A 57,228-nucleotide genomic window follows, 5' to 3' on the forward strand; every position below is an offset into this window, starting at 1 on the left:
GATTTTTGTACATCAGCTCGCGGCTTCGATTTTTGTACATCAGCTCGCGGCTTCGCTCCACGCTTCCTCCCCACACTCGGTCACCCTCATGCAGTTGCGCTTCACTTCGTTTGCTGTGGTCAACTTACGGTGGGACTTGCACCCACAAGATTGCGCCCATGCTGGGCGCACGAACCTGGTCGGCCCGAAGGCCGCCAAGTCAGACAGGTTCTTTCTTGACCCTGAACCAAGCAGCATAAAGAGCGGGCAAAAACAAAAGCGTCAACGCAGTGGCAACGATCAACCCCCCCATGATCGCCACCGCCATCGGCCCGAAAAACACACTGCGCGACAACGGAATCATCGCCAGCACCGCCGCCAGCGCCGTCAACACAATCGGCCGGAACCGCCGCACCGTAGCCTCGATAATCGCCTGCCAAGGCCCCAACCCGGCAGCGATATCCTGCTCGATCTGATCCACCAGAATCACCGAGTTACGCATGATCATCCCCGACAACGCGATGGTCCCCAGCATGGCCACGAAACCGAACGGCTGGCGGAACACCAACAGAAACAGCGTCACCCCGATCAACCCCAACGGCGCCGTCAGAAATACCATCGCCGTACGCGAGAAACTGCGCAGTTGCAGCATCAGCAAGGTCAACACCACCACGATGAATAACGGCACGCCGGCCTTCACCGAGTTCTGGCCGCGCGCCGAGTCTTCCACCGTGCCGCCGACATCCAGCAAGTACCCATCGGGCAGTTCGGCACGGATCGGATCGAGGGTCGGCATGATCTGCTGCACCAGCGTCGCCGGTTGCTCCTTGTCATAGATGTCGGCGCGAACCGTCACGTTGGGCAGGCGATTGCGGTGCCAGATGATGCCCTCTTCGAAGCCGTACTCCAGGGTCGCGATCTGCGACAGCGCGACGCTGCGACCGTTATCGGTCGGTACCGCCAGGCTCGGCAGCAACGACAGTTCGGTGCGCTCATGCAAGGTGCCGCGCAGCAGGATCTCGATCAACTCGTTGTCTTCGCGGTACTGGCTGACGCTGGAACCGGTCAGGGAGCTTTGCAGGAACCTCGACAGGTTCGCCGTGCTCACGCCCAGCGCCCGCGCGCGGTCCTGATCGATGTTCAGGTACACCACCTTGCTCGGTTCTTCCCAGTCCAGGTGGACGTTGACCACATGCGGGTTCTCGCGCACCTTGGCCGCGACTTTGCGCGCCAGCGCCCGCACCTCCTCGATGTGCTCCCCGGTCACGCGGAACTGCACCGGGTAACCAACCGGCGGACCGTTTTCCAGACGCGTGACCCGCGAGCGCAAGGCCGGGAATTGTTCATTGAGCGTGGCGATCAACCAGATGCGCAGGGCCTCGCGTTCCTCGATGTTTTTTGCCAGGACGACAAACTGGGCGAAGCTCGCCGCCGGCAGTTGCTGATCCAGCGGCAGGTAAAAACGCGGCGAACCGGTACCGACGTAGGCCACGTAATTGTCGATCCCCGCCTTGTCCTTGAGCAGCGCCTCGAGGCGTTTGACCTCGTCGGCGGTATTGCTCAGCGAAGCGCCTTCGGCCAGTTTCAGGTCGACCATCAACTCCAGGCGACCCGATGCCGGGAAGAACTGCTGCGGCACAAACTTGAACAGCACGATGGAGGCGATGAACAACAGTATGGTCGCCAGGATCACGGTTTTGCGCCAGCGTACGCACCACTCCACCAGACGCCGGACGCGCTGATAAAACGGTGTGCCATACGGATCGGGCTGACCGGTACCGTGTTTGGCGGCGTGAATCTTCGCCAGGTCCGGCAGGAGTTTTTCCCCCAGATACGGTACGAAAACCACGGCGGCCACCCACGACGCCAACAGCGCGATGGTGACCACCTCGAAGATCGAACGGGTGTATTCGCCCGTGCCCGATTGCGCCGTGGCGATCGGCAGGAAACCGGCCGCAGTGATCAGCGTACCGGTGAGCATCGGGAACGCGGTACTGGTCCAGGCATAACTCGCTGCTTTGACCCGGTCGAAACCCTGCTCCATTTTGATCGCCATCATTTCCACGGCGATGATCGCGTCGTCCACCAGCAAACCCAGGGCCAGCACCAGCGCGCCAAGGGAGATCTTGTGCAAGCCGATGCCCAGGTAATACATGCACGCGAACGTCATCGCCAGCACCAGCGGAATCGCCAGGGCCACCACCATGCCGGTGCGCACACCCAGGGAGAAGAAGCTCACCAGCAACACAATGGCCAGCGCCTCGACCAGTACTTGCACGAACTCGCCGACACCGGTTTTCACCGCGGCCGGTTGGTCGGAGACTTTGCGCAACTCCATACCGGCCGGGAGGTTTTTCTGGATGCGGGCGAACTCGACTTCCAGCGCCTTGCCCAGCACCAGAATGTCACCGCCATCCTTCATCGCCACCGCCAGGCCAATGGCGTCTTGCGCCATGAAGCGCATGCGCGGTGCCGGTGGATCATTGAAACCACGGCGCACGTCGGCCACGTCGGAGATGCGGAAGGTGCGATCACCGACGCGGATCGGGAAGTTCTTGATCTCGTCGACCGTCTGAAAATTCCCCGTCACCCGTAGCTGCAAGCGCTCGCTGCTGGTTTCGAAGAAACCCGCCGTGGACATCGCGTTCTGTTCTTCAAGGGCCTGCTGGACGGCCGCCAGCGGCAAGCCGAGGGTGGCGAGCTTGACGTTGGAGAGTTCGATCCAGACTTTCTCGTCCTGCAACCCCAGCAGTTCGACCTTGCCCACATCCTTGACCCGCTGCAGCTGGATCTGGATGCGGTCGGCATAATCCTTGAGCACGGCGTAGTCGAACCCCGCGCCGGTCAGGGCGTAGATATTGCCGAAAGTGGTGCCGAATTCATCGTTGAAGAACGGCCCCTGAATCCCCGGCGGCAGGGTATGACGGATGTCGCTGATCTTCTTGCGCACCTGATACCAGAGGTCCGGGATCTCCACCGAGTGCATGGAGTCGCGGGCAATGAAGGTGACTTGTGATTCGCCGGGACGGGAGAACGACACGATTCGCTCGTACTCACCGGTTTCCATCAGCTTCTTTTCGATGCGTTCGGTGACCTGGCGCGAGACTTCCTCGGCGGTCGCTCCCGGCCAGTTGGTGCGAATCACCATGGCCTTGAAGGTGAACGGCGGGTCCTCGCTCTGGCCGAGCTTGGTGTAGGAAAGTGCGCCGACAATGGCCAGCAACAGCATCAGGAACAGGACGATCTGGCGATTACGCAGTGCCCATTCGGAAACGTTGAAGCGCATCGGGGCTTACTCCTTGTCCGCCAGATTGACCACGCGATTGGAGCGATCCACCGGGCGCACCTGCTGCCCTTCGAGAAGCACATGGACACCGGCGGCCACCACCCAGTCGCTGGCGTTGAGCCCTTCAAGCACCGGTACGGTTTTCTCGCCGAAAGCACCGACCCGCACTGGAGTCTTTTTCAAGGTGTTGTTGGCGCTGACGACCCAGACATAAGTCACGCCGTTTTCCGCCGTCAGCGCAGACAGCGGAACGGACAGTGGCACCACGTCGGCGGCCTGCACGAACACCCGGGCGCTCTGCCCCAGTTCCACCGGAACCTTGCCGGATGCGAAGGCGATGCGCGCCGCGAACGTGCGGGACTTTGGATCGGCCGCTGGGGACAGCTCACGGATACGCCCTTCGAAACGCTGGTCGGGCTGGGTCCAGAGCTCTACCGAGACCGGTTCACCGACCTTGAAGCGGCCGAAGTTCTGCTCCGGCAGGCTGATCAACACTTCGCGTTCGCCATCGGTGGCCAGTGTGAACACCGTTTGCCCGGCGGCCACGACTTGCCCGACTTCCACCAGACGCTTGGCCACGACACCGTCCTGCGGTGCACGCAACACGGCATAACTGGCCTGGTTATTGGAAACGTTGAATTCGGCTTTGATTTGCTTGAGGCGCGCTTCACCGGAGCGGTAGAGGTTTTCGGCGTTGTCGTACTGCGAGCGGCTGACCAGTTGGCGTTCCATCAGGGTCTTGTAGCGATCACGCTCGGAACGCACCAGGTTCAGATTGGCTTCAGCGGCGGCGACCTGGGCCCGGGTGGCCTCCAGTTGCAGGCGCACGTCCTGAGGGTCGAGCTCCGCCAAGGGTTGATCGGCCTTGACCCGCTGCCCCTCCTCGACCAGTCGTCGGCTGACTTTACCGCCGATACGGAACGCCAAGTCCGGCTCATACCGCGCGCGAACTTCACCGGGATAGCTTTCCATGGCCTGCGCCGAAGGCTCTGGCTGGACCACCATGGCCGGGCGCACACTGACCTGCGGCGCCTCTTCGTGACCACACGCAGACAATAAAAAAGCCAGGGTGACTGGCAACGCGAGGGACAAGGCATAGCGGAACATGGTGAAGGACCTTTCGCTAATGGTGCTTTGAATAATTATACTGAGCAGTATGTTATTAATAGCAAACTCACCAGTCCAGTAATAAAAACGAATATGCCAAACAATCTTTCAGCACCCAGTGGCCCAGGCAGACCCAAGGATTTGGTCAAGCGCCAGGCAATTCTCGATGCGGCCAAAGCGCTGTTTCTGAGTAAGGGTTATGCCAATACCAGCATGGATGCCGTCGCAGCCGAGGCCGGTGTGTCGAAGCTGACGGTCTATAGCCACTTCAACGACAAGGAGACGCTGTTCTCCGCCGCCGTGATGGCCAAGTGTGAGGAGCAGTTGCCACCACTGTTCTTCGAATTACCGGAAGGTGTGGCGGTGGAAACCGTGCTGCTGAACATCGCGCGCGGTTTTCATCAACTGATCAACAGTGATGAATCAGTGAACCTGCACCGCTTGATGATGACCCTGGGCAGCCAGGACCCAAAGCTGTCGCAGATATTCTTCGAAGCCGGGCCGGAGCGCATGCTGCATGGCATGGAACGCCTGCTGAGCAAGATCGATGAAAGTGGCGTGCTGACCATCGACAAACCGCACAATGCGGCCGAACACTTCTTCTGCCTGCTCAAGGGCGCGGGGAATTTCCGTTTGCTGTATGGCTGCGGCGAGCCTCTGGTTGGCGAGGCGGCGGAGAGCCATGTGCGGGAAGTGGTGGGGTTGTTTATGCGGGCTTATCGGCCTGAGCATGCCTGATGGATTTGCAGTGTCCGGGCTAAAGCTATCGCGAGCAGGCTCGCTCCTACACTGGCTCTATGCAATACCATAGATCCCTGTAGGAGCGAGCCTGCTCGCGATGGGAGCAACTCGGTCTACGGCTTGAGCGCCTTCTTCGGATAGATGTCATACCGGCTGGACTTGCCATCCAGCGCGTGGCTTGGCTTCGGCCCGTCGATGCACGGCGCCTTGCGCGGGCGCTTGACCACCACCCGGTGGCTGGCCAGGGCCAAGGCGGCTTCGAGCAATGCCGGCGCATCCGGGTCATCACCCACCAGCGGCCGGAACAGGCGCATTTCCTTCTTCACCAGCGCAGTTTTCTCACGATGCGGGAACATCGGGTCGAGATAGATCACCTGCGGCGGCTCGCCTTCCCAGTTGCGCATCACTTCGATCGAGTTGCCCTTGAGCAAGCGCATGCGCGCCACGATCGGCGCCACGTCGAAATCTTCCGCGCCACGGGCCAGACCGTCTTCCAGCAAGGCACCAATCAGCGGTTGACGCTCGATCAGGCTCATCTCGCAACCGAGGCTGGCCAGCACGAACGCGTCCTTGCCCAGCCCCGCCGTGGCATCCAGCACCCGCGGACGCACGCCTTGAGCGATGCCAACAGCCTTGGCGATCATCTGCCCGCTGCCGCCGCCGTACAACCGACGATGGGCCGCACCGCCTTCGACGAAGTCCACCCGCACCGGCCCCGGCGCATCCGGCCCCAGCTGTTGCAACTGCAAACCCTGGTCGCCCACCTGCAAGGCAAATTCGCCGTCCGCCACTTGCATCGGCAGGCCCAGGCGCTCGGCCCATTGCTCGGCTTGTGGCTCGAAAGCCGCGTCGAGGGCCTGGACATGGATGCGGCAGGCCGCAGGTTGATCAATCATCGGAAAACACGCTCAAAAAATTAATGATCGGCAAAAACGGCCGATAACAAAACTATCGAGCATTTTGCCAGAGCTGAGCGTCGACCGAGAGAAATGTCAGACATTCAACCCACAATCACAGGTTTTATCTCGCCCTACGGCGATTACAACCTGCGAAACACCCAGGCACTGAGCGGCGTCAGCCACATCTGGCAGGATTTCTTTGCCCGGGCGCTGGCTGAACAGTCGGGTGAAGTGCTGCCGCAATCGCTGAACTTTCCACCGGTCGATCTCGAAAGCCCTGTCGAACCGACCGTCGGCAGCGAGCTGCTGGAGCACATCGTGTCCCAGCGCGAATGCGAGGTGAAAGACAATGTAATCCGCCCGCCCGAGCCACTGTTCCTGCCGATTGCCGAATTCGAAATGGACCTGGCAGACAAACCACGCCCACCGTTCCCGACGGATGAAATCGTCGCCCAGCAAAAACAGCAAGACTTCGAAAGCGGCTGGGTTCGCCCGATCGTGCTGAAAGCCGGTCAACCGGTATACGAAGCAGGCCCTGCCCCGCAACCGCGTCCGCTGCACCTGCCCATCGCCGAATTCGAACTCGACCTGCTCGACAAGCCATTCCCGCCGTTCTCGCCAGAAGAACGGGTAGAACAGCAGAAACAACTCGATTTCGATAATGGCTGGGCGCGCCCGATCATCCTGCAGAACCTGCGTATCGCCGCCTGATCCTCAGCCGCGCCCTCTTCCCTCAGCCTTTGAAAAATTGATTGGCCTTCTGGTACGGCATCGACCGGGACGTGAAGCCGAACGTGCCTGACGTCTGAATCTCTTCGGCGGCGCGAAAGAACTCACCATAGGCCGCCAATGCCAGCGCCGAACCGACGCTGATGCGTTTGACGCCCATTTCACTCAGCTGCTCGACCGTCAGCTTCAAGCCGCCCGACATCAACACATTCACCGGTTTCGGCGCCACGGCGCGCACCACCGCCAATACATCCTCGGCGCTGCGCAGACCCGGCGCGTAGAGCACATCGGCACCGGCCTCGGCGAATGCCTGCAAGCGGCGGATGGTGTCGGCCAAATCGGGATTGCCGTGCAGGAAGTTTTCCGCCCGGGCAGTCAACGTAAAGTGGAACGGCAAACTGCGAGCGGCGGCGACAGAGGCCTCGATTCGCGCCACAGCATGTTCGAAACAGTAGATCGGGCCTTCTTCGCGGCCGGTGGCATCTTCAATCGAACCACCGACGGCTCCGACCTCCGCCGCGCGCAAAATGCTTTTGGCGCAATCAGCCGGGTTGTCGGCAAAGCCGTTTTCCAGGTCGACTGCCACCGGCAGGTCGGTGGCGGCGACAATCGCCTGAACGTTCATCAGGGTGTCGTCGAGGGTCAATCCGCCATCGGCACGGCCCTGGGAAAAGGCATAACCGGCGCTGGTGGTCGCCAGCGCCTTGAAACCGAGGCTGGCGAGCATTTTCGCCGAACCGGCGTCCCACGGATTGGGAATCACAAATGCGCCGGGGCGCTCATGAAGGGCTTTGAATGCCTGGGCTCGAAGGGTTTGCGCATCCATTGGGCAGGCTCCTTAAGGGGGAAAGAATCCGCCTCAGAGCAGGCCAAGTTGCTCGATGGCGGGTTCTCTGTATAGCTCAGGCAGCGCCGGCAAGCCAGGCAAACGCAGCATCAGCCGCGAGTGAAAGCGCTGCGCCAGCTTCGCGGCCAGTACGTTGTCGGCGGTGTGCAGGAAAATGTACGGCGTGCGGCCTTCTTCGATCCACACCGCGATTTTTTCGACCCAGGGTTCCAGGAACGTATCGTTGGCCTCAAGCGTCGGATGGCCGATAAAACGCACCTGCGGGAATTGCGTGAATGCCGCCGGACGCGGCGGCACACGGGGTTTCTTCGACTGGGCGTGGAGCACCGAGGGCTCGGTCGAAGTGCAACTGAAGAGCGCACGGGGATCGAGACAGATGCGTTCGACTCCGCGATCCAGCAGCAGACGATTGAGCATTCGCTCGCTGTCACCCTTGGCGAAAAACTCGTCATGCCGCACTTCCACGGCCAGCGGCCGCTGCAGGGCATCGATAAATCCGGCCAGCTCAGGCAAACGTTGGGGCGTGAAGCTTTTCGACAGCTGCAACCACAGTGGCGACACCCGCTCACCGAGAGGGCTGAGCAATTGCACGAAGGTTTCGGCGGCGGTCAACTGCTCGCGCAGGTCACCGCCGTGGCTGATCTCGCCGGGAAACTTGGCGGTAAAGCGAAAGTGTTCGGGCATGGTCTCGGCCCAACGCTGCACGGTGCTGGCAGCCGGGCTCGCATAGAAGGTCGTGTTGCCTTCCACGGCATTGAAAACCTGGGAATAGAGATCAAGAAAATTGGCAGGTTTGGCGTCCGGCGGATACAGGTAGTCGCGCCAGGCGTTCTCGCTCCAGGACGGGCATCCGAGGTAATACGGCAACAACATCAGATGTACAGGTCGAGACCCAGCACATCCGCTTCCCAATCGACGAAACCGGCGGTGCTCAGGTAGCTGGCCAGGGCTGTCGCCACGCTTTTGCTCATGGCACGGTGGTAAATCAGATCTTGCTGACGGGCGGGGAGATTGCTCAGTTTTTGCGCAGAGGCTTTGGCAGCGCGGGCAGCCAGTTGCTCTTCAGTCGGGAATTCCAGCTCGCCTTCGATATCAATGGCGTCGTCTTCCACCACGCGGCCTTGGCGAGGTTTGCGCTTGATGGGGTAGGACTGAGAGGAGGCGCCGTCTATACGCATGCGTGCATACTCGGAATCAGTGATGGCAGTTTAGTGGCGCATTTCCCACATCGCAAACCGCCGAGTGATAACTAGAACACATAAAAGGCAAAAGGTTTAAAAGCCGAGGCTAAAAATGACGATTGGTGGTGCCTGGAAAAGATCGCAGCCTGCGGCAGCTCCTACAGGGAAATGCGAGCGTCTGCAGGAGCTGCCGCAGGCTGCGATCTGTTAAGGCTTAACGCGCCTTGGGCGTCGCCACTTTATCGCGCAGATATACCGGCTGCGCCTCATCAGCCACGATCGCCTCGCCGCGCTCCCAGGCAAATCGCGCCAGGGTCAGCAGGTCTTCGGCGTGGGGCAACATGCCCGCGTCCTGCCCGCTCAGGCTGACGGCGATACGCTCGCCATAGCCCCATCCGGTGCCTGCACCGAACCACTCGCCGCTGGCATCGGCCGGCAATCCAGCGGACTCCGGCGGCAGTACCGCTTCCGCACCCACCAGGCGCATTTCCCCGGCCGTTTCGCGGTAGCAACCCCAATACACTTCATCCATGCGCGCATCGATGGCGGCGGCGACCTGAGTGGCGCCGTGTTCGCGCAACGCACGTTGCGCCAGCACGGCCAGGTTCGACACCGGCAACACCGGGCGATCCAGGGCAAACGCCAGGCCTTGCACCACGCCGATAGCGATGCGTACGCCCGTGAAGGCGCCAGGGCCACGGCCGAACGCGATGGCATCGACCGCTTGCAGGGTGGTGCCAGCATCGGCCAGCAACTGCTTGATCATCGGCAACAGCTTCTGCGCGTGCAGGCGCGGGATCACCTCGTAATGGCTCGTGACCTTGCCGTCATGCAGCAAGGCAACGGAGCAAGCTTCAGTCGCGGTGTCCAGGGCCAGCAAGGTGCTCATCGATGTATCCACAAGAGAGGTCAGAAAAAGTGCGTCAGTATAAACAACTACGGCCCGCAAGCGGGCCGTGGATGATGCTGCGGATCAGACTTTTCAGCTCAGGGCCGCAAGTACCTTGGCGGTGATTGCTTCAACAGAACCGACGCCTTCGATATGGCTGTACTGCGGCTTGCCATTGGCAGCCGCCAGCTTCTGGTAGAAATCCACCAGCGGCTTGGTCTGGGAGTGGTAGACCGACAGGCGATGACGCACGGTTTCTTCGGTGTCGTCCTTGCGCTGCACCAGATCTTCACCGGTAACGTCGTCTTTACCGGCCACTTTCGGCGGGTTGTAGACGATGTGGTACACGCGGCCGCTGGCCTCGTGAACGCGGCGACCGGCGATACGCTGAACGATTTCTTCGTCTTCGACGGCGATTTCAACCACGGCGTCCAGCTCGACGCCGGCCGTCACCAGGGCTTCAGCCTGGGGAATGGTGCGCGGGAAGCCGTCGAACAGGAAACCGTTGGCGCAGTCGGACTGGGCGATGCGGTCCTTGACCAGTGCGATGATCAGGTCATCGGACACCAGGCCACCGGCATCCATGATGCTCTTGGCTTGAACGCCCAGTGGAGTGCCGGCCTTGACCGCTGCACGCAGCATGTCGCCGGTGGAGATTTGTGGAATGCCGAATTTTTCGGTGATGAACTTAGCCTGAGTACCTTTACCGGCCCCGGGAGCTCCCAGCAGAATGACGCGCATCGATGTGCTCCTCAATTTTTTATATGGATAACGTCAGATTCGCCTCGTGGGGCCAATCTCAAAAATAGGGTCGTGACCGCCCAAACGGCCAAAGGCTGATCAAGATACACAGCAGGGTGCGCCCACACAAGACGCCAAAAGTCGGAGAAACCGCTGCCTCTTGCGACCATTGCGCGCAGTTTGCCAAGTCGCAACCCCATCATTAACTGTCGCCTGACAGCACTTTTCAACCCGTCATACGGAGGCATCCGGCTCACCTGCCGGATGCTTGACCCCACGGCAAAAATCTTAGCCGGTGTTACGCAAACCGGCGGCAATCCCCGCCACAGACACCAGCAAGGCCTGTTCTACCGGGCTGCCCTGCGCCACGTCCTGCACTCTTGAACGGGCCAGCAACTCGGCCTGCAATAGATGAAGCGGGTCGAGGTAAGTGTTGCGCAAGCGGATGAACTCAAGGGTCGCCGGGCTATGTGCCAGCAGCTGCGACTGCCCGGTCAGGCCGAGAACGATGGTGCACGCCTGCGACAATAGGTCGCGTAAGTGCGCACCCAATGGCAACAGATTCGGCTCCACCAGACGCTCATCGTAGGACTGGGCAATGTCGGCATCGGCCTTGGCCAGGACCATTTCCAGCATGTCGATGCGGGTGCGGAAGAACGGCCACTGCTCACGCATCTGCCCCAGCAGTTCGCCTTCGCCGCGCTCCAGGGCTTTGCTCAGGGCGGCTTCCCAACCCAGCCAGGCCGGCAGCATCAGGCGCGTTTGGGTCCAGCCGAAAATCCACGGAATCGCCCGCAGGCTTTCGATCCCCCCGGCTCGACGCTTGGCCGGACGACTGCCCAGTGGCAAACGGCCGAGCTCCTGTTCCGGCGTGGACTGGCGGAAATACTCCACGAACTGCGGATTTTCCCGCACCACGGCGCGGTAAGCGCTGACACCGTCTGCCGCCAGTTCGTCCATCAAATGGCGCCACTCGGGCGTAGGTGGCGGCGGCGGCAGCAAGGTCGCCTCCAGCACGGCGGCCAGGTACAGGTTGAGGTTCTGTTCGGCGATGTCCGGCAGGCCGAATTTGAATCGAATCATTTCGCCCTGTTCGGTGGTGCGGAAACGACCCGCCACCGAACCCGGTGGCTGCGACAGGATCGCCGCATGGGCCGGGCCGCCGCCTCGCCCCACGGTGCCGCCGCGACCGTGGAACAACAGCAGTTCCACTTGCTGCGCACGACAGATGTCCACCAAACGCTCCTGTGCCCGGTACTGCGCCCAGGCCGCCGCCGTGGTGCCGGCGTCCTTGGCCGAGTCGGAGTAGCCGATCATCACTTCCTGCGGCCCTTGCAGGCGCGCGCGATAGCCCGGCAACAGCAGCAGCTTTTCGATCACCGGGCCGGCATTGTCGAGGTCGGCGAGGGTTTCAAACAGCGGCACCACGCGCATCGGCCGCAACACACCGGACTCTTTGAGCAACAACTGCACGGCGAGTACATCGGAAGCCGCACCGGCCATGGAAATCACATAGGAACCGAGGGATGCCTCTGGCGCAGCGGCGACTTCCCGGCAGGTCGCCAAGACCTCGGCGGTGTCGGCGGAAGGTTTGAAGTACGCCGGCAACAAGGGACGACGATTGCTCAATTCGCGCATCAGAAAGGCGATGCGCTCTTCCTCGCTCCAGTCCTCGTAGCTTCCCAGACCAAGGTAGTCGGTGATTTCGGTCATTGCAGCGGTGTGCCGCGACGAGTCCTGGCGCACATCCAGACGAACCAGGAACAGACCGAACGTCACTGCCCGGCGCAGGCAATCGAGCAACGGCCCGTCGGCGATCACGCCCATGCCGCACTCGTGCAAAGAGTGGTAGCAAAGCTCCAGCGGATCGAGCAGTTCGCGATTGTCTTGCAGCACATCGGCCGGTGCCGGCGTTGGCGTCGACAAGGCGGCGTGTGCCCAGTTGCGCGTCGCCCGCAGGCGTTCGCGCAGCTGTTTGAGCACGGCCCGGTAAGGTTCGGCGCTGTCACCCGCCTTGGCCTTCAATTCATCGCTGGCCTGCTGCATCGACAGTTCAGCGGCGAGGCGATCGACATCCCGCAGGTACAAATCGGCCGCCATCCAACGCGCCAAGAGTAAAACTTCACGGGTGACCGCAGCGGTCACGTTGGGGTTGCCGTCGCGGTCGCCGCCCATCCACGAGGCGAAACGAATCGGTGCCGCCTCCAGTGGCAAGCGCAGGCCGGTGGCGGTGTGCAGGGCCTGATCGGCCTTGCGCAGATAATTGGGAATGGCCTGCCACAGCGAATGCTCGATCACCGCGAAACCCCACTTGGCTTCGTCCACCGGCGTCGGACGCGTGCGGCGAATTTCTTCGGTGTGCCAGGCTTCGGCGATCAGGCGTTGCAAGGTGATCTTGATCTGCTCGCGCTCGGCACTGGTCAGGTCACGGTGATCCTGCGCCGCCAATTGCGCAGCGATGGCGTCGTACTTCTGGATCAGCGTGCGGCGTGCTACTTCGGTGGGATGCGCCGTGAGTACCAGCTCGATCTCCAGTCGGCCCAGTTGCCGGGCCAGCGCGTCGGCGCCATGCCCCTCGGCGCGCAGACGCGCGAGCAACTCCGGCAGCACCCGGGCTTCGAACGGCGCCTCTTGGGATTCCTCGCGGCGGTGAATCAACTGATATTGCTCGGCGATATTGGCCAGGTTGAGAAACTGGTTGAACGCCCGCGCCACCGGCAGCAATTCGTCTTCGGTCAATTGGTTGAGGCTGGCACTGAGTTCGGCGTCCATGGAGCCGCGCCGGTCAGCCTTGGCGCCCTTGCGGATCTGCTCGATCTTGTCGAGAAAACCCTCGCCATATTGCTCACGAATGGTGTTGCCCAACAGCTCACCCAGCAGGTGAACGTCCTCGCGCAAGCGTGCATCAATATCGGTCATCAGCAGGTCTCCAGCAAAAATCCGGGCGGCTAAGAACCTAAAGAGTGCCGCCCCAGACGGGTTCTTACAAGCAAGACGACGAAGGGACTGTAAACCTTGTCTGTTGAAGCTAGTCTGAAGATAAGCCGCACAATGGCTGTCGCCGGCCAATGCCGGACACTCACCCTGCCTGCCACGAGCGGGAGCGCAATGAGGTCAATATGAAAATCCGCGAGCTTGCCCACCACTGGGAAGAAAACGCCAAAGGTCGCCTGACCGACACCGGCTACTCGATTCATCTGGACGTGGAGTCTGCCGCACGGCTGGCCGCGCTCGTCGAGATGTACCCCAAGCGGCATCCCGAAGAACTGCTCGGCGACCTGATCGGCGCCGCGCTGGAAGAGCTGGAAAGAAGCTTCCCGTACGTCAAAGGTTCGACCGTGGTCGCCACCGATGAAGAAGGCGATCCACTGTACGAAGACATCGGACCGACCCCGCGCTTTCTGGCGCTGTCACGTCGGCATTTGCACGATTTGTCGGTGCCTGACGACAAACAGAAGCACTGATCGACTGCACTTTTCCAAGCTGCAAAAAATACCTGCTCCCGGGCCATCAAGGTCCGGGAATATCGCTTTGCGTCACAAAAAACCTTGAATTAGAGCCCTGCGCATCTGATCACAGGTTTTTCCGTGCCGGGTCAATTTCTCTGAACTTTCAAAAAAAACCTCGGGTCAACCCAAGTAACCACGCCTGGGACGAGTGTTTCAAAACGCCCCTCAATTGATAGTTTCAGCGCCTTGCCCAGGGTGGATTTCGACGTTTTTCAGGAGCTGGCCCAATGGAGTTGAAGACCATGAAAACCCGAACCGGAACCCCCTCATTTACCTGTTCGCAAAGCCTCAAACTGGCGGCGTTGGCCCTGGGCAGTTGCCTCGTCCTGGCCGGCTGCGCCGGTAACCCGCCGACCGAGCAGTACGCGGTCACCCAATCGGCCGTCAACGACGCCGTGAGCGCCGGCGGCACCGAGTTCGCCGCCGTGGAAATGAAGTCGGCCCAGGACAAGCTCAAGCAAGCCGAAATCGCCATGCACGACAAGAAATACGACCAGGCCCGGATGCTCGCCGAACAGGCCGAGTGGGACGCTCGCGTGGCCGAGCGCAAGGCCCAGGCGATGAAGGCCGAACAATCAGTGAAGGACGCTCAGAAAGGCGTCCAGGAATTGCGTCAGGAAAGCCAGCGCACCGTTCAGTAAGCGGCGCGGCACCCCGCATTCCCACTCCACTAAAAGGACGAAATCATGAAACCTGATCAATTGATGATCCCTGCCCTGCTGGCTGTCAGCGTAGTCCTGGCGGCCTGCTCCACACCACCCAACGCCAACCTTGAACAGGCCCGCACCAACTACACCGGCCTGCAAACAGATCCGCAAGCAGCCAAGATTGCGGCCCTGGAAACCAAGGAAGCCAGCGACTATCTGGACAAGGCCGATAAGGCCTACAGGGACAAGGAGGACGCGGCCACGGTTGACCAACTTGCCTATTTGACCAACCAGCGCGTCGAAGTGGCCAAGCAGACCATCGTCCTGCGCACCGCCGAGGCCAGTCTGAAAGATACCTCGGCGCAACGGGCTCAGGCCCGCCTCGACGCCCGCGACCAGCAGATCAAACAGTTGAAGGACAGCCTAAACGCCAGGCAGACCGATCGCGGGACGCTGGTGACCTTCGGGGATGTGCTGTTCGCCACCGACAAGGCCGAGCTGAAAGCCAACGGCCTGGCGAACATCAACAAACTGGCGCAATACCTCCAGGAAAACCCCGAGCGCAAAGTGATTGTCGAGGGCTATACCGACAGCACCGGTACGGCGTCGCACAACCAGTCGCTGTCGGAGCGTCGCGCGGGCTCCGTGCGTGTGGCACTGGTGAAGATGGGCGTTGATCCGGCGCGTATCGTCGCCCAGGGTTACGGCAAAGAGTATCCGGTGGCGGATAACAGCAGCACCTCGGGCCGGGCGATGAACCGTCGGGTGGAGGTGACCATTTCCAATGACAATCAGCCGGTGATGCCGCGTTCGGCCATCAGTGCCAACACGCAATAAGTCGACATCACACAAAAACCTGTGGGAGCCAGTCTGCTGGCGATAGCGGTGTGTCAGTCAACATCAATGTTGAATGCACAATCGCTATCGCCAGCAGGCTGGCTCCCACATTGGTTCTGTATTGCCTGTGAGAATCGGTTTACTGCTCCAGCTTCTGCGGCGTCTCCTGCCCCATGCAGCGCACGGCTTTTTTCTTGCTGTCGACCAGCACGCCAGTCAGGCCTTTCTGATCCATATCGAACAGCACCAGCACGCCATCGATGCACTGCGCCACCTGGGCGGCCGGTTCCAGAGAGACTTTGTAGTCTTCGCCCGGAATGGTCTTGAGCATGGTGAATTCGTTGAGCAGCAACGCATCCTCGGGCTTGGCGAAGTGCAGGTAGCCGTACCACCACAGGGCACCGACGGTGCCGAGGATGCTGCAGATACCGGTGATGATCAGCGGGATGGCGTTACGTTCTTCACTCATTGCGGACTCTCTGGTGGTTCATCTTCAGAATTCGGGGGTGCCGGGTAATTGGGGATTTCACCCAGGCGGCGCAGGCCGTTGAAATGCTGCGGATCATCGAGATAACGCAGCATGACTTTACGCCAGACCGGGTTGGCGAACGTCTGCACATGACCGCCACGGGTCAGTTGCAGTACCCGCGGCGGCGGCGCAGCTTGATACAACCGGATGCCGTTGGAAAGAGGCACGATCGGGTCGTCGATGCTGTGGTAGAGCAGTTTCGGCACATCCTTGAGTTGCGCCATGGAGTTGATCGCGCTGTCACCGTCCGGTACCAGCCAGGACAGTGGCACCTGGAACGTCCAGAACACCCATGAATTGCTCAACGCATACCGGCCGACACTGCGGTAACTGGCGGGGGCGCCATCGAGGACGATGGCCTTGAGCTGCTTCTGGCGTTCCGGGTGCTGAACCAGATAATGCACGGCCATCGAGCCACCGAGGCTCTGGCCGAGCAGGATCAGCGGCTTGCCTTTGACCTCCGGCGCCTGGTCGAGCCATTTGAAGGCCGCATCGATGTCCTGATAGATCGCCGGCAGGCTGGCTTCGCCTTCGGACAAGCCGTAACCGCGATAGTCCACAAGCAACACCTGGTAACCATTTTTCGGCAACCAAAAGCTCCCGCCGAGGTGCATGGGCAGGTTTCCGCCGTTGCCGTGCAAGTGCAGCACCGTGCCTTTGACCTCGACCCCCTGCTTCGCCGGCAGCCACCATGCATTCAGCTTGAGGCCATCGGCGGTGATCAGGGTGACGGTGCGGTATTCGAGCCCGGCCTTTTCCGGGGTGAACAACTGGCCGGGTTCGGGGTAGAACAGCAGTGAGCTGCAACCGTTCAAGGTCAGGAGAAGGCAGAGGATGCCGAGGATTCTCATCCGTTGAAACCTCGCAAGAAATGGGGCTGGAACTGGATCCTGTGGCAAACGATTAACCTGTGGGAGCGAGCTTGCTCGCGATAGCGGTGGTTCAGCCAACATCCATGTTGGATGTCATGCCGCCATCGCGAGCAAGCTCGCTCCCACAGGGGGGGCCAGTTGCTCACAAAATATTGGAGTAATCCGCCTCGATCCGGTCCAGGCTCAGGTGGTTGAGGAAGTTGGAGAAGCACATCCACGCCGACAGCGCGTTCATGTCGCGGAACTGTTCCGGCAGGTACTTGGGCGGCACTACCAGGCCTTCGTCCACCAACTGGCGCAAGGTGCGCATGTCTTCCAGGGTGGTCTTGCCGCAGAACAACAGCGGTATCTGCTCCAGCTTGCCTTTGCGCACGGCCAGTTGAATGTAGTTGTAAATCATGATGAAGCCCTTGAGGTAGGACAAGTCTTTGGTAAATGGCAGACCTGTCGGCACCGAGCCACGGAAAACGCGACTGGCGTTGCTGTAGCTCTCGGGCATCTCGAAACCTTGCTCGCGGAAAAACTCGAACACCTGCAGGAAGTCCGCGCCCTCCTCCACCATGTGAATGGCGCGGGTGCGGTTGGTCAGTTTGCGCAGGCGGCTCGGGTACGAGGCGAAGGTTATGATTTCCATCAGGATCGCCAGGCCTTCCTGGGTCACCGTCGACGAGGGCGGGCCCTTGGCGAGGAAGGTGCAGATCGGCTGGTTCAGGCCGTTGAGGGTGGTGCCGACATGCACCAGCCCTTCATGAACTTCCAGCGCCCGCACGTCGCGCTCGTTGAACATCGCGTCGGCGCGGATCTTGATGTAGTCGGCGCCCGCCGCCGCATCGGCGACGATGCCGTCGGACTCGAACACCCGAATGGTTTCCTCGGCCTCGCCGAACACCTTGTTCAAGCGGTGTTGCAGCAGGCTGACGGCGTCCTTGGCGGTCAACGTCTTCGGTTCGTCCTTGAGGTCGCCACGGCCGTCGATGTTGTTCAGGTATTCGGACAACATCATGCCCAGGTCAGACAGCGTCGGGTCGCCGGCGTGGAATGCGTCGGACGCGGCGCCGTACAACTCCTGGGAAATCAGGCCGAAATCCTCGGTGCCACGCGCTTCGAGCATACGCACCACCATGCGGTATTCCTTGCACATGCGCCGCATGATCTGGCCGACCGGGTTGAACTGACCGAGCTGGCGGGTAATGTCGCGCTCGATGTTCTGGAACTCCAGCTTCACTTTGCTGGAATCGAACGCCAGCGGCCGGTTGAGGTAGTAGTCGCGGTCTACCGCCGGCATTTCCTTGCCCTTGGCCTTGAGGAAACCCTTGCGAATGTTGTCGTCCCATTTGACCGCATCGAGGACGCGGATCGGTGTCTGCGCCAACACGATGCGATCGGACAAAATGCGTATCGACTGTTGGTAATCGTCCACGCGAAACTCCTGTAGAAACCCGTTGGTGCCGGTTATTTGGCTTTGGCCTGACGCTGGTAGCGCACCGCTTCGACGAACACATCGGAGTTGGCCGGGTCGTCGAGGTAGGCCGCGACTTGATCCATGTTGCTGTCGATCAATACGCCGTAGCCGTCGTTAGTCTGGAAGCTTTCACCGCTCAGGGCTTTTTGCTTCATGGCCTGGTTGATCTGGTCGAGGTCGAGGTTGTACACCACCAACTCATGCTTGTCGGTCAGCTCAACCCCCCCAATGGTGAAATGCCCGCCGAATTGCGCCGGCACCCTCGCCGACAGATACCAGCGATTGCCATGGCGCGACAGGGTAAACGGATAGGCTTCACGTTCCTTGGGCCTGGCCCGGTAGTAGCTGACGGCCTGATAGCGGTTGTCGCCGATGCGGGTCAGTTCGAGGTTGAGCGGCTCGCCCCAGGCATTGGTGCTGGTCCATTTGCCGAGCAATCCTTTGGGCGCGGGTTCGCTTGTGGGCAGCGGCTCCCTGAAGGTCACCAGACAGCCATTGAGCAGCAGGAACGACAAGGCGATCACAACGACACGCCAGGCTTTCATTCAATACTCCCTATGAACACACCGCTGACCTGTAGGAGCTGCCGCAGGCTGCGATCTTTTGATCTTGTTTTTCTGTTTTTCAAAAGATCGCAGCCTGCGGCAGCTCCTACAGGGGATCGCGTCACACCGACGCCAGCACCAGGTGCATGTAGCGTGTCAGGATGCCGAGCATTTCCTCTTCGGCGGCAGGCTCGTCTACGTTGAGCAGGCCCTGATATTCCATCCGGCCGATAATCGCCGTCAACACCTTGGCATCCTGATGCGGCTCGCGCGAGCCCAGCACCTGGAACAGCTGGCAAGAGCCCTGCAACAGGATTTGCTGATGCGAGCGCACCAGTTCGGCCAGGCGCGGGTTGAGCAATGCCTCCTGACGGAACGCCTGTTCGGCCATCAAATGTTCACGGCGATTGACCAGTTGCCGGTGAACGTAATCGGTCATCAGCCGTGCAATGTCATCCGCCAGTTTCGAGCGCGCCTGCGGGCTGCCATCGCCACTGTCGATCATCTCGCGCAGCAGGCCCTCGTTGTTCACCCAAAGCTTGCCCATGTACGCCGCACTGCGTTCCACGTATTGGGCGAAGGTATCGGTGAGCAGGTCATCGATATCCTTGAAATAGTAAGTGGTCGCCGACAACGGCACTTGCGCCTCGGCGGCCACCGCACGGTGCCGTACGGCCCGTACGCCGTCACGCACGACAATGCGCATGGCGGCATCCAGGATTTCCTGTCGTCGCTGTTCGCTGCCCTGTCGGCTGGCCTTGCGGCCCTGGTACTGAACGCTTTCAGCGACCGCAGTGGCGATACCCGCTGCACCTTCTTGAGCCATTGCACGAATCACGACAGGTATTTCCTCTCAGATGAAAGTAACAAGTTGATACGTTTGTACCAGACAGGCAATAAAAAGCCGCCTCAAAGGCGGCTTTTTAATTGAAACACTTACGCTTGCGGCCGCATGTGCGGGAACAGGATCACGTCGCGGATCGACGGGGAGTTGGTCAGCAGCATCACCAGACGGTCGATACCGATGCCCTCACCCGCCGTTGGCGGCATGCCGTACTCCAGCGCACGAACGAAGTCGGCGTCGTAGTGCATGGCTTCGTCGTCGCCGGCGTCCTTGTCGGCCACCTGGGCCATGAAGCGCTCGGCCTGGTCTTCCGCGTCGTTCAACTCGGAGTAGGCGTTGGCGATTTCACGACCACCGATGAACAGCTCGAAACGGTCGGTGACGTTCGGGTTGTCGTCGTTGCGACGGGCCAGCGGCGACACTTCGAACGGGTACTGGGTAATGAAGTGCGGCTGCTCCAGCTTGTGCTCGACCAGTTCTTCGAAAATCATCACCTGCAGCTTGCCCAGACCTTCGAAGCCCAGCACCTTGGCCCCGGCCTTCTTGGCGATGGCGCGGGCCTTGTCGATGTCGTTCAGGTCGTCAGCGGTCAGCTCGGGGTTGTACTTGAGGATCGAGTCGAACACCGACAGACGCACGAACGGCTCGCCGAAGTGGAACACCTTGTCGCCGTACGGCACGTCGGTGCTGCCCAGAACCAGCTGAGCCAGTTCGCGGAACAGCTCTTCGGTCAGGTCCATGTTGTCTTCGTAGTCGGCGTAGGCCTGGTAGAACTCCAACATGGTGAATTCTGGGTTGTGACGAGTCGAAACGCCTTCGTTACGGAAGTTGCGGTTGATCTCGAACACTTTCTCGAAACCGCCTACAACCAAGCGCTTGAGGTACAGCTCCGGCGCGATACGCAGGAACATGCCCATGTCCAGCGCGTTGTGGTGAGTCTCGAACGGCTTGGCTGCCGCGCCGCCAGGAATGGTCTGCAGCATCGGCGTTTCCACTTCCAGGAAGTCACGCTTCATCAGGAAGCTGCGGATGTGGGCGATGACTTGCGAACGCACGCGGAAGGTCTGGCGCACGTCTTCATTGACGATCAGGTCAACGTAGCGCTGGCGGTAGCGCTGTTCGGTGTCGGTCAGGCCGTGGTGCTTGTCCGGCAGTGGGCGCAGGGATTTGGTCAGCAGGCGCACGTTGGTCATTTCAACGTACAGGTCGCCCTTGCCGGAACGGGCCAGGGTGCCAACGGCTGCAATGATGTCGCCCATGTCCCAGGTTTTCACCGCGGCCAGGGTTTCTTCGGACAGGGTCTTGCGGTTGACGTAGACCTGGATGCGCCCGGTCATGTCCTGGATCACCATGAACGAGCCACGGTTGAGCATGATGCGACCGGCAACCTTGACCGGGATCGCAGCCTCTGCCAGCTCTTCCTTGGTCTTGTCCGCGTACTGTTTCTGCAGTTGCTCGCAGTAGTTTTCGCGGCGGAAGTCGTTCGGGAAGGCATTGCCCTTGGCGCGCTCGGCAGCAAGCTTTTCCTTGCGCAGGGCGATCAGGGAGTTTTCTTCCTGTTGCAGGGCTTGCGGGTCGAGTTCTAGGTCGCTCATGTCTTTAAATATTCCATCTGGTTCGTTGTCCCCGGCCTGCGGTCGGGGATCGCCGGCAAGCCGGCTCCTACAGGGATCGCGGTGTGTCAGCGTATTACAGCCCCGATTTCAGGCTCGCTTCCAGGTATTCGTCGATGTCGCCATCGAGCACCTTGTCACAGTCGCTGCGTTCGATGTTGGTGCGCAGATCCTTGATCCGCGAGGCATCGAGCACATACGAACGGATCTGATGACCCCAGCCGATATCGGACTTGGTGTCTTCCAGCGCCTGGGACGCCGCATTGCGCTTCTGTATTTCCTGCTCGTACAACCTGGCCCGCAGCATTTTCATGGCGGTGTCTTTGTTGGCGTGCTGGGAACGTTCGTTCTGGCAGCTGACCACGGTGTTGGTCGGTACGTGGGTGATACGTACGGCCGAGTCGGTGGTGTTTACGTGCTGACCACCGGCACCGGAGGAGCGATAGGTGTCGATCCGCAAGTCTGCCGGGTTGATTTCGATTTCCACCTTGTCATCGATCTCTGGCGAGACGAACACCGCGGAGAACGAGGTGTGGCGACGGTTGCCGGAGTCGAACGGGCTCTTGCGCACCAGACGGTGCACGCCGATCTCGGTCCGCAACCAGCCAAACGCGTATTCGCCCTTGATGTGCACGGTCGCGCCCTTGATCCCGGCGACTTCACCGGCCGACAGTTCCATGATGGTCGCGTCGAAACCGCGTTTGTCGGCCCAGCGCAGGTACATGCGCAGCAGAATGTTGGCCCAGTCCTGGGCTTCGGTGCCGCCGGAACCGGCCTGGATGTCCAGATAGGCGTTGTTCGGGTCCATTTCATGGCTGAACATGCGCCGGAATTCCAGCTTGGCGAGGCTTTCCTCGAGACGGGCCAGCTCGGCGACGACATCGCCCACTGCGCCTTCGTCGTTCTCTTCAACGGCCATGTCCAGCAGGTCGCGGCAATCGGCCAGACCAGTGTTCAACTCGTCCAGGGTATCGACGATCTGCGCCAGCGCAGCGCGCTCGCGGCCCAGTTCCTGGGCGTATTCAGGTTTGTTCCAGACACTCGGATCTTCAAGCTCGCGATTGACTTCGGTCAGACGCTCATGCTTTTGATCGTAGTCAAAGATACCCCCGAATAGTTTCGGAGCGCTCGGACAGGTCCTTGATGGTGTTCAGGATCGGGTTGATTTCCATGACGGGCAGCACTCGTTGGCGAACTTTTGAAAGCCGGCGAGTATACCGGGAAACGGTCGGTAACGGCAGTCCGCTTGGCCGAAAAGGCGCGCCCTGTAGGAGCAAGCCCTGCTCGCGATGGTCGTTAACGATGACGCGTAAAACCAGATGCCCAGCTGCGCCTTTGGCTTTTTCGCGAGCAGGCTCGCTCCTACAGGGGGATACGGTTTATTCGACCCCAACCTGATTACGCCCATTGTTCTTCGCCGAATACAGCCCCTTGTCCGCCGCCAGGATCAGGTCGCGGCAATTGCTGCCTGTTTTCGGGGTGATGGTCGACAGGCCGATGCTGATGGTCAGGCTCGAACCTTCGGTGGGCGAGTTATGCGGGATCTTCAGGGCTGCTACGGTCTGGCGCAGTTTCTCGGCCACCAGCCGCGCACCGCCCTGGGAGGTGTTGGGCAGTACCACGGCGAACTCTTCGCCGCCGTAGCGGGCCGGCAGGTCCGAAGGCCGGGCACTGGCATCCTTGATCGCCGTGGCAACCTTGCGCAGGGCTTCATCGCCTTCCAGGTGGCCGAAACTGTCGTTGTAGGCCTTGAAGTAGTCGACGTCGATCATCAGCAACGACAACTGGCTCTGCTCACGCAGCGAACGGCGCCATTCCAGCTCCATGTATTCATCGAAGTGCCGACGGTTCGACAACCCGGTCAGGCCGTCGGAATTCATCAGGCGTTGCAGCACCAGGTTGGTGTCGAGCAGTTGCTGCTGGCTGACCCGCAACGCGCGGTACGCCGCGTCCCGTTGCAGCAGGGTCATGTAGGAGCGCGAGTGATAGCGGATGCGTGCAACCAGCTCAATGTTGTCCGGCAGCTTGACCAGATAATCGTTGGCTCCGGCCGCGAAGGCCGCGCTCTTGATCAACGGGTCTTCCTTGGTCGACAGGACGATGATCGGAATGTCCTTGGTCGCCGGGTGATTGCGGTATTCACGCACCAGGCTCAGGCCGTCAAGGCCGGGCATCACCAAATCCTGCAGGATCACTGTCGGCTTGATGCGGACCGCGTGGGCGATGGCCTGGTGCGGGTCGGCGCAGAAGTGGAAATCGATATTCTCTTCGTTCGCCAAACCGCGGCGCACGGCTTCGCCGATCATGGCCTGATCGTCCACCAGCAACACCATGGCAGCGTTTTCGTCGGTCTTATAGCCGTCGAGCTGTAGTTCATTCATATGCGGTCACCTGAGTACTACTTGAGCCAGGAATGAGGAAAAAGGTGCTCATTTGGCGAAAATCTCCAGCAATCGTGGTGCTATCTTGTCCAGCGGGCGAATTTCCACGGCAGCGTCGATAGCCGCGGCCGCCTTCGGCATGCCGTACACCGCACTGCTGTTTTGGTCTTGTGCGATGGTCAGGAAGCCCTGTTGGCGCATGAGTTTAAGCCCCTGGGCGCCATCACGCCCCATGCCGGTGAGCAAAACCCCCACGGCGTCACCGTTCCAGTAACTGGCCACGCTCTCGAAGAACACATCGATGGAGGGCCGGTAGATCTCGTTGACCGGTTCGGCGGTATAGGCCAGCGTGCCGTTTTTCAGCAAGCGAATATGGTGATTGGTGCCGGCCAGCAATACCGTGCCGCTTTGAGGCGGCTCGCCTTCCTCGGCCAGGCGCACATTGAGGCCGCTGGCGCTGCTGAGCCATTCAGCCATGCCGGCAGCAAACACCTGGTCCACGTGCTGCACCAGCACGATGGCCGGAGAGAAATCACTCGGCAGTCCCTTGAGCAAGACTTCCAGCGCTGCCGGCCCACCGGCGGATGAGCCAATGGCGATCAGGCTCTGGCGTGAACCCGAACTGCGCAACGGTGCCGGCGCCGGGCGCGGGCGGTTGCCCTTGTCGCCGATCAGCCAGCCGATGTTAAGGATCTTGCGCAACAAAGGCGCGGCGGCTTCCTGGGCATTGCCGGCGCCGAGGGCCGGGGTGTCGACCACGTCCAGCGCACCGTGGCCCATAGCCTCGAACACCCGGTGCACGTTCTGCTGGCTATCCACAGTGACGATGACGATGGCACACGGGGTCTCGGCCATGATCCGCCTCGTGGCCTCGACGCCGTCCATCACCGGCATGATCAGGTCCATCAGAATCAGGTCCGGCGTGTCCAGCGCGCACTGGCGCACCGCCTCGGCGCCATTGCCGGCGACCCAGATCACCTCGTGTGTCGGCTCGAATGCCAGGGCGCGGCGCAGGGCCTCCACCGCCATGGGCATGTCATTGACGATTGCGATCCTCATGCCCGCGCTCCTCCGATGAGCTCGACCACCGCATCGAGCAAGGCGTCGTCATGAAAACTGGCCTTGGCTAGATAATAGTCGGCCCCGGCATCCAGTCCACGGCGCCGGTCCTCTTCGCGATCCTTGTAGGACACCACCATCACCGGCAGCGATTGCAGGCGACTGTCCCGACGCAGCAGCGTGACCAGTTCGATGCCGTCCATGCGCGGCATATCGATGTCGGTGATCAGCAGATCGAAATCCTCCGAACGCAGCGCATTCCAGCCGTCCATGCCGTCCACCGCAACCGCCACGTCGTAGCCGCGATGGAGCAACAGCTTGCGCTGCAACTCACGCACGGTCAGGGAATCATCCACCACCAGAATTCGTTTGCGGGCCGCCTCGACCACCTGATTGCTGTGACGGGCAATGCGCTCCAGACGCCCCGTGTTGAGCAATTTATCCACCGAACGCAGCATGTCTTCGACATCGACGATCAGCACCACCGAACCGTCGTCGAGCAGGGCCCCGGCGGAAATGTCCTGCACCTTGCCCAGACGCTCATCCAGCGGCAACACCACCAATGTCCGCTCACCGATAAACCGTTCCACTGCCACGCCGTAGATCGCATCGCGCTCGCGAATCACCACGACTTTCAGGGTTTGCCCGCTGTTCTGACTGGCCGGACGCTGCAGCAACTGACTGGCCGCCACCAGGCCGACATGCCGGCCTTCGTGCCAGAAATGCTGGCGGCCTTCGACCTGCACGATATCCGCCGGCTCCAGGTCGCACATGCGCTCGATATGCGCCAGCGGGAAGGCATAGGCTTCGTCGCCGACTTCCACCACGAGGCTGCGCACCACCGACAGGGTCAGCGGTACCTCAAGGTGGAAACGACTGCCCTCGCCCGCCGTCTGCTCCAGCACCACCGCGCCGCGCAACTGCCGGACCATATGCTGCACCGCATCCAGGCCGACGCCGCGACCGGACACCTCGGTGACCGTGTCGCGCAAACTGAAACCGGGCAGGAACAGAAACGTCAGCAGCTCTTCTTCGCTCAACTGCGCGGCGGTTTGCGCGGGCGACAAACTACGTTCAACGATGCTGCGACGGAGCTTTTCCAGGTCCACGCCGTTACCGTCATCGCTCAATTCCAGCACCAGCAGGCCGGCCTGATGCGAAGCGCGCAGGCGAATCAAACCTTCCGCCGGCTTGCCCGCCAGCAGGCGCTGTTCCGGGGTTTCGATGCCGTGGTCGACCGCATTGCGCAACAAGTGAGTCAGCGGCGCTTCGAGCTTTTCCAGCACGTCGCGATCAACCTGAGTCTTCTCGCCTTCAATCTCCAGTCGCACCTGTTTGCCCAGATCCCGCCCCAGATCACGGACCATACGCACCTGACCGGTCAGCACATCGGCAAACGGCCGCATGCGACAGGCCAGCGCCGTGTCGTATAACACCTGTGCCCGCTGGCTGGCATGCCAGGCGAACTCATCGAGTTCGGTGTTCTTTTCCATGAGCAATTGCTGGGATTGCGCGAGCAAGCGCCGCGCATCCTCAAGGGCTTCCCGGGCCTCCAGGCTCAAGGCGTGATCCTTGAGATGCACGTTGAGACTCTCCAGTGCACGCAGGCTGTTGCTCTGCATGCGCTTGAGGCGCTGCATGGTCGCAAGGTGCGGCTTGAGCCGCAGGGTTTCCACCAGGGATTTGCTCGACAGATCGAGCAGGCTGTTCAGGCGTTCGGCGGTGACACGCAGCACGCGTTCGCCGTTTTCGGCGGTGCGTGTGATCTTGCGCGGGGCTGGCGCCGATGGCTGTTCGTCGGCAGGCGCCAACGACTCGACCTTGGGCGCGGGTGCTTCGAGTTGAAGTTCGGCCATCACCGGTTCTGCTGGTGCAATCAACGGCGCCGTCGGGTCCAGTAACCGCGCCATCAATGCCACATAAGCGTCGATGTCCGCGTCCCCCGGCGTGCTGCCTGGCGTGGCAATGCGCATCAGCAAATCGGTGCCTTGCAACAACGCATCGATGTGCCCGGGACGCAGCACCAGGCGCCCTTCCTGGGCACTGACCAGGCAATCTTCCATCACATGGGCAACGCTGACCCCGGCATCGACACCAACGATCCGCGCCGCCCCCTTGAGTGAGTGCGCCGCACGCATGCACGATTCAAGTTGATCGGCCAGGCTCGGGTCGCGCTCAAGCGCCAGCAGGCCGACACTCAAGACCAGGGTCTGGGCTTCGGCCTCCAGACTGAACAACTCCAGCAAAGAGGCGTCGCGCATTTGCTCGGGGGTCATGTGAGGCTCCGGGTCACGGCGGACAGCAGCTGCTCTTCATCCAGCCAACGCAGGCTGCGACCTTTGAATTGCAACACGCCACGGGTGTATTTGGCGCTGGCCTGAGCACCCGAGCGCGACGCGGCATCGAGGACGTGCTCGTCGATGGCGTGAATCCCGTCGACCTCATCCACCGGCACCACCACCGGCCCGCCATCGGCGGCGATGATCAACATGCGTGGCATGACCCGCGCGCCGGGTGCCACGTTGCTGGTGCCGTCGAGGCCGAGCAGCTCCACCAGCGACAGGCAGGCGACCAGCGCACCGCGCACATTTGCCACGCCGAGCAAGGCCCGGGAACGCTGGTGTGGCAAAGAGTGAATCGCTTGCAGCGGCGCCACCTCGACCAGGCTACGAGTCGCGAGACCCAGCCACTCTTCACCCAGACGGAACATCAACAGCGAGCGGGCTTTCACCTCGCTCTCGACCGCGACGGACACTGGCCCGCGATCCTCCTGCTGCAACGCATAGCGATCGAGCAAGCGTGTGGCGGCCGCCGAATACACCGCACAATTGCGGCAATGAATATGCTCGCTGAGCAGCGGGCAGGACTTGTCGCCGTGGATACCAATGCGGTTCCAGCAGTCGTCGATGGCCTGGGCATCCCGGGTGACACTAAAGGTGTCGGTGGCGATCATCGTTTACGCTCACTGTCGGCGGCGCGCTCGCTGCGGGCGGCACGCTGCTGCAATCGTCTGGCCCCCGTCGCGTCGCCCTGGGCCTGCAGCAATGCGGCCAAGTGCATCAACGCATCGGGATGTTGCGGTTCGAGGTACAACGCCTTGCGATAAAAGCCCTGGGCTTCGAGGACGTTTCCGGCGACATCGCTGAGCAGTCCCAGCCAATAGAACACCTGGGCTACCGGTTCATGACCGCGCAAATAGTTTTCACAAGCGGCCCTCGCCTCGGCGCTTTTGCCTTCATCGGCCAGCGCGGCGATGTTCGCCAGCAGCACGGCCGTATCGGTGCCAGACGTTTTCGGCGCAGAAGCCAGCGGAACAACACTGGCAAATGGGCGACTGCGCACTGGCGCAGGCGGTGGGTTGCGTAGCGGTTGCGGCACAGGCAATGGTGCTGGAACGAATGCCGGCAAGGGTTCGAAGTCCGGAGTCCCCTGTCGACTGAACGCGAAGGACTGTGCGATACCGATCGAACGCATCCCCAAACGCCCCAGCAGACTGCCTTCGGCCGGACCGATAAACAGCACGCCGTCAACGTGGGTCAGGCATTTGAGCACTTCGAAGACTTGCTTCTGGGTCGGCTGGTCGAAGTAGATCAGCAGGTTGCGACAAAACACGAAATCGAATGGCGGTTCGCCGGCCAGTAACGCCGGATCCAGCAGATTGCCGACCTGCAAGCGCACCTGCTCCTGCACACACGGGTTCAGGCGATAGTTGTCACCCTCGGCAATGAAATGGCGATCGCGAAACGCAATGTCGTCGCCCCGAAAGGAATTCCTGCCGTACAAGGCGCGCCCGGCTTTTTCCACCGACAGCGGGCTGACGTCCATGCCGTCGACCTTGAACTGGTGCGGCTTGAGCCCGGCATCGAGCAATGCCATGGCGATCGAGTAGGGTTCCTCGCCAGTGGAACACGGCAGGCTGAGGATCCGCAGGGCACGCAGATTGTTGATTTCAGCCAGACGTTTGCTCGCCAGTTTCGCCAGGGTGGCGAAGGATTCCGGATAACGGAAGAACCAGGTTTCCGGAACGATCACCGCTTCGATCAACGCCTGCTGTTCGTCCCGCGAGCCCTGCAAGGTGCGCCAATACTCATCGGCCGAGGGTGCTTGCGCCGCAATGCTGCGCTGGCGCACCGCTCGCTCGATGATTGCCGGCCCCACGGAAGTCACATCGAGTCCGATACGCTCCTTGAGGAAGTCGAAAAAACGCTGATCGCTGTTCATGGCCGCTCCTCCAGCAGCGCCGGATCCAGTGGCGGCGAGGGGAACAACAAGGCGCGAACCTGTTCGTCCAGCAGATCGCTGACCCGTACCCATTGCAGCAAGCCCTGCTCGTCCTTGCGCACCGGCCCGAGGTAAGGCGCCTGGCGATTGTCCAGACCGTAGGGCTGAAAATCCGCCGGATCGCAGCGCAAGGTGTCGGTCGCCTGTTCCAGAATCAATCCGAGCAACTGTGTTTCGGTAGTTTCATCCGGGCGATAGCTGACCAGCACCAGTCGCGTGCTGGTACGGGCCTGCGCAGGCGTACCAAACGTCAGTGCGCTCAAGTCGATCACCGGCACCACGGTGCCCCGATAGGCGAACACCCCGGCGACCCAGACGGGTGCATGGGGAATGGGCTTCAAGGGCAGGCGCGGCAGCACTTCCGTCACCTCGATGGCTTGCAAGGCATAGCGCTCGCTGCCGATGCGGAACACCAGAAACAATGCATGCGGCGCCTGCTTCACGGCAGAGCGTTTGGCCGAGATTTCGCTCATCAGACTTTGAATCGCGTAACGCCGCTGCGCAGCCCGACGGCCACCTGGCTCAGCTCATCGATGGCGAAACTGGCCTGACGCAGAGACTCGACGGTCTGGCTGCTGGCATCGCCCAACTGCACCAGCGCGTGGTTGATCTGCTCGGCGCCGGTGGCCTGGGCCTGCATGCCTTCGTTGACCATCAGCACCCGCGGCGCCAGCGCCTGAACCTGATGGATGATCTGCGACAACTGCTCGCCGACTTGCTGCACCTCGGACATGCCGCGACGCACTTCCTCGGAGAACTTGTCCATGCCCATGACCCCGGCCGATACCGCCGACTGGATCTCGCGAACCATCTGCTCGATGTCATAGGTGGCCACCGCCGTCTGGTCCGCCAGACGCCGCACTTCGGTAGCGACCACGGCAAAACCGCGTCCGTATTCCCCGGCCTTCTCGGCCTCGATGGCGGCGTTGAGCGACAACAGGTTGGTCTGGTCGGCGACCTTGACGATGGTCACCACCACCTGATTGATGTTGCCGGCCTTCTCGTTGAGGATCGCCAGTTTGGCGTTGACCAGATCGGCTGCGCCCATCACCGAGTGCATGGTTTCCTCCATGCGTGCCAGGCCCTGCTGGCCGGAACCGGCGGCTACGGAAGCCTGATCGGCGGCGGTGGAAACCTCGGTCATGGTGCGCACCAGATCCCGGGAAGTGGCGGCGATTTCACGGGAAGTCGCACCGATTTCCGTGGTGGTGGCGGCAGTTTCGGTGGCGGTGGCTTGTTGCTGCTTGGACGTCGCGGCGATCTCGGTCACCGACGTGGTCACCTGCACCGACGAACGCTGGGCCTGGGACACCAGGGATGTGAGCTCGGTCATCATGTCATTGAAGCCGGTCTCTACCGCGCCGAATTCGTCCTTGCGCTCCAGATTCAGGCGGCTGCTGAGGTCACCAGTGCGCATGATCTCGAGGATTTTCACGATGCGGTTCATCGGCGCCATGATGGCGCGCATCAATAGCAAACCGCAGAGCCCGGCAGCCAGGACAGCCACCAGCAGGGAAATGCCCATGCTGATTTTTGCCGCAAGCAGGGCGTCGTCGATGGCGGCCAATTCGTGGTCGGCCACCACTTTGTTTTCGCGGAGGATGTCGTTGAGCTTCGTGCGACCTGCGGTCCAGGCCGGGGTCAGTTGCTCGGTGAACAACTTGACGGCCTCGGGCCCCTGGTTGCGGATGTGCAGATCGAGCACTGCCGCCAGAATCCTGCTGAACTCCTCGTGCCGTTGTTCGAAAGCGGCAAACTCGACCTTGTCTTCATCGGTCGTGATGGTGTTGCGGTAGTTGCCTATCTGCTCCAGCAGACGCGTTTCGAAAGCCTTGAACTCCGCGGCGTCTTCGCTGCTGATACCCTGCCCTTCCTTCAAGCCGAGCAATTCCTGAGTTTGCAGGAAAGTGTCGACCCAGGCGCTGCGAATCATCGAACTGTAATAAACCCCCGGCAAAGCGTCGTCCCGGACGCTGGCTTCGCTCTCTTCGATCTTCAGCAGTCGCGAATAGGAGAGGACCACCATCAGCAACATGATGGCGATGATTACCGCAAAGCTCGCCAAAATGCGTTGGCGCAACGTCCAGTTCTTCACAGTCAATCCTCGAGGCCGGTTCGAAATGCGGGGAGTATAGCCGAGGGCGGTGTTTCATTTATAAGACGGATGCGCGCCACTTCGCATCCCGTTGAAAAAAGGCGGGATGGGCTCTGGGTTGGGACTGTCCGTTAATTGGGGGGATAGGTGATAGGGGTGATTCGGTAGAAAGAGGCGGTGGAATGGTCATTGGGGGATTGAGTACTGCTTGAAAGATCAAAAGATCGCAGCCTGAGGCAGCTCCTACAAGTGAACACCGATCCAATGTAGGAGCTGCCGCAGGCTGCGATCTTTACAGGGCCTTACAGAGAGGCCTGGCGAACCTGCTTCTCCAGTTCAGCCTTCAGCCCCGGCTCCAGCTTGAGCTCCCGCGCCAGCTCATCGAGGTAGGCCTTCTCCATGAAACTTTCCTCGTCCACCATCATCACGCTGGCGATGTACATCTCGGCGGCGATTTCCGGGGAGCGGGCGGCGCGGGCGACATCGCTCGGGTCCAGCGGCTTGTTGAGCTCGGCGTGCAGCCAGTGTTGCAGTTCCTGATCGCTGTCGAGCCGGGTGAATTCGCCTTCGATCAAGGCACGCTCACGCTCATCGACATGACCGTCAGCCTTGGCCGCCGCCACCAGCGCCTTGAGAATCGCCTGACTGTGCAGCTCGACTTGCGCGGCCGGCACGCGGTCCAGGGTTTGCGGTTCCGTACCGGCCGCACCGCCCTGCTGCGCTTGCCAGTTGCCGTAGGCTTTGTAAGCCAGCGCGCCCAACGCGGCGAGACCGCCGTAGACCGCAACCTTGCCCCCGACTTTACGGGCCTTTTTGCTGCCGAGCAGCAAGCCCATGGCGCCTGCCGCCAATGCCCCGCCACTCGCGCCGGAGAGCAAGCTGCCGAGGACACTGGTGCCACCGCTCGCACCCTTTTGCTGGGAGCTACCGGCCTTGTTCTGCAACAGGTCCTGGCCGGATTTGAGTAGTTGATCGAGCAATCCACGGGTGTTCATTTGCCGCCTCCACAAGACGTTTAACCTGAAACCAAGGCCACCAGCCTAGATCGAAAGTGCCCACGTCCCGTGGGCGAGAGTGCTTCCAGATGTTGCATCCCCTCAATGCGCGCATTGCCGCTTGCGCCTACCTATCAGAAAAAACGATATACACTCTCGCCAATCGATAAAAACAGCCCACCGGGTGCTTTCCCATGATGACCTTGCGTCAGATCCGTCATTTCATCGCCGTGGCCGAGACTGGCTCTATCTCCGCCGCCGCACAAACTGCGTTCATTTCCCAGTCGACCCTGACCCTGGCGATCCAGCAACTGGAAGAGGAAATCGGCGTCAGCCTGTTCAGCCGCCATGCCAAGGGCATGACCCTGACCCACCAGGGCCATCAATTCCTGCGTCAGGCGCACTTGATCCTGGCCACGGTGGATAACGCCAAGCGCAGCCTGCAACAGAGCACCGATCAGGTCGCCGGACAGTTGATCGTCGGCGTGACCAGCCTGGTGGCCGGTTATTACCTGGCGGATTTGCTCACCCGCTTCCAGCGCGCCTACCCCAACGTGGAAATCCGCGTGATGGAGGATGAGCGCCCCTACATCGAGCATTTGCTGGTCAGCGGCGAGATCGATGTCGGCGTACTGATCCTGTCCAACCTCGAAGACCGCCACGCCTTGCAGACCGAAGTGCTGACCCACTCACCGCACCGGCTATGGCTGCCGGCCCAGCACCCGCTGCTGGAACACGACAGCATCAACCTCGCCGACGTGGCCCGCGAGCCTTTGATTCAACTGAACGTCGATGAAATGGACCGCAACGCCCAGCGCATGTGGTCAGCAGCCTCACTGCAACCGCGCATCACCCTGCGCACGGCTTCGACCGAAGCGGTGCGCAGCCTGGTGGCCGCCGGATTGGGCGTGTCGATCCAGCCCGACATGACCTATCGCCCGTGGTCACTGGAGGGCGACATCATCGAAGCGCGGCCGATCGCCGACCTCAGCCAGACCCTGGATGTCGGCCTGGCCTGGCGTCGCGGCACCGCGCGGCCGGCGCTGGTGGACCCGTTTCTCACGGTCGCCCGCGAACAACCCCACGGCGGGCGCAAGCCATCTATTTAATCGAACGCCACCTTCAGTATTTAGTATTTGTTGTCCTCGGGTCCGCGAACTAGTCTTGTTGCATCTAATAAAGACGGCCGGGCCCCAGCCACTGGGAGCGCTGCCATGTCGACACAACAAGCCACACAAAAAACGAGAACCCGAAAAATGGCTGGCGCGCAGACCCCGTTGTTCACCGCATTGTTGATCGATGGTGAATTAGTCGCCGGTCAAGGCTGCGTCGAGCCGATTCTCAACCCCGCCACCGGGGAAGTCCTGACCCGGATCGCCGAAGCCAGCACCGAGCAAGTCGAAGCCGCCATCCTCGCCGCCCACCGTGCCTTTGCCGGTTGGTCACGGACCACACCACAACAGCGTTCGAACCTGCTGCTGGAGATCGCCAACGCCATCGAAAAAAACGCCGACCTGCTGGCCCGCCTAGAATCCATGAACTGCGGCAAGCCGTTGCACTTGGCCCGTCAGGATGACCTGAATGCCACGGTCGACGTGTTCCGCTTCTTCGCCGGTGCCGTGCGTTGCCAGACCGGCCAGCTCAGCGGCGAATACCTGCCGGGCTACACCAGCATGGTCCGGCGCGATCCTATCGGGGTCGTGGCGTCGATTGCGCCGTGGAACTACCCGATCATGATGGCCGCGTGGAAAATCGCCCCAGCCCTGGCCGCCGGCAACACCCTGGTGTTCAAGCCGTCGGAACACACGCCGCTGTCGATCCTCGCCCTGGCGCCAGCGCTGGCCGAGATCCTGCCACGGGGGGTGATCAACATCGTTTGCGGTGGCGGCGAAGGTGTCGGCAGCCACCTGGTGAATCACCCTAAAGTGCGCATGGTGTCGCTGACTGGCGATATCGTCACTGGCCAGAAAATTCTTCAAGCCGCCGCCAAAACCCTCAAACGTACCCACCTCGAACTCGGCGGCAAGGCCCCGGTGATCGTCTGCAACGATGCCGACATTCAGGCCGTGGTCGAAGGCGTGCGCACCTACGGCTATTACAACGCCGGCCAGGATTGCACCGCCGCTTGCCGGATTTACGCCCAGGCCGGGATTCATGACCGTTTGGTGGCCGAGCTCGGCGCGGCCGTCAGCAGCCTGCGCTTCGCCGGCAAACGCGACGCCGACAATGAAATCGGCCCGCTGATCAGCACCCGCCAGCGCGACCGCGTGGCCAGTTTTGTCGAACGCGCCCTCGGCCAGCCGCACATCGAGCGGGTGACCGGCGCAGCCGTGCATTCCGGCGCCGGCTTCTATTACCAGCCGACCCTGTTGGCCGGCTGCAAGCAAGGCGATGAAATCGTCCAGCGCGAAGTGTTCGGGCCGGTGGTCACCGTGACTCGCTTCGATGAACTGGAACAAGCGGTGGACTGGGCCAACGATTCGGAATACGGCCTGGCCTCGTCGGTCTGGACCCAGAACCTCGACAAGGCCATGCAGGTCGCGGCGCGCTTGCAGTACGGCTGCACCTGGATCAACAGCCACTTCATGCTGGTCAGCGAAATGCCCCATGGCGGCCTGAAACGTTCGGGCTACGGCAAAGACCTGTCCAGCGATTCGCTTCAGGACTACAGCGTGGTGCGGCACATCATGGCCCGCCATGGCGAGCATCTCTGACTACGCTAATAACAAGCCATCAACGGCATGCTTCACCACGTTCAAAACACTGCCCCGACCATAATTAAAGAAGAGGGAATTCCCATGTTCGTGCACAAGACCGCACTGCTCAGTGCAATCACCACCGCGCTGCTGGCCAGTGCCAGTGTCCAGGCCGCCGAGCCGCTCAAAGCTGTCGGGGCGGGCGAAGGCCAACTGGATATTGTGGCTTGGCCCGGTTACATCGAACGTGGCGAGAGCGACAAGGCCTACGACTGGGTGACCGGTTTCGAGAAGGAAACCGGCTGCAAGGTCAACGTCAAGACCGCGGCCACTTCCGATGAAATGGTCAGCCTGATGGCCAAGGGTGGTTACGACCTGGTGACGGCGTCCGGCGATGCCTCTCTGCGCCTGATCGTCGGCAAGCGTGTGCAGCCGATCAACACCGCGTTGATCCCAAACTGGAAAAACCTCGACCCGCGCCTCAAGGATGGACCCTGGTACGTGGTCAACAAACAGACCTACGGCGCCCCGTATCAGTGGGGCCCGAACGTGTTGATGTACAACACCAACGTGTTCAAGACCCCGCCCACCAGCTGGGGCGTGCTGTTCAATGCGGAAAACCTGCCGGACGGCAAGCCGAACAAGGGCCGCGTGCAGGCCTATGACGGCCCGATCTACATTGCCGACGCGGCGCTGTACCTGAAGACCGCCAAGCCGGAACTGGGTATCCAGAACCCCTACGAACTGACCGAAGCCCAGTACAAGGCCGTGCTCGACCTGCTGCGCGCCCAGCAGCCGTTGATCCACCGCTACTGGCACGACACTACTGTGCAAATGAGTGACTTCAAGAACGAAGGCGTGGTCGCCTCCGGTGCCTGGCCGTATCAGGTCAACGGTCTGATGAACGAGAAACAGCCAATCGCCTCGACCATTCCGAAAGAAGGCGCCACCGGTTGGGCCGACACCACCATGATGCACGCCGAGGCCAAGCACCCGAACTGCGCCTACAAGTGGATGGACTGGTCGCTGCAACCGAAAGTCCAGGGTGACGTAGCGGCGTGGTTCGGCTCGCTGCCAGCGGTTCCGGCGGCGTGCAAGGAGAGCGAACTGCTCGGCGCCGAAGGCTGCAAGACCAACGGATTCGACCAGTTCGACAAGATCGCCTTCTGGAAAACCCCGCAAGCTGAAGGTGGCAAGTTCGTGCCGTACAGCCGCTGGACCCAGGACTACATCGCGATCATGGGCGGTCGTTGATCCCCTAACCAGATCAAAAGATCGCAGCCTTCGGCAGCTCCTACGCCGATCGCATGCACCGCAAATGTGGCGCCCTATGCAAAATCTGTAGGAGCTGCCGCAGGCTGCGATCTTTCCACGGCACACCCGATTCAATTGATAGAAAGCGCGCCTTTTTGGAGCACCGCACCATGACGCTTGCAGTCCAGTTCACCAACGTTTCCCGTCAATTCGGCGAAGTGAAAGCCGTTGACCGGGTTTCCATCGACATCCAGGACGGCGAGTTTTTCTCCATGCTGGGGCCTTCCGGCTCGGGCAAAACCACCTGCTTGCGCCTGATCGCCGGTTTTGAACAACCGAGCGCAGGTTCCATCCGGATTCATGGCGAAGAGGCCGCCGGCCTGCCGCCGTACCAGCGTGACGTGAACACCGTGTTCCAGGATTACGCGCTGTTCCCGCACATGAACGTTCGCGACAACGTCGCCTACGGCTTGAAGGTTAAAGGCATCGGCAAGGCTGAACGCCTCAAGCGCGCCGAAGAATCCCTGGAGATGGTCGCCCTCGGCGGCTACGGCGAGCGTAAGCCGGTGCAGCTCTCCGGTGGTCAGCGCCAGCGTGTGGCCCTCGCCCGCGCTTTGGTCAACCGTCCACGGGTGCTGCTGCTCGACGAACCCCTCGGTGCACTCGACCTGAAACTGCGCGAGCAAATGCAGGGCGAGTTGAAGAAGCTGCAACGCCAGCTCGGCATCACCTTCATTTTCGTCACCCACGACCAGACCGAAGCACTGTCGATGTCCGACCGCGTGGCCGTGTTCAACAAGGGCCGCATCGAACAAGTCGATAGTCCGCGCAACCTGTACATGAAACCGGCCACCACCTTCGTGGCGGAGTTCGTTGGCACTTCCAACGTGATTCGCGGCGACCTGGCCAGGCAGTTGAGTGGCAACCCGCAGCCGTTCTCGATTCGCCCGGAGCATGTGCGTTTCGCCGAAGGCCCGCTGGCCAGCCACGAAATCGAAGTCACCGGCTTGCTCCACGATATCCAGTACCAGGGCAGCGCCACCCGCTACGAGCTGAAACTGGAAAACGGCCAGACCCTGAACATCAGCCAGGCCAACAATCAATGGCAGGACACCAGCGCACAACACCAGACCGGCCAACGCATCAGTGCACGCTGGGCGCGTGAAGCCATGATTGCATTGCACGACACCGTTGCGGGCGGGGTGTGACATGAACACCCTGGCTATCTCCCAAACCCAGTCGGGCAGCTCGCCGTTGCGCCGGTTCTCCAACCTGCTGTATCGCCGGCCAAACCTATACCTGTCGATGCTGCTGGTGCCACCGCTGCTGTGGTTCGGCGCGATCTACCTGGGCTCGTTGCTGGTGCTGCTGTGGCAGGGTTTCTACACCTTCGATGACTTCACCATGGCGGTCACCCCTGACCTGACCCTGGCGAACTTCACCGCGCTGTTCCAGCCGTCGAACTTCGACATCATCCTGCGCACCCTGGGCATGGCGATTGTCGTGTCGATAGCCAGCGCCGTCGTCGCGTTCCCGATTGCCTACTACATGGCGCGCTACACCACGGGCAAGACCAAGGCGTTTTTCTACATCGCGGTGATGATGCCGATGTGGGCCAGTTACATCGTCAAGGCGTACGCCTGGACGCTGCTGCTGGCCAAGGGTGGCGTGGCGCAGTGGTTCGTGCAGCACCTGGGGCTGGAACCGGTTCTGCAACTGGTGCTGGGCATTCCGGGCGTTGGCGGCAGCACCTTGTCGACCTCGCATCTGGGGCGCTTCATGGTATTCGTCTACATCTGGTTGCCGTTCATGATCCTGCCGATCCAGGCCTCGCTGGAGCGCCTGCCGCCGTCGCTGCTGCAAGCCTCCGCCGACCTCGGTGCCAAGCCGCGCCAGACCTTTACGCAAGTGATTCTGCCCCTGTCGATCCCGGGTATCGCCGCAGGTTCCATCTTCACCTTCTCGCTGACCCTGGGCGACTTCATCGTACCGCAACTGGTCGGCCCGCCCGGCTACTTCGTCGGCAGCATGGTGTATGCCCAGCAAGGCGCGATCGGCAACATGCCGATGGCCGCAGCGTTCACCCTGGTGCCGATCGTGCTGATCGCCATCTACCTGTCCATCGTCAAACGACTGGGGGCCTTCGATGCACTCTGAATCTTCATCTCAAGGGCAGGCCTCTCTCGGCCTGCGCATTGCCGCATGGGGCGGGTTGCTGTTCCTGCACTTCCCGATCCTGATCATCTTCCTGTACGCCTTCAACACCGAAGACGCTGCGTTCAGCTTTCCGCCCAAGGGCTTCACCCTGAAGTGGCTCAGCGTGGCGTTCTCACGGCCGGACGTGCTCGAAGCCATCAAGCTGTCGTTGCAGATCGCCTCGATTGCCACCCTGATCGCCATGGTCCTCGGCACGCTGGCGTCCGCCGCGTTGTACCGCCGGGACTTCTTCGGCAAGCAAGGCATCTCGCTGATGCTGATCCTGCCGATTGCCCTGCCGGGGATCATCACCGGGATCGCGTTGCTGGCGACCTTCAAGACATTGGGCATCGAGCCGGGGATGTTCACCATCATCGTCGGCCACGCGACCTTCTGTGTGGTGATCGTCTACAACAACGTCATCGCCCGCTTGCGTCGTACCTCCCACAGCTTGATCGAAGCCTCGATGGACCTTGGCGCCGACGGCTGGCAGACCTTCCGCTACATCATCCTGCCGAACCTCGGCTCGGCGTTGCTGGCCGGCGGCATGCTGGCGTTTGCCCTGTCGTTCGACGAAATCATCGTCACCACCTTCACCGCCGGCCATGAACGCACCCTGCCGTTGTGGCTGCTCAACCAGCTCAGCCGCCCACGGGACGTGCCGGTCACCAACGTCGTGGCGATGCTGGTGATGATCGTGACCATGCTGCCGATTCTTGGTGCCTATTACCTGACGCGGGGTGGAGAAAGCGTTGCGGGCAGTGGCGGTAAGTAACTGACAACCAACATCTCCTGTAGGAGCGAGCTTGCTCGCGAAAAACGTTAACGATGACGAGGGCTGCCTGGATGAGCGCGGCGCTCTGACGTTCTTCGCGAGCAAGCTCGCTCCTACAGTGATCCGGTTTCTACAGAACAATAAAAGCGCCAAAGAGGACATGAACATGCAAACCAAATTACTGATCAACGGCCAACTGCTCGACGGCGAAGGCCCCGCCCAACCGGTGTTCAACCCGGCGCTGGGGCGTGTGCTGGTGGAAATCAACGAAGCCAGCGCAGCCCAGGTCGATGCCGCCGTGCGCGCCGCCGACGCCGCATTCGACAGCTGGTCGCAGACCCCGCCGAAAGCGCGTTCGCTGCTGCTGCTCAAACTCGCCGATGCCATCGAGGCCCATGGCGAAGAGCTGGCCAAACTGGAGTCGGACAACTGCGGCAAGCCCTACAGCGCCGCGCTGAACGACGAGATTCCGGCAATTGCCGACGTGTTCCGCTTCTTCGCCGGCGCCAGCCGCTGCATGAGCGGTTCGGCTGGTGGCGAGTACCTGCCCGGTCACACTTCGATGATCCGCCGCGACCCGGTGGGCGTGATCGCCTCCATCGCGCCGTGGAACTACCCGCTGATGATGGTCGCCTGGAAAATCGCCCCGGCCCTGGCCGCCGGTAATACCGTGGTGCTCAAGCCGTCGGAACAAACCCCGCTGACCGCCCTGCGCCTGGCCGAGCTGGCGTCGGACATCTTCCCGGCCGGTGTACTCAACCTGGTGTTCGGCCGTGGTCCTACCGTCGGCAGCCCGCTGGTCACCCACCCGAAAGTGCGCATGGTGTCGCTGACCGGGTCGATTGCCACCGGCTCGAACATCATTTCCAGCACTGCCGACAGCGTCAAACGCATGCACATGGAATTGGGCGGCAAAGCCCCGGTGATCATCTTCGACGACGCCGATATCGACGCCGCCGTCGAAGGCATCCGCACCTTCGGCTTCTACAACGCAGGGCAAGACTGCACCGCCGCCTGCCGCATCTACGCGCAGGCAGGCATCTACGACAAATTCGTCGAGAAACTCGGAGCGGCCGTCAGCAGCATCAAATACGGCCTGCAGGACGATCCATCGACCGAACTCGGCCCGCTGATCACCGCGCAACACCGCGACCGCGTGGCCGGTTTCGTCGAACGCGCCATCGCCCAGCCACACATTCGTTTGATCACTGGCGGTAAAGCTGTCGAAGGCGACGGTTACTTCTTCGAACCGACTGTTCTGGCCGACGCGCAGCAGGACGACGAAATCGTGCGTCGCGAAGTGTTCGGGCCAGTGGTGTCGGTGACCAGATTCAGCGATGAAGCACAGGTGCTGGGCTGGGCCAACGATTCGGAGTACGGCCTCGCCTCTTCCGTATGGACCGCCGACGTCGGCCGCGCCCATCGCCTGTCGGCCCGCTTGCAGTACGGCTGCACCTGGGTCAACACGCACTTCATGCTGGTCAGCGAAATGCCCCACGGCGGTCAGAAACTGTCCGGCTATGGCAAGGACATGTCCATGTACGGGCTGGAGGACTACACCGTTGTGCGGCATGTGATGTTCAAGCACTAAGAAACGTATCGCCTGTAGGAGCGAGCTTGCTCCGGGCGGCGCTCCGACGATGGACGTCAACGATGACGCGGGGATCCTGACGCCCCGCGGTGTCCTCAGGTTTTTCGCGAGCAAGCTCGCTCCTACAGCGAACGTGTCACCTCGGTTTCAAGGCAGAAACCGGCAGTACGCACCACCAGGCTCCCCCCAAAGAAGACAAAACAATAACCACCGATCCGGGCGGCGCCCCCAAGGCCCCGTCACGGTTTCGGACATCCGAAATCTGCCGATTTTCCGGAGCAAACACACATGAGTGCATTACCCGAACTCTCTGCAGCCCTTGCCGACAGCGATGCCGAGCAACTACGCAAACTGGGTTACACCTCCAACTTCAATCGCAGCATGAGCCTGTGGGAAAACTTCGCCCTGGGCTTCACCTACCTGTCCCCGGTCGTCGGGGTGTATACCCTGTTCGGCCTGTGCCTGGCCGCGGGCGGGCCACCGATGTTCTGGGCTTACTTGCTGGTCGGTTGCGGCCAGTTGCTGGTGTGCCTGATCTTCGGTGAAGTGGTTTCGCAATTCCCGATTTCCGGCGGCGTGTACCCATGGGCCCGTCGTCTGGTGGGCAAGCGCTGGGCGTGGATGGTCGGCTGGATCTACTCCATCGCCCTGTGCGTGACCATCGCTGCCGTGGCGGTGGGTGCCGGTCCGTACCTTGCCGCCATGATGGGCTTTGAACCGAGCAACAACACCAACATTATCATCGCCCTGTTCCTGACGCTGTTCGCCACCCTGGTCAACCTCAGCGGCACCAAAGTGCTGGCACGGATCGCCATGTTCGGCTTCCTCTGCGAGCTGGTCGGCGCGGTGATCGTCGGTGTTTACCTGCTGATTTTCGAGCGCCATCAACCGATCAGTGTGCTGTTCAACACCTTCGATATCAGCGTCGACGGCTCGTACCTGCCGGCGTTCCTCACCGCGTCTCTGGCGGGGATGTTCCTGTACTACGGCTTCGAGGCTTGCGGCGACGTGGCCGAAGAAACCCCGAACCCGAGCAAGAAAATCCCGGTGGCCATGCGCATGACCATCTACATCGGCGGCATCGCGGCGATGTTCGCCTGCCTGGCGCTGATCCTGGCCGTGCCGGACATGCAAGCGGTGATCAACGGTACCGACAAGGACCCGGTCACCACCATCCTCAACAACGCGTTCGGCCCGGTGGGTTCGAAAGTGGTGATGGGTGTGGTGATGATTTCCTTCATCTCCTGCGTGATCAGCCTGCAAGCGGCGGCCAGTCGTCTGCTGTATTCCTACGCCCGTGATGAAATGGTCATCGGCAGCCGACTGCTGAAAAAGATTTCCCCTACGACTCAGGTTCCAGTTGCCGCGCTGTTCGTGTCCGGTGTCCTGCCGGCGCTGATCATCATCCTCGGTTTCTTCCTGCAAGACGCGGTCGCCACCATCGTCAGCTTCGCGGCCATCGGCATCTACCTGGCGTTCCAGATGATCGTGCTCGCGGCCCTGTACGCCCGCATGAAGGGCTGGAAACCGAGCGGCAAATTCACCCTCGGCGCCTGGGGGTGGGCGGTGAACATCGGCGCGCTGGTCTACGGCGTCGGCGCCATCGTCAACATGGCCTGGCCACGTACGCCGGACGCCGCCTGGTACATCAATTACGCGATGGTGCTGAGTACCGCCATCGTGATTGGTCTGGGCCTGCTCTACATGTGGATCGCCAAGCCGTATGACCACGGGAAGGCGCCTGCGGGAGATGCGTGGAAGGTTAGTCGGTAACGGGGATTTACCCGGCGCCAAAGGTGGCGCCGGGTCGTCAACAATATTTGAAGAAAAGAATATTAAAGCGACAATTCTGTCTGATCATGCTTCAGCAAAGATATGCGATCGAACAGTTTAATTTTTTCATTTGCTTTTTGCTTGGCGTGATCTGACATGGACGCGATTAACTCTTCAAGTTGGCTCACACTACCAACCACTTTAAACACCTTTTCATCATCAATAAAAACAAGAGATTTTTTATTTCGCGACAACAACTCAATCACATTACTAAGTGTTCCAGTGCTCTTTGCATCCCATATCATCAATCCGTAGTCAGCCGCCTCGGCCATCACAACATCTTTTGCGGTAAAAAAGGCTCGCGATCCTTTGGAGTACTTGCTTTCCACTGTTCTGGCCGGCCATTTCCCCAGGTTGTTTCGTGGGGCCATGCCGCTGCAAGAAATGGTAGTTTTTGATCGAGGCAAGCCCAGGAGATACTCTTGAATAGAGGTATCAGCACCACCGGCGTCGCCAACCACGACCTCAAACTCAGACGCAACAATATTATCGATACGCTCTTTAACCTTCGGATCAAGGCATTTGATATTGATAGAGCCTGCAATAAATACAGTTGTCATTTAGATCACTTCCAAGTTAGTGCCACCACGTAAATACTCCGCACCTTTTGATACTTACGTAAAGCTGTACAGGCTGCCTCCATTGATGCACCACTATCAAACAAATCATCAACAACCAAAGCGTTCCAGCAGCCAGCGTTGATCCCAGGGACCGCTTATCTGTTTGAGGGATACTTTCAAGGCACTCTCCATTTTGCACCGTCTGATGAGCGCAAAAAATAATGGAAAAAATGCGTTTGAAGTCCCTGCCCCTGTACCTCACGCAAAAAACAGGAAATTCCTACAGATGCAGCCTTCCTGAAAAACCCTCGATTCCTACAACAAGCGTCCCCAGAGTAGACTTGGCGCCGCGAGCGCCTGACCGATAGGCTTTGTTCCGTCGCTGCCAAATCAGCGGCCCGGAGTCGAAGCCGGATCAAGTCAAAACGGTGCTCGTGTGCCCCCATAGAACTGTGGCTGTTTTATGCCTTCAGTTCTGCATTATGGCGGGCCGTGTGGCGCGGGCCTTTCGGCTTCCGTTTTGACTTGGAAGTGTCCCGACTTCGAACGCCGCTCGGTCCGCCACCCAACCTGTCGAAGGGTTGGTGGCGACTTTCCAAGCCAAAACGGAAATCACGCCATGCCAATGCATCCTCTAAGCTCGCTACTTCCCTATTTCGATCCCACCGTCTTCACCCGCCACAACCGCTTCCTCCACGCGTTCATGCAAGACAACCAAGCCTGGTTCTGTGTTCAGGACCTTGGTCGCCTGATGGGCAAACCCCTGAATGAACGGCTCACCCTGAAACTCGATCCCGACCAACGTCGCAGCGTCTGGCTGCTCAAGGACGGCAAAACGGTCGAAACCCTGATGGTCAGCGAATCAGGCATGTACGCCTTGCTGGTCCACCACTTCGTCCCGGAAAACCGCAACCTGCGCCAATGGCTGAGCAACGAAGTCATACCCTCGCTGCGTGATGCGAAATCAGCGCCTGTAGAAAACCTGCCAAGCCTGAGCTCTCTGAATTGGGCCGGAGTTTCGGTGCCTTTGCTGCATTACCAACATCACGCCTGGATCAAGTGGCGAGACATGCCTGAGTTGATGCAGGTGCAGCGACCCTTCCCAATCACTGACACTTGCCGTTGAAGGGATAAATCGAGCTAAAAAACGGGACAGACTTCACGGTCCGTCCCTTTGGTTTGAGTCCTCTCAATTAATTGTCCTGCTGAATGAGTTATTTCCACATGAACGAGTCTCGCAGCGTCAAACGAACCATCATCGAAATGATTCCATGTGATAGCTCGTTTGCAGAGGCGTATCTCCATAAGCTCGACCAACAATCTGTCCGACAGCAAGCAATAGACGCTGGCATAGCCGACGCTGATGCAGGCAGGTTAACCAGCCTGGCCACCGTGAAGGCCAAATGGCTCTCACGGTAACCGGCCCTGCTCAAAACCTCGAAACACTGCGCATCGCATCCACCAGATACCTCATCGCGATCCTGTCGTTCTCCGACAGCTCCCGATAGCGTTCCACCAGTTTCATTTCCTCGCTGTTGAGCCGGCGTCTTCGCCGCCCGCTGGCCAGGCAAGGAAAGATTCCCAACAATTCAGTGATGTTCTGTACTTTCGACATGGACGATGTCCTTCTCTAGACGTCAAAGAAACTGCAAAAAACCGCATCGCCCTATCCCTTTTTCAGCAGCCGCTGGGTGCCCACTGAACCGCACCGGTCCGAAGGGCATAAACCGGTCATGTGCACAGAATAGAAATATTCCGGGCGCTGAAAAGCGATTTTTAGAGTAATTAGTCGAAAAAAGCAGAAATGCCCTTTAAATCAGAAACCACTGTCGGAATTGTTTCCCGACATGTCTTGTTTCATTGCTGCGCTAGCGCCGTGCCATCAATCAATTCAGCTCTGCAATCGAACGGTTTAAGCTAGCCGGCCTCTGTATAAAAGTCCGTTGCGTTTGGCCGAAGGCATGTCCGAACCGATATTTCTGATCCAGCACGTGCCAGGAACGGCGCGGGATTGCTCAAGACAGGTTGTATTTATGCACCGCAGGAACTTGCTCAAAGCCTCCATGGCCATCGCGGCCTACACCGGTTTGTCCGCCACGGGCCTGTTGGCGGCCCAGGCCTGGGCCGCCAGTGGCGGCACCGCTGATGGCGAGGCCACCGCGTTCGATTTCGAGGCGCTGAAGCTCCAGGCCAAACAGCTCGCCAGCAATCGCTACCAGGACACCGAGCAACAGTTGCCGCCAACCCTGGCGACCATGACGCCGCAGAACTTCAATGCGATCCGCTACGACGGCAATCATTCGTTGTGGAAAGAGCTCAAGGGTCAGCTGGACGTGCAGTTCTTCCACGTCGGCATGGGGTTCAAGCAGCCGGTGCGCATGTACAGCGTCGATCCGAAAACCCGCATGGCCCGCGAGGTGCATTTCCGCCCGTCGCTGTTCAACTATGAAAACACCACGGTCGACACCGCACAGCTCAAGGGCGACCTGGGTTTCTCCGGCTTCAAGCTGTTCAAGGCCCCGGAACTGGACAAGCACGACGTCGTGTCTTTCCTCGGCGCCAGTTACTTCCGTGCGGTAGACGCCACCGGCCAGTACGGCTTGTCGGCCCGCGGACTGGCGATCGACACCTACGCCAAGAAGCGCGAAGAATTTCCCGACTTCACCAAGTTCTGGTTCGAGACACCGGACAAAGACAGCACCCGCTTCGTGGTCTACGCCCTGCTCGATTCGCCGAGCGCCACCGGTGCCTACCGCTTCGATATCGACTGCCAGGCCGAGCGCGTGGTGATGGAGATCGATGCCCACGTCAACGCTCGCACCGCCATCGACCAACTGGGCATTGCGCCGATGACCAGCATGTTCAGTTGCGGCACCCACGAACGCCGGATGTGCGACACCATTCACCCGCAAATCCACGACTCCGATCGCCTGGCCATGTGGCGCGGCAACGGCGAGTGGATCTGCCGCCCGCTGAATAACCCGGCGACCCTGCAATTCAATGCCTTCGCCGATACCGACCCGAAGGGCTTCGGCCTGGTGCAGACCGACCACGAGTTCGCCAGCTATCAGGACACCGTCGACTGGTACAGCCGCCGCCCGAGCCTGTGGGTCGAACCGACCACACCATGGGGCGAAGGCTCGATCGATCTGCTGGAAATCCCGACCACCGGCGAAACCCTGGACAACATCGTCGCCTTCTGGACCCCGAAGAAACCGGTGGCGGCCGGCGATTCGCTGAACTACGGCTACAAACTCTACTGGAGCGCACTGCCACCGGTCGGCACACCACTGGCGCGAGTCAATGCGACCCGTTCAGGCATGGGCGGTTTCACCGAAGGCTGGGCGCCGGGCGAGCATTACCCGCCAGTCTGGGCCCGTCGTTTTGCCGTGGACTTCACCGGCGGTGGACTGGACCGCTTGCCTGAAGGCGCGGGCATCGAGCCGGTGGTCACTTGCTCGAACGGCGAGGTCAAGGATTTCAGCGTGCTCAAGCTCGATGACATCAAGGGCTACCGCATCCTGTTTGACTGGTACCCGACCAATGACAGCGTGGAGCCTGTCGAGCTGCGCCTGTTCATCCGCACTAACGACCGCACGCTGAGCGAAACCTGGTTGTATCAGTACTTCCCGCCAGCCCCGGACAAGCGCAAATATCCCTGACAGCCAAGTAGCACCAACCACCATTCGGTTTTCCGAACGCGACCTGCGGGTCAGTTCGGTTAACCGGATCATCCAACCTCAATATTCGCGCCATAAATATTTAATTTCCTTATAAATCAATAACATGATTCATTGGCACTGGTCTGGCACGAGTCATGCTCTACACTTCTTCGACGAATGTCCTTTGCGCCCTCTCTCAGTAGCGCTCAGGTGATTTGCAGCACAAAAGGGCCGATGAACTGGCTCCATAAAAAAAACAATGTCGAGGAAAATTTGATGCGCATCATTCCCCATATCCTGGGCGCAGCCATTGCTGCCGCTCTGATCAGCACGCCAGTGTTCGCCGCCGAACTCACCGGCACCCTGAAGAAGATCAAAGAGTCCGGTGTCATCACCCTCGGGCATCGTGACGCGTCCATTCCGTTTTCCTACATCGCGGATGCTTCCGGCAAACCGGTCGGCTACTCCCACGACATCCAGCTGAAAGTCGTCGAAGCGCTGAAAAAAGACCTCGACATGCCGAACCTCCAGGTCAAGTACAACCTGGTGACTTCGCAAACCCGTATCCCGCTGGTGCAGAACGGCACCGTGGACCTGGAGTGCGGTTCCACCACCAACAACGTCGAGCGTCAGCAGCAAGTTGACTTCTCCGTTGGCATCTTCGAAATCGGTACTCGCCTGCTGTCCAAGGCAGACTCCAAGTACAAGGACTTCCCTGACCTGGCCGGCAAGAACGTCGTGACCACCGCCGGCACCACGTCCGAGCGCATCCTCAAGGCGATGAACGCCGACAAGCAGATGGGCATGAACGTCATCTCGGCCAAAGACCACGGCGAATCCTTCCAGATGCTGGAAACCGGCCGTGCCGTGGCTTTCATGATGGACGACGCCCTGCTGGCAGGTGAAGCAGCCAAGGCCAAGAATGCGAAAGACTGGGCAGTGACCGGTACTCCACAGTCCTACGAAATCTACGGCTGCATGGTGCGCAAAGGCGACGAGCCGTTCAAAAAGGCTGTGGATGACGCCATCAAGGCCACCTACGCATCGGGCGAGATCAACAAGATCTACGAAAAATGGTTCATGCAACCAATCCCGCCAAAAGGCCTGAACCTGAACTTCCCGATGAGCGACGAGCTCAAGGCCCTGATCGCCAAACCGACCGATAAAGCGGCTGACGACAAGAAATCCTGATTTCTGACTAACCTTATCTCCTGACAGGGCGCAAGCCCTTTCAGGAGGTTGTCACTCCCTGCTGGCATTTCTGGAAACACTCGAACCGGTGGCTGTCGAGCCGAGCGCGTGTGCCTGTCCCTCAAGGACAGGCGGGAACGGAGCTTCCCCAAGCGGGTACCTGTACATCGATCGAATCCGAGGGGAGACCCTAATGAATTACAACTGGGACTGGGGCGTGTTCTTCAAGTCCACCGGCGTGGGCAGCGAGACCTATTTCGACTGGTACCTGACCGGTTTGGGCTGGACCATCGGCATCGCCATCGCGGCCTGGATCATCGCCTTGACACTGGGCTCGATCCTGGGCGTCATGCGTACCGTGCCGAATCGCATCGTATCGGGCATCGCCACCTGCTACGTCGAACTCTTCCGTAACGTGCCGCTGCTGGTTCAGCTGTTCATCTGGTACTTCCTGGTGCCCGATCTGCTGCCTGCCGACCTGCAAGAGTGGTACAAGCAGGATCTGAACCCGACCACCTCGGCCTTCCTCAGCGTCGTGGTGTGCCTGGGCCTGTTCACCACCGCCCGGGTTTGCGAACAGGTGCGTACCGGTATCCAGGCCCTGCCCAAGGGCCAGGAAGCCGCGGCCCGCGCCATGGGTTTCAAGCTGCCGCAGATCTACTGGAACGTGCTGCTGCCCCAGGCCTACCGGATCATCATTCCGCCGCTTACCTCGGAATTTTTGAACGTATTCAAGAACACCTCCGTGGCCTCGCTGATCGGCCTGATGGAACTGCTGGCGCAGACCAAACAGACCGCCGAGTTCTCCGCCAACCTGTTCGAAGCCTTCACCCTGGCAACGCTGATCTACTTCACCCTGAACATGAGCCTGATGCTGCTGATGCGCATGGTCGAGAAGAAAGTCGCCGTGCCTGGCCTGATTTCCGTAGGGGGTAAATGATGGAATTCGACTTCTCGGGCATCATCCCGTCCCTGCCGGGCCTGTGGAACGGCATGATCATGACCCTCAAGCTGATGGCCATGGGCGTGGTCGGCGGGATTATCCTCGGCACCATCCTGGCGCTGATGCGTCTGTCCCACAGCAAACTGCTGTCGAACATCGCCGGTGCCTACGTTAACTATTTCCGTTCGATCCCGTTGCTGCTGGTCATCACCTGGTTCTACCTGGCGGTGCCGTTCGTGCTGCGCTGGATCACCGGCGAAGACACCCCGATCGGCGCGTTCGCCTCCTGCATCGTGGCCTTCATGATGTTCGAAGCCGCGTACTTCTGCGAAATCGTCCGCGCCGGTGTGCAGTCGATTCCCAAGGGTCAGATGGGCGCTGCCCAGGCGCTGGGCATGACTTACGGCCAGATGATGCGTCTGATCATCCTGCCGCAGGCGTTCCGCAAGATGACGCCGCTGTTGCTGCAACAGAGCATCATCCTGTTTCAGGACACCTCGCTGGTCTACGCCGTCGGCCTGGTGGACTTCCTCAATGCTTCGCGCGCCAGTGGCGACATCATTGGCCGCTCCAATGAGTTCCTGGTTTTCGCCGGTCTCGTGTACTTCACCATCAGCTTTGCCGCCTCGCAGCTGGTCAAGCGTCTGCAAAAAAGGTTCGCCGTATGATCTCTATCAAAAGCATCAACAAGTGGTATGGGGACTTCCAGGTACTGACTGATTGCAGCACCGAGGTCAAAAAAGGCGAAGTGATCGTGGTGTGCGGGCCATCCGGTTCCGGCAAATCGACCCTGATCAAGTGCGTCAACGCCCTGGAACCGTTCCAGAAAGGCGACATCGTGGTCGACGGCACCTCCATCGCAAACCCGAAGACCAACCTGCCGAAACTGCGTTCGCGCGTGGGCATGGTGTTCCAGCACTTCGAGCTGTTCCCGCACCTGACCATCACCGAAAACCTGACCATCGCGCAGATCAAGGTGTTGGGCCGCAGCAAGGAAGAAGCCACCAAGAAAGGCCTGCAACTGCTCGAGCGCGTAGGTCTTTCGGCCCATGCTCACAAGCATCCTGGCCAACTGTCCGGTGGTCAGCAGCAGCGTGTGGCGATTGCCCGTGCGCTGGCGATGGACCCGATCGTCATGCTGTTCGACGAACCGACCTCGGCGCTGGACCCGGAAATGGTCAACGAAGTGCTCGACGTGATGGTGCAACTGGCCCACGAAGGCATGACCATGATGTGCGTGACCCACGAAATGGGCTTCGCCCGTAAAGTCGCGGACCGGGTGATCTTCATGGACGCCGGCAAGATCATCGAAGACTGCAAGAAAGAGGAGTTCTTCGGCGACATCAATGCCCGTGCGGATCGTACGCAGCACTTCCTCAACAAGATTCTGCAGCACTAATACCAACGTAGCTCGCCCCTACCCTGTAGGAGCGAGCTTGCTCGCGATGGTCGTTAACGATGACGCGTTCATCCTGAATGCACGCGTTGTCCTTGAGTTCTTCGCGAGCAAGCTCGCTCCTACAGTCGGAGTAGGCAGGCAATCGCTGGTTGACCCAAGGCATCTGTGATGAAATGCGACCCCAATCTTTATCGCGCAGCAATGCCATCACTCGCCGTGAAACCCCGTCTGATTCGCCATCTGTTCCTGCCACCGCTGATCATCGCCATGATGATCGGCCTGGGCTATATCGGCTTCTGGATCAGTGAGCACTATGGCATTCGCAGCCTTGGCGAGAACGGTCAGCGTCAGCTGGAACTGCACGCCCGTGCCGTCGAAAGCGAAATCAGCAAATACACCTACCTGCCCAGCCTGCTGGAGCTCGAAACCAGCGTTTCGCAGTTGCTGGCCGACCCGACCCCGGAACACCGGCAAACGGTCAACGATTACCTCGAAGGCCTGAACCGGCGCAGCCGCAGTCGGGCCATCTACGTGATGGACACCACCGGCCGCGTCATGGCCACCAGCAACTGGCGCGATGTCGACAGTTACCTGGGTGAAGACCTGTCCTTTCGCGCCTATTTCCAGAACGCCGTGCGTGGTCAGCCCGGGCGCTTCTACGGCATCGGCAGTACCAACGGCGAACCCGGTTACTACCTGGCCCATGGCCTGGAAGAACACGGCAAGATCATCGGCGTCGCGGTGGTCAAGGTACGCCTGGAAGCCATGGAAGAACGCTGGCAGCGGGCGCGCCTGGAAGCCTTCGTCAGCGACGAGAACGGCATCATCATTCTGTCCAGTGACCCGGCGCGACGTCTGAAATCGGTGGTGCCGCTGAGCGAAGAAACCAAGGAAAAACTCGCCCGCAGCCTGCAGTACTACTGGTTCCCGCTCAACGAACTGCAGCCGCTGGCCCGGGAAACCCTGTCCGAAGGCGTGGAAAAACTCACGTTCCCGGCCAACAGCGAACTGGTGTCCGACGACGAAAACATCAGCTACCTGGCGCAAACCCGGCCGCTCGGCGATACGCCGTGGAATTTCACCCTGCTCACGCCGCTCCAGGATTTGCGCCGCGAAGCGATCAACCAGGGGATTCTGGTGGCGGTGGCGTTTGCCCTCTGTGCCTTTCTATTGATCGCCTGGAACGAGCGGCGCAAGGTGATCGCCACCCGCCTCGCGGCCCGGGAAGCCTTGCAGGAAGCCAACAATCAGCTGGAGCGTCGGATTACCGAACGCACCACCGACCTGCGCGCCAGCAACGAACGGCTCAAGGCCCAGATCCGCGAACGCCGGCTCGCCGAAGAGACCTTGCGCCGCGCCCAGGATGAACTGGTACAGGCCGGAAAACTCGCGGCCATCGGCCAGATGTCCACCAGCATCGCCCACGAATTGAACCAGCCGCTGGCGGCGCTGCGCACCTTGTCCGGCAATACTGTGCGCTTCCTCGAACGCGGTCAGCTCGACGTGGCCAGCACCAACCTCAAGACCATCAACGAACTGATCGACCGCATGGGCCGGATCACCGCCAGCCTGCGCTCGTTTGCCCGGCGCGGGGACGACAAGGGCCTGGCCTGCCTCGGCAAAGGCGTGGACGCCGCCTTGCAATTGCTCGGCGGCCGGGTGGAAAACATTCACCTGCAACTGCACCGCGATTTCACCGATGTGCAGGTGCAAATCGACCAGACCCGCCTGGAGCAGATTCTGGTCAACCTGATTGGCAACGCCCTCGACGCCATGCAAGCGCAGCCGCAACCCGAGCTGTGGCTCGAAGGCGAAGCGTTCGATGGCAAATACCGCCTGCGCGTGCGTGACAACGGCCACGGCATCGACGCCGAAGCGCGCAAGCACCTGTTCGAACCCTTCTTCACCACCAAACCCGGCGAACAGGGCCTGGGCCTTGGCCTGACCCTTTCCGCCAGCCTGGCCGCCGCCACCGGCGGTCACCTGGGTGTCGAGCACCCGGCCAGCGGTGGTACCACATTCGTCCTCAGTTTACCGTTGGTAAGCCCCACTCCCGCCGAGCCAATATGAACAACGACCTTAGTGTATTGATCGTCGAAGACGACCCCCATGTGCTGCTCGGCTGCCAACAGGCGCTGACCCTGGAAGACATTCCCTGCATTGGCGTGGGCAGCGCCGAAGAAGCCCTGGAGCGGGTCGGCGACGATTTCGCCGGTATTGTCGTCAGCGACATTCGCCTGCCGGGCATCGATGGCCTGGAACTGCTGACGCGGCTCAAGGCCCGCGACCGCAGCCTGCCGGTGGTGCTGATCACCGGACACGGCGACATCTCCATGGCCGTGGGCGCGATGCAGAAAGGCGCCTACGACTTCATGGAAAAGCCGTTCTCCCCGGAGCGCCTGGTGGATGTCGCCCGCCGCGCCCTGGAGCAGCGCAGCCTGGCACGGGAAGTGTCGTCGCTGCGCCGGCAACTGGCCGAGCGCGACTCCCTCGAAGGGCGGATCATCGGACGCTCGCCGGCCATGCAGAACCTGCGGGAACTGATTGCCAACGTCGCCGATACCTCGGCCAACGTGCTGATCGAAGGCGAGACCGGTACCGGCAAGGAGTTGGTCGCGCGCTGCCTGCATGATTTCAGTCGGCGGCACACCAAGCAGTTCGTCGCCCTGAACTGCGGCGGCCTGCCGGAGAACCTGTTCGAAAGCGAAATCTTCGGCCACGAGGCCAACGCCTTTACCGGCGCAGGCAAACGACGGATCGGCAAGATCGAACACGCCGACGGCGGCACGCTGTTCCTCGACGAAGTGGAAAGCATGCCTCTGCCCTTGCAGATCAAACTGCTGCGGGTGTTGCAGGAACGCACCCTCGAACGCCTCGGCTCGAACCAGAGCGTAGCGGTGGATTGCCGGGTGATCGCGGCGACCAAATCCGACCTCGTCGTGTCGAGCAAGGCCGGCGAATTCCGCAGCGACCTGTACTACCGCCTCAACGTGGTGACCCTGGAACTGCCGCCATTGCGCGAGCGCCGTGAGGACATCCTGCAACTGTTCGAGCACTTTTTGCAGCAGTCGTCCCTGCGCTTCGACCGCGCGGTGCCGGAGCTGGACAACCAGACCGTTTCAAACCTGATGAGCCACGACTGGCCGGGCAACGTGCGTGAACTGCGCAACGTTGCCGAGCGCTTTGCCCTGGGCCTGCCGGCATTCAAGAAACCCGGTGCTGGCGGCGGCAATCAAGGCCTGGCCTTTGCCGAAGCGGTGGAAGCGTTCGAGCGCAACCTGCTCAGCGATGCCTTGCAACGCAGCGGCGGCAACCTGACCCAGGCCAGCCAGGAACTGGGCATGGCCAAGACCACGCTGTTCGACAAAGTGAAAAAATACGGGCTAAGCCATTGAGCAAAACCTGATCGCCCACTACCTCTGTAGGACCGAGCCTTCGGCAGCTCCTACAGGGGATTGATAGGTTAGAGAAGGTTGCGATCGGCCACAGGCTCGATCTGCGCCCAGTGCGACGTGTCTTCACGGTGCTCGCGCAAATACGGCAACACCGCCGCCAGCAACGGCGCCTTGAACGCCTCCTGGAAGCGATGGGCCAGGCCCGGAATCAGGATCAATTGGCTACCTCGCAGATGCGCCGCCAGATGCACCCCGTGCATCACCGGCAACAACGGGTCGGCCGTGCCATGCACCACCAGCGCCGGCACCCGCAACTGATTGAGCAACGCCACCCGGCTCGGCTCGGCGAGAATGGCCATGATCTGGCGTTTCACGCCCTCGGGATTGAACGCCCGATCATAGGACAGCGCCGCCTGATGCAGCAGCGCCTGGCGATCATCGGTGACCATCGGGCTGCCCAGCGCCGCCAGCAAGTCGGCCTGTTGCTCCAGGGCCACTTCGCGGCTCGGTGCACCGCGCCGGGACAACAACTGCACCAGCGCCGCACTCGGTGCTGGCAAGCCTTCGGCGCCGGAGGTGGTCATGATCAGGGTCAGGCTCTCGATCCGTTGCGGTGCCATGGCCGCCATGTGCTGGGCGATCATCCCGCCCATGCTGGCGCCCAACACATGGAATTGATCGATGTGCAAGGCGTCCATCAGCCCCAGGCCATCATCGGCCATGTCGGTCAGCGAATACGGCGACGACACCGGCAATCCGAGTTTGTAGCGCAGCACTTCGAAGGTCAGGTTGGCTTCGGCCGGTGCTTGCCGCCAGGTCGACAGGCCGACATCGCGATTGTCATAGCGGATCACCCGGAATCCCTGCTGGCACAGGGCGAACACCACTTCGTCCGGCCAGTGAATCAATTGCCCGCCCAGGCCCATCACCAGCAGCAATGCCGGATCCGACGCACGGCCGATGCTCTGGTACGCCAGGCTTACCTGGGCCAGATCCACCCGTTCGGTCGGAACATTGATGTCACAACGCGAAGCCGCCAAGGATGGCAGGCCGAACAACAATGCGGCCAAAAACACGATTCGTGAAAAGAATGAAACACCCATGAAAAAACACCAAAACGCAGAACCCCAGTAGAGCGCGAGTCTGATGAAGTTTGTTCAAGCGCGCTGCCACAGTTCCATGACAGTTTGATGAAGAGTGCCGGGCGGTCGTCTTAAGGACCGCGTTATCGTTCACCGCGAGCAGGCTCGCTCCCACAAGATTCATGTCGATCACAGAGTTTTTGAACAACATTGATCACTAATGGGAGCGAACTTGCTCCTGTGTAAAAGAGGGCACTACTGTCGACAGCCAACCCAACATGAGACAAACTCAACCTTTTCGATTTATCGACAAGTTTTCCTCATGGAGCCTCCGGTGCTTGAAATCCGTCACCTCAAGACCCTGCACGCCTTGCGCGAAGCCGACAGCCTGGTGGATGCGGCCGATCGCCTGCACCTGACCCAGTCGGCCCTGTCTCACCAGTTCAAAGAACTGGAAGAGCGCATGGGCATGCCGCTGTTCGTGCGCAAGACCAAACCGGTGCGCTTCACCAGCGCCGGTTTGCGCCTGCTGCAACTGGCCGACGCCACCCTGCCGCTGCTGCGCGCCGCTGAACGCGACATCAGTCGCCTGGCCGGAGGCACTGCCGGTCGTTTGCACATGGCCATCGAATGCCACAGTTGCTTCCAGTGGCTGATGCCGACTATCGACCAGTTCCGCGACGCCTGGCCGGAAGTCGAGCTGGACCTGGCCTCGGGGTTCTCCTTTGCTCCGCTGCCAGCCCTGGCCCGCGGCGATCTGGACCTGGTGGTGACTTCCGACCCGGTGGATCTGGCCGGGATCACCTATGTACCGCTGTTCACTTATGAAGCGATGCTCGCGGTGGCCAACCAGCACCGCCTGGCCGGCAAGGCCTATATCGTTCCCGAAGACTTGCTCCCGGAAACCTTGATCACCTACCCGGTGGAACGGGACCGGCTGGACATCTTCACCCGCTTCCTCGAACCCGCCGACATCGAACCGGCCCAGGTCCGCACCTCGGAACTGACGGTGATGATGATGCAACTGGTGGCCAGCGGCCGTGGCGTGTGCGGCATGCCCCATTGGGCGCTGCATGAATACAGTTCGCGGGGTTATGTGAAGGCCAAGCGACTGGGTGAGAAAGGTTTGTTCGCCACACTGTACGCAGCGATCCGCGCTGACATGCTGGATGCGCCGTACATGCGCGACTTCCTGCTGACGGCCAAGGACACGTCGTTTTCGACGCTGGATGGGGTTAGCGCAGTTCGCTAGAGCAACACACATCCCTGTGGGAGCGAGCTTGCTCGCTCCCACAGGGTTTTGCAGTGGTCTTACAACTCTCGCCACATATGGATCTTGTCGAAGTAATCCTCCCCCACCCGCACCGCCATCGGCTCCAGGCCGAACTGGACGAAACCGCAGCGCTGGTAGAGGTTGAACGCGGCATCGTTGCCGGCGGTGACGGTCAACTGGATCAGGCGCAAACCCGCATGGTTCTGCGCCTCGGCCAAGGCAGCCTGAACCAGTTGATAGCCGAGCCCGCGCTGGCGGACCGTCGGTGACACATACATGCCGAACAGTGTCACCTTGTGCCGGGCCTTTTCCCGAGACTCTAGAGCGAGGCCGACGATGCCCGCCAATTTGCCTTCTTCAAACGCCCCGAGCACCAAGTCCAGCTTGCCGGTCAGGCGCGACTCCCACCAGCTCAGCGGCATCGCTGCCCGCTCACGAACACTCGAGGTGAAGGCCTGCGGGTGCAGGTCGTAGGCTTCGAGCATCAATGCCCGATAGTCCAGGGCATGGCTGACATCCAGGCGTTCGATCCACATGCTCAGGCCATCCGTTTTTGCTCAAGCATCAGCCGCAGTGCCAGCCCGGACAATACGAAGCCCATGAAATAGCGCTGCATCGCCAGCCAGGTCGGATTGTTGACGAACCAGGATGCAATGCCCGCGGCAAACATGGCGATCAGCAAATTGACACAGAAACTGACGCTGATCTGGGTCAGGCCGAGGATGATGCTTTGGCTGAACACCGAGCCATGCTCCGGCGTAATGAATTGCGGAAACACCGACAGATAAAACACCGCGATTTTCGGGTTCAGGGCACTGGTCAGAAAGCCCATGGTGATCAGTTTGCGTGACGAGTCCGGTGGCAATTGCTGCGCCTCGAACGGCGACCGCGCACCGGGTTTGACCGCTTGCCAGGCCAGCCACAAAAGGTACAGCGCACCAGCCCACTTCAACACCTCATAGGCCATCGGCACCGCCAGGAACACAGCCGTCAGGCCGGCGGCAGCAGCAAACAGGTGCACGAAGAATCCGGCGACCACCCCGAGCAAAGAGATCACCCCGGCTTTGCGCCCCTGGCAAATCGAACGGGAGATCAGGTAGAGCATGTTCGGCCCCGGCGTCAGTACCATCAGCAACGCGGCAGCAGCAAAAATCAGCAGGTCTTGAAGCGGGATCATGGGCGAGGTCCTTTGCGTAATGATCAGGCGATCGCTGTCAGCGATGCCCGATAAAACGGCAGGATCAGGTCCCGTGTCAATGGCGCCAGGCTGAGATCGCCGTCAGTGAACGGGTCGATCCAGATCACTTCTT

At 60.7% G+C, this 57,228-nt stretch carries 52 protein-coding genes (1 of these 52 only partly in view); 22 read left to right on the forward strand and 30 right to left on the reverse strand.

Going from position 1 to position 57,228, the window contains the following annotated elements:
• Window positions 1–199 precede the first annotated feature (199 nt).
• A complete protein-coding gene (locus tag AC1DKH_RS26085) occupies window positions 200–3,265 on the reverse strand; it encodes an efflux RND transporter permease subunit (protein ID WP_477799739.1) in 3,066 nt (1,021 codons plus the stop codon).
• A 6-nt stretch (window positions 3,266–3,271) separates the two neighbouring features.
• A complete protein-coding gene (locus AC1DKH_RS26090) occupies window positions 3,272–4,372 on the reverse strand; it encodes an efflux RND transporter periplasmic adaptor subunit (RefSeq protein ID WP_477799740.1) in 1,101 nt (366 codons plus the stop codon).
• Between the two features lie 93 nt (window positions 4,373–4,465).
• Here AC1DKH_RS26090 and AC1DKH_RS26095 point away from each other — a divergent pair, with 93 nt between their 5' ends.
• Window positions 4,466–5,110, forward strand: coding sequence for a TetR/AcrR family transcriptional regulator (locus AC1DKH_RS26095; protein ID WP_477799741.1), 645 nt, complete (start codon window positions 4,466–4,468; stop codon window positions 5,108–5,110).
• A gap of 116 nt (window positions 5,111–5,226) precedes the next feature.
• On the opposite strand, the gene AC1DKH_RS26100 is transcribed toward AC1DKH_RS26095, so the two are convergent.
• Window positions 5,227–6,009 carry a class I SAM-dependent methyltransferase gene (locus tag AC1DKH_RS26100; protein ID WP_477763904.1) on the reverse strand — a complete coding sequence of 261 codons (783 nt, stop codon included), beginning with the start codon at window positions 6,007–6,009 and terminating at the stop codon, window positions 5,227–5,229.
• Window positions 6,010–6,102: 93 nt separating this feature from the next.
• Between AC1DKH_RS26100 and AC1DKH_RS26105 the strand changes: the two genes are divergently transcribed.
• Window positions 6,103–6,723, forward strand: a complete 621-nt coding sequence (locus AC1DKH_RS26105; protein ID WP_477752367.1) for an energy transducer TonB — start codon at window positions 6,103–6,105, stop codon at window positions 6,721–6,723.
• 22 nt (window positions 6,724–6,745) lie between these two features.
• Here AC1DKH_RS26105 and AC1DKH_RS26110 read toward each other — a convergent pair whose 3' ends face one another.
• The 6 genes from AC1DKH_RS26110 to ppc form a co-directional block, all read right to left on the reverse strand.
• Window positions 6,746–7,567, reverse strand: coding sequence for an isocitrate lyase/PEP mutase family protein (locus AC1DKH_RS26110; RefSeq protein ID WP_477799742.1), 822 nt, complete (start codon window positions 7,565–7,567; stop codon window positions 6,746–6,748).
• A 33-nt stretch (window positions 7,568–7,600) separates the two neighbouring features.
• Complete coding sequence (locus AC1DKH_RS26115; protein ID WP_477799743.1) at window positions 7,601–8,461, reverse strand: DUF72 domain-containing protein; 861 nt, start codon at window positions 8,459–8,461, stop codon at window positions 7,601–7,603.
• Window positions 8,461–8,766 (reverse strand): hypothetical protein, encoded by a 306-nt coding sequence (locus tag AC1DKH_RS26120; protein WP_477799744.1) that lies wholly within the window; start codon window positions 8,764–8,766, stop codon window positions 8,461–8,463. The genes AC1DKH_RS26115 and AC1DKH_RS26120 overlap by 1 nt, the downstream gene beginning before the upstream one ends.
• 217 nt (window positions 8,767–8,983) lie before the next feature.
• The gene (gene tsaB / locus AC1DKH_RS26125; RefSeq protein ID WP_477752363.1) at window positions 8,984–9,658 is read right to left on the reverse strand and encodes a tRNA (adenosine(37)-N6)-threonylcarbamoyltransferase complex dimerization subunit type 1 TsaB; all 675 of its coding nucleotides are present in this window, start codon (window positions 9,656–9,658) and stop codon (window positions 8,984–8,986) included.
• A gap of 93 nt (window positions 9,659–9,751) precedes the next feature.
• Window positions 9,752–10,399 carry an adenylate kinase gene (gene adk, locus AC1DKH_RS26130; protein ID WP_477799745.1) on the reverse strand — a complete coding sequence of 216 codons (648 nt, stop codon included), beginning with the start codon at window positions 10,397–10,399 and terminating at the stop codon, window positions 9,752–9,754.
• A gap of 288 nt (window positions 10,400–10,687) precedes the next feature.
• On the reverse strand, window positions 10,688–13,318 hold the full coding sequence (gene ppc / locus AC1DKH_RS26135) for a phosphoenolpyruvate carboxylase (protein ID WP_477799746.1): 2,631 nt from the start codon (window positions 13,316–13,318) through the stop codon (window positions 10,688–10,690).
• 200 nt (window positions 13,319–13,518) lie between these two features.
• On the opposite strand from ppc, the gene AC1DKH_RS26140 reads away from it, so the two are divergent.
• The 3 genes from AC1DKH_RS26140 to lptF all read left to right on the forward strand — a co-directional run bounded on the left by AC1DKH_RS26140 (window position 13,519) and on the right by lptF (window position 15,392).
• On the forward strand, window positions 13,519–13,863 hold the full coding sequence (locus tag AC1DKH_RS26140) for a pilin assembly protein (RefSeq protein ID WP_414873990.1): 345 nt from the start codon (window positions 13,519–13,521) through the stop codon (window positions 13,861–13,863).
• A gap of 272 nt (window positions 13,864–14,135) precedes the next feature.
• Window positions 14,136–14,549, forward strand: a complete 414-nt coding sequence (locus tag AC1DKH_RS26145) for a DUF4398 domain-containing protein (RefSeq protein ID WP_223458323.1) — start codon at window positions 14,136–14,138, stop codon at window positions 14,547–14,549.
• A gap of 45 nt (window positions 14,550–14,594) precedes the next feature.
• Entirely contained in the window at window positions 14,595–15,392 is a 798-nt protein-coding gene (lptF, locus tag AC1DKH_RS26150) for a lipotoxin F family OmpA-related lipoprotein LptF (RefSeq protein ID WP_477799747.1), read from the forward strand.
• 139 nt (window positions 15,393–15,531) lie between these two features.
• On the opposite strand, the gene AC1DKH_RS26155 is transcribed toward lptF, so the two are convergent.
• The 15 genes from AC1DKH_RS26155 to AC1DKH_RS26225 form a co-directional block, all read right to left on the reverse strand.
• Window positions 15,532–15,861, reverse strand: coding sequence for a hypothetical protein (locus AC1DKH_RS26155; protein WP_477752359.1), 330 nt, complete (start codon window positions 15,859–15,861; stop codon window positions 15,532–15,534).
• Window positions 15,858–16,772, reverse strand: a complete 915-nt coding sequence (locus AC1DKH_RS26160; RefSeq protein ID WP_477799748.1) for an alpha/beta hydrolase — start codon at window positions 16,770–16,772, stop codon at window positions 15,858–15,860. The genes AC1DKH_RS26155 and AC1DKH_RS26160 overlap by 4 nt, the downstream gene beginning before the upstream one ends.
• 163 nt (window positions 16,773–16,935) lie before the next feature.
• Entirely contained in the window at window positions 16,936–18,213 is a 1,278-nt protein-coding gene (locus tag AC1DKH_RS26165; protein WP_477752357.1) for a flavohemoglobin expression-modulating QEGLA motif protein, read from the reverse strand.
• A 32-nt stretch (window positions 18,214–18,245) separates the two neighbouring features.
• Window positions 18,246–18,800 carry a hypothetical protein gene (locus tag AC1DKH_RS26170; protein ID WP_477787869.1) on the reverse strand — a complete coding sequence of 185 codons (555 nt, stop codon included), beginning with the start codon at window positions 18,798–18,800 and terminating at the stop codon, window positions 18,246–18,248.
• Between the two features lie 121 nt (window positions 18,801–18,921).
• On the reverse strand, window positions 18,922–19,638 hold the full coding sequence (locus AC1DKH_RS26175; RefSeq protein ID WP_046041074.1) for a TetR/AcrR family transcriptional regulator: 717 nt from the start codon (window positions 19,636–19,638) through the stop codon (window positions 18,922–18,924).
• A 98-nt stretch (window positions 19,639–19,736) separates the two neighbouring features.
• Entirely contained in the window at window positions 19,737–21,239 is a 1,503-nt protein-coding gene (gene lysS, locus AC1DKH_RS26180; RefSeq protein WP_477759821.1) for a lysine--tRNA ligase, read from the reverse strand.
• A gap of 94 nt (window positions 21,240–21,333) precedes the next feature.
• Window positions 21,334–22,429 (reverse strand): peptide chain release factor 2 gene (prfB, locus tag AC1DKH_RS26185; RefSeq protein WP_185754790.1). Its coding sequence is split into 2 segments (ribosomal slippage): window positions 21,334–22,356 and window positions 22,358–22,429, totalling 1,095 coding nucleotides; the frame shifts between segments, so codons are not numbered across the junction.
• A 207-nt stretch (window positions 22,430–22,636) separates the two neighbouring features.
• A complete protein-coding gene (locus AC1DKH_RS26190; RefSeq protein ID WP_477799749.1) occupies window positions 22,637–23,638 on the reverse strand; it encodes a diguanylate cyclase domain-containing protein in 1,002 nt (333 codons plus the stop codon).
• A 48-nt stretch (window positions 23,639–23,686) separates the two neighbouring features.
• Entirely contained in the window at window positions 23,687–24,697 is a 1,011-nt protein-coding gene (gene cheB, locus AC1DKH_RS26195; protein WP_477799750.1) for a chemotaxis-specific protein-glutamate methyltransferase CheB, read from the reverse strand.
• The gene (locus tag AC1DKH_RS26200) at window positions 24,694–26,973 is read right to left on the reverse strand and encodes a response regulator (RefSeq protein ID WP_477799751.1); all 2,280 of its coding nucleotides are present in this window, start codon (window positions 26,971–26,973) and stop codon (window positions 24,694–24,696) included. The genes cheB and AC1DKH_RS26200 overlap by 4 nt, the downstream gene beginning before the upstream one ends.
• Window positions 26,970–27,650, reverse strand: a complete 681-nt coding sequence (locus AC1DKH_RS26205) for a chemotaxis protein CheW (RefSeq protein ID WP_477799752.1) — start codon at window positions 27,648–27,650, stop codon at window positions 26,970–26,972. Before AC1DKH_RS26205 ends, AC1DKH_RS26200 begins: the two co-directional genes overlap by 4 nt.
• A complete protein-coding gene (locus AC1DKH_RS26210; RefSeq protein WP_477799753.1) occupies window positions 27,647–28,918 on the reverse strand; it encodes a CheR family methyltransferase in 1,272 nt (423 codons plus the stop codon). Before AC1DKH_RS26210 ends, AC1DKH_RS26205 begins: the two co-directional genes overlap by 4 nt.
• A complete protein-coding gene (locus tag AC1DKH_RS26215; RefSeq protein ID WP_477799754.1) occupies window positions 28,915–29,451 on the reverse strand; it encodes a chemotaxis protein CheW in 537 nt (178 codons plus the stop codon). Before AC1DKH_RS26215 ends, AC1DKH_RS26210 begins: the two co-directional genes overlap by 4 nt.
• Complete coding sequence (locus tag AC1DKH_RS26220; RefSeq protein ID WP_477799755.1) at window positions 29,451–31,073, reverse strand: methyl-accepting chemotaxis protein; 1,623 nt, start codon at window positions 31,071–31,073, stop codon at window positions 29,451–29,453. Before AC1DKH_RS26220 ends, AC1DKH_RS26215 begins: the two co-directional genes overlap by 1 nt.
• A gap of 302 nt (window positions 31,074–31,375) precedes the next feature.
• Window positions 31,376–32,068 carry a tellurite resistance TerB family protein gene (locus AC1DKH_RS26225; protein ID WP_477799756.1) on the reverse strand — a complete coding sequence of 231 codons (693 nt, stop codon included), beginning with the start codon at window positions 32,066–32,068 and terminating at the stop codon, window positions 31,376–31,378.
• 194 nt (window positions 32,069–32,262) lie between these two features.
• Here AC1DKH_RS26225 and AC1DKH_RS26230 point away from each other — a divergent pair, with 194 nt between their 5' ends.
• The 8 genes from AC1DKH_RS26230 (at window position 32,263) to AC1DKH_RS26265 (ending at window position 42,353) form a co-directional block, all read left to right on the forward strand.
• Window positions 32,263–33,177, forward strand: coding sequence for a LysR family transcriptional regulator (locus AC1DKH_RS26230; protein WP_007975056.1), 915 nt, complete (start codon window positions 32,263–32,265; stop codon window positions 33,175–33,177).
• A gap of 147 nt (window positions 33,178–33,324) precedes the next feature.
• A complete protein-coding gene (locus AC1DKH_RS26235) occupies window positions 33,325–34,782 on the forward strand; it encodes a gamma-aminobutyraldehyde dehydrogenase (RefSeq protein ID WP_477799757.1) in 1,458 nt (485 codons plus the stop codon).
• An 84-nt stretch (window positions 34,783–34,866) separates the two neighbouring features.
• Window positions 34,867–36,018: a putative ABC transporter substrate-binding protein YdcS gene (ydcS, locus tag AC1DKH_RS26240; RefSeq protein WP_477763921.1), complete on the forward strand. Its 1,152-nt coding sequence runs from the start codon at window positions 34,867–34,869 to the stop codon at window positions 36,016–36,018.
• Between the two features lie 170 nt (window positions 36,019–36,188).
• Complete coding sequence (locus tag AC1DKH_RS26245; protein WP_477752343.1) at window positions 36,189–37,226, forward strand: ABC transporter ATP-binding protein; 1,038 nt, start codon at window positions 36,189–36,191, stop codon at window positions 37,224–37,226.
• 1 nt (window position 37,227) lies between these two features.
• The gene (locus AC1DKH_RS26250; protein WP_477799758.1) at window positions 37,228–38,175 is read left to right on the forward strand and encodes an ABC transporter permease; all 948 of its coding nucleotides are present in this window, start codon (window positions 37,228–37,230) and stop codon (window positions 38,173–38,175) included.
• Entirely contained in the window at window positions 38,165–38,989 is an 825-nt protein-coding gene (locus AC1DKH_RS26255) for an ABC transporter permease (protein WP_477799759.1), read from the forward strand. The genes AC1DKH_RS26250 and AC1DKH_RS26255 overlap by 11 nt, the downstream gene beginning before the upstream one ends.
• A 166-nt stretch (window positions 38,990–39,155) precedes the next feature.
• Window positions 39,156–40,580, forward strand: a complete 1,425-nt coding sequence (locus tag AC1DKH_RS26260; protein ID WP_477799760.1) for a gamma-aminobutyraldehyde dehydrogenase — start codon at window positions 39,156–39,158, stop codon at window positions 40,578–40,580.
• Window positions 40,581–40,868: 288 nt separating this feature from the next.
• A complete protein-coding gene (locus AC1DKH_RS26265) occupies window positions 40,869–42,353 on the forward strand; it encodes an APC family permease (protein ID WP_477799761.1) in 1,485 nt (494 codons plus the stop codon).
• A 62-nt stretch (window positions 42,354–42,415) separates the two neighbouring features.
• Here the strand turns inward: AC1DKH_RS26265 and AC1DKH_RS26270 are convergent, their stop codons facing one another.
• Window positions 42,416–42,973, reverse strand: a complete 558-nt coding sequence (locus tag AC1DKH_RS26270; RefSeq protein ID WP_477799762.1) for a hypothetical protein — start codon at window positions 42,971–42,973, stop codon at window positions 42,416–42,418.
• A gap of 619 nt (window positions 42,974–43,592) precedes the next feature.
• Here AC1DKH_RS26270 and AC1DKH_RS26275 point away from each other — a divergent pair.
• Window positions 43,593–44,099 carry a BRO-N domain-containing protein gene (locus AC1DKH_RS26275; protein ID WP_477799763.1) on the forward strand — a complete coding sequence of 169 codons (507 nt, stop codon included), beginning with the start codon at window positions 43,593–43,595 and terminating at the stop codon, window positions 44,097–44,099.
• Window positions 44,100–44,402: 303 nt separating this feature from the next.
• Here the strand turns inward: AC1DKH_RS26275 and AC1DKH_RS26280 are convergent, their stop codons facing one another.
• Window positions 44,403–44,588, reverse strand: coding sequence for a hypothetical protein (locus AC1DKH_RS26280; RefSeq protein WP_477799764.1), 186 nt, complete (start codon window positions 44,586–44,588; stop codon window positions 44,403–44,405).
• Window positions 44,589–45,006: 418 nt separating this feature from the next.
• Between AC1DKH_RS26280 and AC1DKH_RS26285 the strand changes: the two genes are divergently transcribed.
• From AC1DKH_RS26285 to aauR, 7 genes are all read left to right on the forward strand, one after another.
• The gene (locus AC1DKH_RS26285; RefSeq protein WP_477799765.1) at window positions 45,007–46,635 is read left to right on the forward strand and encodes a glucan biosynthesis protein D; all 1,629 of its coding nucleotides are present in this window, start codon (window positions 45,007–45,009) and stop codon (window positions 46,633–46,635) included.
• A gap of 276 nt (window positions 46,636–46,911) precedes the next feature.
• On the forward strand, window positions 46,912–47,826 hold the full coding sequence (locus AC1DKH_RS26290; protein WP_477752336.1) for a glutamate/aspartate ABC transporter substrate-binding protein: 915 nt from the start codon (window positions 46,912–46,914) through the stop codon (window positions 47,824–47,826).
• A gap of 193 nt (window positions 47,827–48,019) precedes the next feature.
• Window positions 48,020–48,766, forward strand: a complete 747-nt coding sequence (locus tag AC1DKH_RS26295; RefSeq protein WP_477752335.1) for an amino acid ABC transporter permease — start codon at window positions 48,020–48,022, stop codon at window positions 48,764–48,766.
• The gene (locus tag AC1DKH_RS26300; protein WP_477759823.1) at window positions 48,766–49,437 is read left to right on the forward strand and encodes an amino acid ABC transporter permease; all 672 of its coding nucleotides are present in this window, start codon (window positions 48,766–48,768) and stop codon (window positions 49,435–49,437) included. Before AC1DKH_RS26295 ends, AC1DKH_RS26300 begins: the two co-directional genes overlap by 1 nt.
• Window positions 49,434–50,168 carry an amino acid ABC transporter ATP-binding protein gene (locus tag AC1DKH_RS26305; RefSeq protein WP_477759824.1) on the forward strand — a complete coding sequence of 245 codons (735 nt, stop codon included), beginning with the start codon at window positions 49,434–49,436 and terminating at the stop codon, window positions 50,166–50,168. Before AC1DKH_RS26300 ends, AC1DKH_RS26305 begins: the two co-directional genes overlap by 4 nt.
• Before the next feature lie 168 nt (window positions 50,169–50,336).
• Window positions 50,337–52,238, forward strand: a complete 1,902-nt coding sequence (gene aauS / locus AC1DKH_RS26310) for a two-component sensor histidine kinase AauS (protein WP_477752332.1) — start codon at window positions 50,337–50,339, stop codon at window positions 52,236–52,238.
• On the forward strand, window positions 52,235–53,563 hold the full coding sequence (aauR, locus tag AC1DKH_RS26315; RefSeq protein ID WP_477752331.1) for a two-component response regulator AauR: 1,329 nt from the start codon (window positions 52,235–52,237) through the stop codon (window positions 53,561–53,563). Before aauS ends, aauR begins: the two co-directional genes overlap by 4 nt.
• 68 nt (window positions 53,564–53,631) lie before the next feature.
• On the opposite strand, the gene AC1DKH_RS26320 is transcribed toward aauR, so the two are convergent.
• Window positions 53,632–54,666: an alpha/beta fold hydrolase gene (locus AC1DKH_RS26320; protein WP_477799766.1), complete on the reverse strand. Its 1,035-nt coding sequence runs from the start codon at window positions 54,664–54,666 to the stop codon at window positions 53,632–53,634.
• Window positions 54,667–54,979: 313 nt separating this feature from the next.
• On the opposite strand from AC1DKH_RS26320, the gene metR reads away from it, so the two are divergent.
• Window positions 54,980–55,897, forward strand: a complete 918-nt coding sequence (gene metR / locus AC1DKH_RS26325) for a transcriptional regulator MetR (protein ID WP_008021042.1) — start codon at window positions 54,980–54,982, stop codon at window positions 55,895–55,897.
• A 59-nt stretch (window positions 55,898–55,956) separates the two neighbouring features.
• Here metR and AC1DKH_RS26330 read toward each other — a convergent pair whose 3' ends face one another.
• The 3 genes in view from AC1DKH_RS26330 to AC1DKH_RS26340 are tightly spaced (at most 23 nt apart) and all read right to left on the reverse strand, a layout consistent with a single transcriptional unit that may run on beyond the window.
• A complete protein-coding gene (locus tag AC1DKH_RS26330; protein ID WP_477799767.1) occupies window positions 55,957–56,454 on the reverse strand; it encodes an N-acetyltransferase family protein in 498 nt (165 codons plus the stop codon).
• A 2-nt stretch (window positions 56,455–56,456) separates the two neighbouring features.
• Window positions 56,457–57,095, reverse strand: coding sequence for a LysE family translocator (locus tag AC1DKH_RS26335; RefSeq protein ID WP_477752328.1), 639 nt, complete (start codon window positions 57,093–57,095; stop codon window positions 56,457–56,459).
• 23 nt (window positions 57,096–57,118) lie between these two features.
• On the reverse strand, window positions 57,119–57,228 hold the 3' portion of the coding sequence (locus tag AC1DKH_RS26340) for an NUDIX hydrolase (RefSeq protein ID WP_477799768.1). Its footprint extends 325 nt past the window's final position; the window shows 110 of its 435 coding nt (coding positions 326–435); its start codon lies beyond the right edge, outside the window — the gene reads right to left on this strand; the stop codon is at window positions 57,119–57,121.

The organism is Pseudomonas sp. 05L36 (genome assembly GCF_056398125.1).

Excerpts from the sequence above, each read along its gene's own strand:
- AC1DKH_RS26090 (WP_477799740.1), bottom strand. The coding sequence starts at position 4,372 with ATGTTCCGCTATGCCTTGTCCCTCGCGTTGCCAGTCACCCTGGCTTTT.
- AC1DKH_RS26295 (WP_477752335.1), top strand. The coding sequence starts at position 48,020 with ATGAATTACAACTGGGACTGGGGCGTGTTCTTCAAGTCCACCGGCGTG.
- ydcS (WP_477763921.1), top strand. The coding sequence starts at position 34,867 with ATGTTCGTGCACAAGACCGCACTGCTCAGTGCAATCACCACCGCGCTG.
- AC1DKH_RS26305 (WP_477759824.1), top strand. The coding sequence starts at position 49,434 with ATGATCTCTATCAAAAGCATCAACAAGTGGTATGGGGACTTCCAGGTA.
- lptF (WP_477799747.1), top strand. The coding sequence starts at position 14,595 with ATGAAACCTGATCAATTGATGATCCCTGCCCTGCTGGCTGTCAGCGTA.
- AC1DKH_RS26260 (WP_477799760.1), top strand. The coding sequence starts at position 39,156 with ATGCAAACCAAATTACTGATCAACGGCCAACTGCTCGACGGCGAAGGC.
- AC1DKH_RS26280 (WP_477799764.1), bottom strand. The coding sequence starts at position 44,588 with ATGTCGAAAGTACAGAACATCACTGAATTGTTGGGAATCTTTCCTTGC.
- AC1DKH_RS26085 (WP_477799739.1), bottom strand. The coding sequence starts at position 3,265 with ATGCGCTTCAACGTTTCCGAATGGGCACTGCGTAATCGCCAGATCGTC.
- AC1DKH_RS26225 (WP_477799756.1), bottom strand. The coding sequence starts at position 32,068 with ATGAACACCCGTGGATTGCTCGATCAACTACTCAAATCCGGCCAGGAC.
- AC1DKH_RS26120 (WP_477799744.1), bottom strand. The coding sequence starts at position 8,766 with ATGCGTATAGACGGCGCCTCCTCTCAGTCCTACCCCATCAAGCGCAAA.
- cheB (WP_477799750.1), bottom strand. The coding sequence starts at position 24,697 with ATGAGGATCGCAATCGTCAATGACATGCCCATGGCGGTGGAGGCCCTG.
- AC1DKH_RS26105 (WP_477752367.1), top strand. The coding sequence starts at position 6,103 with ATGTCAGACATTCAACCCACAATCACAGGTTTTATCTCGCCCTACGGC.
- AC1DKH_RS26095 (WP_477799741.1), top strand. The coding sequence starts at position 4,466 with ATGCCAAACAATCTTTCAGCACCCAGTGGCCCAGGCAGACCCAAGGAT.
- AC1DKH_RS26115 (WP_477799743.1), bottom strand. The coding sequence starts at position 8,461 with ATGTTGTTGCCGTATTACCTCGGATGCCCGTCCTGGAGCGAGAACGCC.
- AC1DKH_RS26200 (WP_477799751.1), bottom strand. The coding sequence starts at position 26,973 with ATGACCCCCGAGCAAATGCGCGACGCCTCTTTGCTGGAGTTGTTCAGT.
- AC1DKH_RS26245 (WP_477752343.1), top strand. The coding sequence starts at position 36,189 with ATGACGCTTGCAGTCCAGTTCACCAACGTTTCCCGTCAATTCGGCGAA.
- AC1DKH_RS26300 (WP_477759823.1), top strand. The coding sequence starts at position 48,766 with ATGGAATTCGACTTCTCGGGCATCATCCCGTCCCTGCCGGGCCTGTGG.
- lysS (WP_477759821.1), bottom strand. The coding sequence starts at position 21,239 with ATGAGCGACCTAGAACTCGACCCGCAAGCCCTGCAACAGGAAGAAAAC.
- tsaB (WP_477752363.1), bottom strand. The coding sequence starts at position 9,658 with ATGAGCACCTTGCTGGCCCTGGACACCGCGACTGAAGCTTGCTCCGTT.
- AC1DKH_RS26330 (WP_477799767.1), bottom strand. The coding sequence starts at position 56,454 with ATGTGGATCGAACGCCTGGATGTCAGCCATGCCCTGGACTATCGGGCA.
- AC1DKH_RS26255 (WP_477799759.1), top strand. The coding sequence starts at position 38,165 with ATGCACTCTGAATCTTCATCTCAAGGGCAGGCCTCTCTCGGCCTGCGC.
- AC1DKH_RS26285 (WP_477799765.1), top strand. The coding sequence starts at position 45,007 with ATGCACCGCAGGAACTTGCTCAAAGCCTCCATGGCCATCGCGGCCTAC.
- AC1DKH_RS26100 (WP_477763904.1), bottom strand. The coding sequence starts at position 6,009 with ATGATTGATCAACCTGCGGCCTGCCGCATCCATGTCCAGGCCCTCGAC.
- AC1DKH_RS26230 (WP_007975056.1), top strand. The coding sequence starts at position 32,263 with ATGATGACCTTGCGTCAGATCCGTCATTTCATCGCCGTGGCCGAGACT.
- aauS (WP_477752332.1), top strand. The coding sequence starts at position 50,337 with ATGAAATGCGACCCCAATCTTTATCGCGCAGCAATGCCATCACTCGCC.
- AC1DKH_RS26155 (WP_477752359.1), bottom strand. The coding sequence starts at position 15,861 with ATGAGTGAAGAACGTAACGCCATCCCGCTGATCATCACCGGTATCTGC.
- ppc (WP_477799746.1), bottom strand. The coding sequence starts at position 13,318 with ATGACCGATATTGATGCACGCTTGCGCGAGGACGTTCACCTGCTGGGT.
- AC1DKH_RS26265 (WP_477799761.1), top strand. The coding sequence starts at position 40,869 with ATGAGTGCATTACCCGAACTCTCTGCAGCCCTTGCCGACAGCGATGCC.
- AC1DKH_RS26110 (WP_477799742.1), bottom strand. The coding sequence starts at position 7,567 with ATGGATGCGCAAACCCTTCGAGCCCAGGCATTCAAAGCCCTTCATGAG.
- AC1DKH_RS26170 (WP_477787869.1), bottom strand. The coding sequence starts at position 18,800 with ATGAAAGCCTGGCGTGTCGTTGTGATCGCCTTGTCGTTCCTGCTGCTC.
- AC1DKH_RS26140 (WP_414873990.1), top strand. The coding sequence starts at position 13,519 with ATGAAAATCCGCGAGCTTGCCCACCACTGGGAAGAAAACGCCAAAGGT.
- adk (WP_477799745.1), bottom strand. The coding sequence starts at position 10,399 with ATGCGCGTCATTCTGCTGGGAGCTCCCGGGGCCGGTAAAGGTACTCAG.
- AC1DKH_RS26210 (WP_477799753.1), bottom strand. The coding sequence starts at position 28,918 with ATGAACAGCGATCAGCGTTTTTTCGACTTCCTCAAGGAGCGTATCGGA.
- AC1DKH_RS26275 (WP_477799763.1), top strand. The coding sequence starts at position 43,593 with ATGCCAATGCATCCTCTAAGCTCGCTACTTCCCTATTTCGATCCCACC.
- AC1DKH_RS26290 (WP_477752336.1), top strand. The coding sequence starts at position 46,912 with ATGCGCATCATTCCCCATATCCTGGGCGCAGCCATTGCTGCCGCTCTG.
- AC1DKH_RS26205 (WP_477799752.1), bottom strand. The coding sequence starts at position 27,650 with ATGATCGCCACCGACACCTTTAGTGTCACCCGGGATGCCCAGGCCATC.
- AC1DKH_RS26235 (WP_477799757.1), top strand. The coding sequence starts at position 33,325 with ATGGCTGGCGCGCAGACCCCGTTGTTCACCGCATTGTTGATCGATGGT.
- AC1DKH_RS26215 (WP_477799754.1), bottom strand. The coding sequence starts at position 29,451 with ATGAGCGAAATCTCGGCCAAACGCTCTGCCGTGAAGCAGGCGCCGCAT.
- AC1DKH_RS26270 (WP_477799762.1), bottom strand. The coding sequence starts at position 42,973 with ATGACAACTGTATTTATTGCAGGCTCTATCAATATCAAATGCCTTGAT.
- AC1DKH_RS26320 (WP_477799766.1), bottom strand. The coding sequence starts at position 54,666 with ATGGGTGTTTCATTCTTTTCACGAATCGTGTTTTTGGCCGCATTGTTG.
- AC1DKH_RS26160 (WP_477799748.1), bottom strand. The coding sequence starts at position 16,772 with ATGAGAATCCTCGGCATCCTCTGCCTTCTCCTGACCTTGAACGGTTGC.
- AC1DKH_RS26190 (WP_477799749.1), bottom strand. The coding sequence starts at position 23,638 with ATGAATGAACTACAGCTCGACGGCTATAAGACCGACGAAAACGCTGCC.
- AC1DKH_RS26250 (WP_477799758.1), top strand. The coding sequence starts at position 37,228 with ATGAACACCCTGGCTATCTCCCAAACCCAGTCGGGCAGCTCGCCGTTG.
- aauR (WP_477752331.1), top strand. The coding sequence starts at position 52,235 with ATGAACAACGACCTTAGTGTATTGATCGTCGAAGACGACCCCCATGTG.
- AC1DKH_RS26335 (WP_477752328.1), bottom strand. The coding sequence starts at position 57,095 with ATGATCCCGCTTCAAGACCTGCTGATTTTTGCTGCTGCCGCGTTGCTG.
- AC1DKH_RS26145 (WP_223458323.1), top strand. The coding sequence starts at position 14,136 with ATGGAGTTGAAGACCATGAAAACCCGAACCGGAACCCCCTCATTTACC.